This window comes from Chryseotalea sanaruensis, from assembly GCF_003990915.1.
Classification (GTDB): Bacteria; Bacteroidota; Bacteroidia; order Cytophagales; family Cyclobacteriaceae; genus Chryseotalea; species Chryseotalea sanaruensis.
In genome coordinates this window covers 1-57671 of the sequence record NZ_BHXQ01000006.1, presented here as the reverse complement: position 1 = coordinate 57671, position 57671 = coordinate 1, and the positions used below count along the sequence as shown (strand labels likewise).

The 57671-nt window shown below is 38.5% G+C and carries 43 protein-coding genes and 1 pseudogene (1 of these 44 running past the window's edge); 27 read left to right on the top strand and 17 right to left on the bottom strand.

Going from position 1 to position 57671, the window contains the following annotated elements:
• The 3 genes from SanaruYs_RS15885 to SanaruYs_RS15875 all read right to left on the bottom strand — a co-directional run.
• On the bottom strand, nucleotides 1-1661 hold the 5' portion of the coding sequence (locus tag SanaruYs_RS15885; protein ID WP_127123582.1) for a DUF7948 domain-containing protein. 1639 nt of this gene lie to the left of the window's left edge; 1661 of the gene's 3300 nt are visible here — the first part of the coding sequence; the start codon lies at nucleotides 1659-1661; its stop codon lies beyond the left edge, outside the window.
• Complete coding sequence (locus SanaruYs_RS15880) at nucleotides 1658-4222, bottom strand: ABC transporter permease (RefSeq protein WP_127123581.1); 2565 nt, start codon at nucleotides 4220-4222, stop codon at nucleotides 1658-1660. Before SanaruYs_RS15880 ends, SanaruYs_RS15885 begins: the two co-directional genes overlap by 4 nt.
• Nucleotides 4223-4326: 104 nt before the next feature.
• On the bottom strand, nucleotides 4327-5016 hold the full coding sequence (locus tag SanaruYs_RS15875) for an ABC transporter ATP-binding protein (protein ID WP_127123580.1): 690 nt from the start codon (nucleotides 5014-5016) through the stop codon (nucleotides 4327-4329).
• Between the two features lie 137 nt (nucleotides 5017-5153).
• Here SanaruYs_RS15875 and SanaruYs_RS15870 point away from each other — a divergent pair, with 137 nt between their 5' ends.
• Nucleotides 5154-5765: an arylesterase gene (locus tag SanaruYs_RS15870; protein ID WP_127123579.1), complete on the top strand. Its 612-nt coding sequence runs from the start codon at nucleotides 5154-5156 to the stop codon at nucleotides 5763-5765.
• Nucleotides 5766-5823: 58 nt separating this feature from the next.
• Nucleotides 5824-7998, top strand: coding sequence for a sensor histidine kinase (locus tag SanaruYs_RS15865; protein WP_127123578.1), 2175 nt, complete (start codon nucleotides 5824-5826; stop codon nucleotides 7996-7998).
• 97 nt (nucleotides 7999-8095) lie between these two features.
• On the opposite strand, the gene SanaruYs_RS15860 is transcribed toward SanaruYs_RS15865, so the two are convergent.
• Entirely contained in the window at nucleotides 8096-8494 is a 399-nt protein-coding gene (locus SanaruYs_RS15860; protein ID WP_127123577.1) for a hypothetical protein, read from the bottom strand.
• Nucleotides 8495-8821: 327 nt separating this feature from the next.
• On the opposite strand from SanaruYs_RS15860, the gene SanaruYs_RS15855 reads away from it, so the two are divergent.
• The gene (locus SanaruYs_RS15855; RefSeq protein ID WP_127123576.1) at nucleotides 8822-9685 is read left to right on the top strand and encodes a sigma-70 family RNA polymerase sigma factor; all 864 of its coding nucleotides are present in this window, start codon (nucleotides 8822-8824) and stop codon (nucleotides 9683-9685) included.
• Nucleotides 9686-10092: 407 nt separating this feature from the next.
• Entirely contained in the window at nucleotides 10093-10284 is a 192-nt protein-coding gene (locus SanaruYs_RS15850) for a cold-shock protein (RefSeq protein WP_127123575.1), read from the top strand.
• A 468-nt stretch (nucleotides 10285-10752) separates the two neighbouring features.
• On the opposite strand, the gene rseP is transcribed toward SanaruYs_RS15850, so the two are convergent.
• The 5 genes from rseP to SanaruYs_RS15825 form a co-directional block, all read right to left on the bottom strand.
• Nucleotides 10753-12072: an RIP metalloprotease RseP gene (gene rseP / locus SanaruYs_RS15845; RefSeq protein ID WP_127123574.1), complete on the bottom strand. Its 1320-nt coding sequence runs from the start codon at nucleotides 12070-12072 to the stop codon at nucleotides 10753-10755.
• A gap of 14 nt (nucleotides 12073-12086) precedes the next feature.
• Nucleotides 12087-13256, bottom strand: coding sequence for a 1-deoxy-D-xylulose-5-phosphate reductoisomerase (locus tag SanaruYs_RS15840; RefSeq protein ID WP_127123573.1), 1170 nt, complete (start codon nucleotides 13254-13256; stop codon nucleotides 12087-12089).
• 180 nt (nucleotides 13257-13436) lie between these two features.
• The gene (locus SanaruYs_RS20425; RefSeq protein WP_262708689.1) at nucleotides 13437-13565 is read right to left on the bottom strand and encodes a hypothetical protein; all 129 of its coding nucleotides are present in this window, start codon (nucleotides 13563-13565) and stop codon (nucleotides 13437-13439) included.
• Between the two features lie 263 nt (nucleotides 13566-13828).
• Nucleotides 13829-14827, bottom strand: a complete 999-nt coding sequence (locus tag SanaruYs_RS15830; protein ID WP_127123572.1) for a glycosyltransferase family 2 protein — start codon at nucleotides 14825-14827, stop codon at nucleotides 13829-13831.
• Nucleotides 14828-14857: 30 nt separating this feature from the next.
• Nucleotides 14858-16354, bottom strand: coding sequence for a GH3 auxin-responsive promoter family protein (locus SanaruYs_RS15825; protein ID WP_127123571.1), 1497 nt, complete (start codon nucleotides 16352-16354; stop codon nucleotides 14858-14860).
• A gap of 111 nt (nucleotides 16355-16465) precedes the next feature.
• Between SanaruYs_RS15825 and SanaruYs_RS15820 the strand changes: the two genes are divergently transcribed.
• Nucleotides 16466-17920 (top strand): S1C family serine protease, encoded by a 1455-nt coding sequence (locus tag SanaruYs_RS15820; protein WP_127123570.1) that lies wholly within the window; start codon nucleotides 16466-16468, stop codon nucleotides 17918-17920.
• A gap of 213 nt (nucleotides 17921-18133) precedes the next feature.
• Here SanaruYs_RS15820 and dnaA read toward each other — a convergent pair whose 3' ends face one another.
• A complete protein-coding gene (gene dnaA / locus SanaruYs_RS15815) occupies nucleotides 18134-19549 on the bottom strand; it encodes a chromosomal replication initiator protein DnaA (RefSeq protein ID WP_174842780.1) in 1416 nt (471 codons plus the stop codon).
• A 196-nt stretch (nucleotides 19550-19745) separates the two neighbouring features.
• Between dnaA and SanaruYs_RS20540 the strand changes: the two are divergent.
• The 4 genes and pseudogenes from SanaruYs_RS20540 to aceK all read left to right on the top strand — a co-directional run.
• A pseudogene (locus tag SanaruYs_RS20540) lies at nucleotides 19746-20789 on the top strand (methylmalonyl-CoA mutase family protein); the annotation flags it as partial.
• A gap of 48 nt (nucleotides 20790-20837) precedes the next feature.
• The gene (scpA, locus tag SanaruYs_RS15810) at nucleotides 20838-22928 is read left to right on the top strand and encodes a methylmalonyl-CoA mutase (RefSeq protein WP_441548005.1); all 2091 of its coding nucleotides are present in this window, start codon (nucleotides 20838-20840) and stop codon (nucleotides 22926-22928) included.
• Between the two features lie 308 nt (nucleotides 22929-23236).
• Nucleotides 23237-24688: an NADP-dependent isocitrate dehydrogenase gene (locus SanaruYs_RS15805; RefSeq protein ID WP_127123568.1), complete on the top strand. Its 1452-nt coding sequence runs from the start codon at nucleotides 23237-23239 to the stop codon at nucleotides 24686-24688.
• 11 nt (nucleotides 24689-24699) lie between these two features.
• Complete coding sequence (gene aceK, locus SanaruYs_RS15800; protein ID WP_127123567.1) at nucleotides 24700-26361, top strand: bifunctional isocitrate dehydrogenase kinase/phosphatase; 1662 nt, start codon at nucleotides 24700-24702, stop codon at nucleotides 26359-26361.
• A gap of 754 nt (nucleotides 26362-27115) precedes the next feature.
• On the opposite strand, the gene SanaruYs_RS15795 is transcribed toward aceK, so the two are convergent.
• The 6 genes from SanaruYs_RS15795 to SanaruYs_RS15770 all read right to left on the bottom strand — a co-directional run bounded on the left by SanaruYs_RS15795 (nucleotide 27116) and on the right by SanaruYs_RS15770 (nucleotide 35812).
• Nucleotides 27116-29458 (bottom strand): ABC transporter permease, encoded by a 2343-nt coding sequence (locus SanaruYs_RS15795; protein WP_127123566.1) that lies wholly within the window; start codon nucleotides 29456-29458, stop codon nucleotides 27116-27118.
• Nucleotides 29459-29809: 351 nt separating this feature from the next.
• On the bottom strand, nucleotides 29810-32722 hold the full coding sequence (locus SanaruYs_RS15790) for a G8 domain-containing protein (RefSeq protein WP_127123565.1): 2913 nt from the start codon (nucleotides 32720-32722) through the stop codon (nucleotides 29810-29812).
• 37 nt (nucleotides 32723-32759) lie between these two features.
• Nucleotides 32760-33125 (bottom strand): T9SS type A sorting domain-containing protein, encoded by a 366-nt coding sequence (locus tag SanaruYs_RS15785; RefSeq protein ID WP_127123564.1) that lies wholly within the window; start codon nucleotides 33123-33125, stop codon nucleotides 32760-32762.
• Nucleotides 33126-33527: 402 nt separating this feature from the next.
• A complete protein-coding gene (locus tag SanaruYs_RS15780; protein WP_127123563.1) occupies nucleotides 33528-33926 on the bottom strand; it encodes a VOC family protein in 399 nt (132 codons plus the stop codon).
• A 276-nt stretch (nucleotides 33927-34202) separates the two neighbouring features.
• The gene (locus SanaruYs_RS15775; protein ID WP_127123562.1) at nucleotides 34203-34622 is read right to left on the bottom strand and encodes a nuclear transport factor 2 family protein; all 420 of its coding nucleotides are present in this window, start codon (nucleotides 34620-34622) and stop codon (nucleotides 34203-34205) included.
• Nucleotides 34619-35812, bottom strand: a complete 1194-nt coding sequence (locus SanaruYs_RS15770) for a THUMP domain-containing class I SAM-dependent RNA methyltransferase (protein ID WP_127123561.1) — start codon at nucleotides 35810-35812, stop codon at nucleotides 34619-34621. Before SanaruYs_RS15770 ends, SanaruYs_RS15775 begins: the two co-directional genes overlap by 4 nt.
• 105 nt (nucleotides 35813-35917) lie before the next feature.
• On the opposite strand from SanaruYs_RS15770, the gene pyrF reads away from it, so the two are divergent.
• The 5 genes from pyrF to SanaruYs_RS15745 are packed head-to-tail and all read left to right on the top strand — an operon-like array spanning nucleotide 35918 to nucleotide 40875.
• Entirely contained in the window at nucleotides 35918-36736 is an 819-nt protein-coding gene (gene pyrF / locus SanaruYs_RS15765) for an orotidine-5'-phosphate decarboxylase (protein WP_127123560.1), read from the top strand.
• Between the two features lie 17 nt (nucleotides 36737-36753).
• Nucleotides 36754-38031, top strand: a complete 1278-nt coding sequence (locus SanaruYs_RS15760) for a DUF2851 family protein (RefSeq protein WP_160118691.1) — start codon at nucleotides 36754-36756, stop codon at nucleotides 38029-38031.
• 56 nt (nucleotides 38032-38087) lie between these two features.
• Nucleotides 38088-39326, top strand: a complete 1239-nt coding sequence (locus SanaruYs_RS15755; protein ID WP_127123558.1) for a hypothetical protein — start codon at nucleotides 38088-38090, stop codon at nucleotides 39324-39326.
• A gap of 14 nt (nucleotides 39327-39340) precedes the next feature.
• Nucleotides 39341-39979 carry a DapH/DapD/GlmU-related protein gene (locus SanaruYs_RS15750; protein WP_127123557.1) on the top strand — a complete coding sequence of 213 codons (639 nt, stop codon included), beginning with the start codon at nucleotides 39341-39343 and terminating at the stop codon, nucleotides 39977-39979.
• A gap of 32 nt (nucleotides 39980-40011) precedes the next feature.
• Nucleotides 40012-40875 (top strand): nucleoside phosphorylase, encoded by an 864-nt coding sequence (locus SanaruYs_RS15745; RefSeq protein ID WP_127123556.1) that lies wholly within the window; start codon nucleotides 40012-40014, stop codon nucleotides 40873-40875.
• Here SanaruYs_RS15745 and SanaruYs_RS15740 read toward each other — a convergent pair.
• Entirely contained in the window at nucleotides 40872-41123 is a 252-nt protein-coding gene (locus tag SanaruYs_RS15740) for a hypothetical protein (protein WP_127123555.1), read from the bottom strand. The two genes, SanaruYs_RS15745 and SanaruYs_RS15740, sit on opposite strands and share 4 nt — an antisense overlap.
• Nucleotides 41124-41277: 154 nt before the next feature.
• Between SanaruYs_RS15740 and SanaruYs_RS15735 the strand changes: the two genes are divergently transcribed.
• From SanaruYs_RS15735 to SanaruYs_RS15675, 13 genes are all read left to right on the top strand, one after another.
• Nucleotides 41278-42507: a M16 family metallopeptidase gene (locus SanaruYs_RS15735; protein WP_127123554.1), complete on the top strand. Its 1230-nt coding sequence runs from the start codon at nucleotides 41278-41280 to the stop codon at nucleotides 42505-42507.
• Nucleotides 42508-42514: 7 nt separating this feature from the next.
• A complete protein-coding gene (locus SanaruYs_RS15730; RefSeq protein WP_127123553.1) occupies nucleotides 42515-43162 on the top strand; it encodes an O-methyltransferase in 648 nt (215 codons plus the stop codon).
• A gap of 2 nt (nucleotides 43163-43164) precedes the next feature.
• Nucleotides 43165-44868: a LysM peptidoglycan-binding domain-containing protein gene (locus SanaruYs_RS15725; RefSeq protein WP_127123552.1), complete on the top strand. Its 1704-nt coding sequence runs from the start codon at nucleotides 43165-43167 to the stop codon at nucleotides 44866-44868.
• A gap of 124 nt (nucleotides 44869-44992) precedes the next feature.
• A complete protein-coding gene (locus tag SanaruYs_RS15720; protein ID WP_246011924.1) occupies nucleotides 44993-45406 on the top strand; it encodes a response regulator in 414 nt (137 codons plus the stop codon).
• A 57-nt stretch (nucleotides 45407-45463) separates the two neighbouring features.
• A complete protein-coding gene (locus SanaruYs_RS15715) occupies nucleotides 45464-46390 on the top strand; it encodes a DUF3078 domain-containing protein (RefSeq protein ID WP_127123551.1) in 927 nt (308 codons plus the stop codon).
• 114 nt (nucleotides 46391-46504) lie between these two features.
• Complete coding sequence (locus tag SanaruYs_RS15710; protein ID WP_127123550.1) at nucleotides 46505-48061, top strand: helicase HerA-like domain-containing protein; 1557 nt, start codon at nucleotides 46505-46507, stop codon at nucleotides 48059-48061.
• Between the two features lie 577 nt (nucleotides 48062-48638).
• Nucleotides 48639-49517 (top strand): NotI family restriction endonuclease, encoded by an 879-nt coding sequence (locus SanaruYs_RS15705; RefSeq protein WP_127123549.1) that lies wholly within the window; start codon nucleotides 48639-48641, stop codon nucleotides 49515-49517.
• The gene (locus tag SanaruYs_RS15700; RefSeq protein ID WP_170177239.1) at nucleotides 49514-50410 is read left to right on the top strand and encodes a DNA adenine methylase; all 897 of its coding nucleotides are present in this window, start codon (nucleotides 49514-49516) and stop codon (nucleotides 50408-50410) included. The genes SanaruYs_RS15705 and SanaruYs_RS15700 overlap by 4 nt, the downstream gene beginning before the upstream one ends.
• Before the next feature lie 534 nt (nucleotides 50411-50944).
• Nucleotides 50945-53425, top strand: a complete 2481-nt coding sequence (locus SanaruYs_RS15695) for an ATP-binding protein (protein ID WP_127123548.1) — start codon at nucleotides 50945-50947, stop codon at nucleotides 53423-53425.
• 2 nt (nucleotides 53426-53427) lie between these two features.
• A complete protein-coding gene (locus SanaruYs_RS15690; protein ID WP_127123547.1) occupies nucleotides 53428-54066 on the top strand; it encodes a hypothetical protein in 639 nt (212 codons plus the stop codon).
• On the top strand, nucleotides 54063-54701 hold the full coding sequence (locus SanaruYs_RS15685; RefSeq protein ID WP_127123546.1) for an HNH endonuclease: 639 nt from the start codon (nucleotides 54063-54065) through the stop codon (nucleotides 54699-54701). Before SanaruYs_RS15690 ends, SanaruYs_RS15685 begins: the two co-directional genes overlap by 4 nt.
• Complete coding sequence (locus SanaruYs_RS15680; protein WP_127123545.1) at nucleotides 54691-56289, top strand: Eco57I restriction-modification methylase domain-containing protein; 1599 nt, start codon at nucleotides 54691-54693, stop codon at nucleotides 56287-56289. The genes SanaruYs_RS15685 and SanaruYs_RS15680 overlap by 11 nt, the downstream gene beginning before the upstream one ends.
• Before the next feature lie 373 nt (nucleotides 56290-56662).
• Nucleotides 56663-57418, top strand: coding sequence for a DUF6090 family protein (locus tag SanaruYs_RS15675; protein ID WP_127123544.1), 756 nt, complete (start codon nucleotides 56663-56665; stop codon nucleotides 57416-57418).
• The last annotated feature ends 253 nt before the right edge of the window (nucleotides 57419-57671 follow it).

Sequence of the window (57671 nt, the reverse complement as noted above, 5' to 3'; positions counted from 1 at the left end):
GCGGCCAACAAAGTACTACCTGAATTATCAAATTTTGCAATCCAACCGTCAACGTTCCCGCCAATATTTTCTTGATATGCACCAACAGTGGTTTCAAAATCGTTACTACTAGTCCCACCTGCCACTATCAAATTTTTATCCGTATCAAATTTTATTGAGTAGGCTGCATCAGAAGATGATCCACCAATACTTGTTGACCACTCCAGCACAGAAAGATCTGCATTCATTTTAAATAGTATTGCATCTGAAATCCCGCCCTGATAAGCAGTATTAACACTATTTAAAAAAGGAAAAAGGAATGAAGAAGTTACTGATGCTACATATACATTGTCAAACTCATCAACAATAATATCTCCGCGTTGGTCATCTCCGTAATTTTTTAATAATGATCCTTCTCTTGCGTTCAACCCATCATTCTCAAAACCTCCCACATAGGTTGATGAAAGCAATACACTACCATCTGAACTTATTCGGGATATGGTAATATCACTCCCATTTGGATATTCAATAGTAGTGGGGTTTATATTATTTCCCCCTTGAAAGTTTTTAATAAATGCATTTTCTGATGTAGGAAAATTTAATGAGCTCGTTGTACCTAGCACTATTAACTCATCGTTGTTATTAACTAACAGGCTGTGCGGAGAATCTGAGCTTGCGCCTCCTAAATAGGTTGCAAACAATAATTGACTGCCTGTAGAATCATATTTAAAAATTGCGATATCGTAACCGCCAGCATTGTTCATTTGAAAAGAGCCCTCGGTTTTCGAAAGCTTACCAGTCAGGTTTTGTCCGTACGTATCACGTACTACACCACTCGAGTATAGCGTCCCTCTTTCGCCAGGCGTTGCCGTGCTTCCCCAATTATCTGCAGTAGCACCGGAGTAGGTTGAAAATATCAATAAGGGATCAATCACCAAATCAAAACATGCATCATAGCCATCAGGAAATTGATAGCGCAAAACACCGTCTTCTAAAACAAAGTCTACCGGAATTTCAAAGCGATAACCGTTTTTATCCTGATAAGCATACGGCTTGCGTTCAATTACATCAGCAATAGTTGTGGTTGCATAAACGCTACCCGCCTGAATATAAAGCGAATCAAAACCCTTATACTGCCATTGTATTTTTGATGGATCCTCACCTGCTTTAACAATCCAATCGTACTTAGCGTTTGGCCCTGATGAATAAATGCGAAGATCAATTCCTTCATAAAATTCAGGATATAAAACACTTTCGTAAGCATAGGCTTCGGATGCCCAACGTTTAGCATCTGATCCCAAAAAGTAATTATAGTATTCTGCAGATCGACCTGATGCAATTGGTTTAACTGAGCACGTACCTAAAAAAGAAAGCGTTGTATTCCAAGCATCAATGCAAGTCTCTTGAACACTTACATGGCCACTCTCCGCAAGCTGAGAAAGCTTTCGCTGATGATGTTGTTCATTAATTTGCTGATAATTGACAAAGTTGAATGCAAAACCGTTTTTGCTTAATGAAAGAAAACCGCCATTAATTTTGGCGCGATAAAACAAATCTTCGTCCCATTGATTTTTATTCTCGATAAACTTAAGACCTGGCTTTTCAGTTGCATAGGTCGTATGCAGCATCAATAAACAAAACGACAGAAAAACAACTTTCAAAATTTGAATCGTCCTAATCATGTTTCTTTTCGCAATACCTGCAGGGGCGGTGTTCGCACAATATCGCGCAAATTAAGCCAGCCCAAAAGCATTGTTAAAGATACAATTCCGGCAACAATCCATACTAATTCCAGAAAGTCAACGGCAAAGGTTATTTCGAAAAAATAGGTGGTAAGTAACCAACTACCTCCAACCGATAAAATAACACCGGTTAAAGCCGCAAATAAGCCAAGGTAGGCATATTCTATAAGTGTAATCTGCGTGATATGTCTGCTTTGTGCCCCAACAGTCCGAAGCAAAACATTCTCTTTTATACGCGCAAATTTGCTATTGATAATTGCTCCGGCAAGCACTACCAAACCTGTCACAATGCTGAAAAGTGCCAAAAATCTTATTACAAGCCCAAGTTTATTAAAGAGTGCCTGTACCGTGTTTAAAATTAAACGCAGGTCAATCAAAGAAACATTCGGATATGCCATAACCAACTGTTGCTGGAAACGGTTAGCCGCCTGCTGATCGTCAATGCGTGTTGTGGTTACAAATATTTGTGGAGCGTTTTCTAAAACCCCTGCTGGAAATACAAAAATAAAATTTGGCGGATCTTCTGACCACTCTACTTTTCGAATACCAGCAATACGCACTTTTAGCGGCACCCCTTGTATATCAAACACAAGCGAGTCTCCCAATTTTACATTCAGGTTTTCATGCATACCTTCTGAAATGGTAACCCACACAGAATCTTTTCCGGAGATGCGTTTATGTAGCTCCCCTTCAATTAATTCTTCTGATTTATGTAAGCTGTCCCTATAGGTAACCCTATACTCCCGTGTAAGCGCCCAATTTGAAACACTATCAGTTGTATCATTTTGTAAGCTCTCCACAGATTTTCCCTTTAGCTCACTTAATCGACAAGTAATGATTGGCACTACCTGATTTACGGGCAGTTTATTCTCTTCCATCAATTTAACCACACCATCTTTTTGCGGTGGTTGTATGTCAAACATAATGGTGTTCGATTGGTTTTCGTTACCAGTAAACTCCACCTGACTTAGCATACTTTGTTCAACCGTATTCAGCGTGGCAATAATAAACGCGCCTAACCCAATACTTACCATCAGCATTTGTGTCTGATTATTCGGCCTGAATAAGTTAGCCAAGGCATGCCGCCAGACAAAGGGTGCCTGACTAGGAAAAAATCTCTTGACTGTCTTTAATAACAACCACGCTACACCTGATAAGGCTGCGAGTGCAAAGGCGAGACCCGCAAAGAATAAGGCGCCTGTTAACCAACTCTTGGTTTGGTATGCTGCAAAGGAAAGCGGAAAAATAATAATAAGTAAAATCGCCACCATTCTCGTTTTAGACCAAACACGAGTGGCCTGGGAGTCGGCACGTAACACTGTTAATGGTGGAACAAAGCGAATAGCCACCAGTGGTAACATTGAAAATAGTACCGATACGATTGTGCCGATAATAAATCCCATGAATAATGAAGTCCAGGAAATATTAAAAGAGACTTCCATTGGTAGATAACCCTTAAACAAAACAGGAATTAATTGTTGTATCCCAATACCCGCAATGGCACCAAGGGCACTTCCAATTACACCAAGTATAAAAATTTGTATAAAGTATATGGCAAATGCCTGCCAGCCCGATGAACCAATACAACGCAACACGGCTACCTCATCGCGTTTCTCTCTTGCATAAATATGAACTGCACTGGCCACACCAATACAGCCAAGAATGAGTGCCACAAAGGCTAACAAAGAGAAGAAACGGTAAACAGAACTAAAGCCACGCCCCAAACCTTCCTTTCTTGCCTGTACGGTTTCATAAGAGTACCCATACTTTTTTGAAAGGGGTTCAACATTTTTAATAAGTTGCGTAGTTTCTTCCTCAGTATTTGTTTTAATGTACATGCTGTAGTTAATACGACTACCAAACTGTACAAGCCCTGTTGAGTCTAACTCTCCTAATGAAATATAAACAGATGGTGCAAGCGTTGCGGCTAAACCTCCTCCTCCAGGTATTTTGGTAACCACACCTGCTACCGGAAAATAGGTATTCCCAATTTTAATCGTATCGCCACTACTTACTTCATACTGACTGGCCAAAGCATCATCCATAATGGCGAACTTTCCTGTCTTCATTTGCTCGTAAGCATTTTCCGGACGTGTTAGCAATTCACCGTAAAATGGAAAATCTCCTTGTAGTGCAACCAATCGAATTAACCGAGTGTACCCTGTGTTTTTAAACAACACCATCGAAGATAGTTCCGCCTCTCCCGCTAATGAAAAATTCGAATCAATAGCTTGTACTACTTCACCTTCAAATTGTTTAGTCGAATTAAGCACCAGATCTGCTCCCAACAATTCTTTTGCATTGCGTTCAATATCATCCTGTAATGAATTATTGAGTGAGTCTAAAGCCACCACAGCTGCTATACCCGTAATTAGGGATGCCATAAACAAAAACAGGCGTGAATAATTATGCCTTGCATCTCGCCATGCCATGCGCCACACCCACGCATCGGTAAACAGGTTTTTAACCTCTCGCTTTATTTTAATGCTGTATTCGATCAAGGTAGTTGATGTTTTTTGTTCTCTATATTTAGAAATTTGGCTTTAGGCTTCATGCCTCAAGCTGCAAGCGCATCATTGACAATTGTCAATTTTCAATTATTAGCTTATTCATTAATTGTATCCTCAATTAGCTTTCCGCCCTTCATACGCAAAATACGCTGCGTCATTTTTGCCAACTCCAAATTGTGTGTAACCAAAACAAGCGTTGTCTGTTGTTCGCGATTCATACCAAAAAGTAAATCTGTAATGTGTGAAGCATTCTCTTCATCCAAATTACCTGTAGGCTCATCTGCAAATAAAATTTTTGGTGAAGTGATAAAAGCCCTTGCCATCGCCACACGCTGTTGTTCACCACCTGATAACTGAGTAGGGTAATGATGCATACGATCTTTTAAACCAACACGCTCCAACAATTCTTTTGCCTTAGAGGCAACATTCCTTTCACCCCTCAATTCTAAAGGCACCATCACATTTTCTAAAGCAGTTAGTGTGGCCAACAATTGAAAATTCTGAAATACAAAACCTACATATTGATTGCGCAAATAAGCCCTGTCGTCTTCACTCATGTTATTTAATTTAAAACCCATAAGCGATAAGGTTCCAGAGGTGGGTACGTCTAACCCGGCACATAAGCCTAACAAAGTTGTTTTACCACTACCTGATGGGCCAATAATGGCAAGAGAATTGCCTTGTTCTACCTGAAAAGATACAGCATCCAGTACAGTGAGAGGTCGATCGGCTGCCTGATAGGTCTTGGTGAGCAGGTGGGCTTCTAAAACATGTTTTACAGTCATGCGTTAATTATTGAATAAAGATTAAAGCGTAATTGAGTACAATTTGTTGCATTTTGTGCATCAAAAGCACAAAAGATACAGTTAATTTGATGAAGGTGAACCAATTAATTGCCTAACACACATAACCAATTTTATACATGGTCGCAAAAACCCTACTCTTTATTGCAAGCGCATTTCTTCTACAAAGTACCACTTCAATAAAAACAATACTGTTCTTTGGTGACAGCCTCACAGCAGGCTATGGTTTATCAACAGAAGAGGCATTCCCTGCGCTTACTGAAAAACTACTTAATGAAAAAGTTAAACAATGCAAAGTTATCAATGCAGGATTAAGTGGTGAAACGAGTGCAGGAGGCCTGGCGCGTATCGATTGGATATTGAGACAGCCTGTAGATATTTTTATTCTTGAGTTGGGTGCCAACGATGGACTTCGCGGTTTACCACTTGATCAAACTGAAAAAAATCTGCAAGCCATCATCGATAAAGTAAAAAGTAAATACCCGAAAATTAAGGTAGTGCTTGCTGGCATGATGGTGCCACCCAATATGGGAAAAGATTATAGTGCCGGGTTTCAAACCATTTATCCACGATTAGCAAAAAAAAATAACGCCACCCTTGTCCCATTTATACTTGAAGGTGTAGCAGGAATAGAAAAATTGAATTTACCTGATGGCATACATCCTAATCCGGAAGGACATAAGATTGTTGCAAAAAATTTAACAAACTTTTTAAAACCATTGCTAAAATAGTATATTTAAGAGATGGGCAAATGTTGTGAATGTCCACACTCACTAAAATCGCGTGTAGATGGCTCGTTGCGTATATCTTTTATTATTTTTTTTTCTTCCAATTTGTGCCTATGCGCAAGAATTAATACCATATCAGGAAGATGATGGTGTGATTGTTATTGGTAACAAAGCTAATTACGTAGAAGATCAAAGTAAAAACCTGACCATAAAAGATTTCGAAAAAGGTAATCTCAACGATCGCTTTATAACATTCTCAGAAACAGCACCCAATTTTGGAAATACAACAGCGGCAATTTGGAGTGTCTTTACAATTGATAATAAGACTAATCAAATCTTATACCTTGAGTTTAGAAAAACACTGGCAGACAAAGTAGATTTTATTTACCGCGACTCTCTAGGGCAACTGCACACATTAAAAACCGGAAATTTCTTTGACAGAGACACACGCGATGTTGAAGATAACTTTTTCATTTTTAGATTACCGCCAAGCCGCAAACCTGTAACTTACTACTTACGTGTTGAAAGCACCAGCAACATTTCTTTTCCACTTAGCTTGGCAACAGGACGAGAAATGTTTACTAAGCACCGCGATGAAGAACTTGGGTATGGCCTTTTCTTAGGTATTATTTTAACACTCGTTATTTATAATCTGTTTATCCTTTTTACTGTAAGAGAAAAAATTTATGCCTACTATGTCGCATACCTTCTAGTTAGCATAATTGGATACGATGTTACGGCTATGGGTTTCGGTTCTGAATACCTATGGGGAAATCTAGGAATAGGGATTTACATTAATACTATCAATCATGTGCTCATAAGCAGTGTCATGATTTTTGTGTTGTTCTTCATTTCATCTTTTCTGGATCTTCCAAAAAAATTACCTGCTCTGTATAAAAGCAATCTCATAGTTATCACAATAGGATTCATCCTGATTGCATTACAAGTTCTGCTAAACAACATCATTACAACCTCTTTAATCAAACTTTTTAGTGTTGTCATTTCTCTATACGGATTAGGAGGAATTGCTTACGCGTATGCCAAAGGACTAAAACCAGCAAGGCTTTTATTAATCGGCTGGACTTTTTACATTATAAGTCTCATTACATACCTATGTTATATTGTTGGCCTGCTTCCTTATGTGCATTATACGACCGGAGCACCAATGTATGGCATCGCGCTTGAGGCGCTCCTATTCTCATTTGCATTAGCTGATCGGATAAGAGAGCTAAGGCAAGAAAAAATGAAGGCACAACTCGAGAATTTACAACTTATTAAACATCATAACGAGGTACTTGAGAAAACTGTGTACGAAAGAACACTTGAGATAACTGCACAGAATGAAGAGATACAGGCGCAAAACGAGGAGCTTGTAACCTTACAAGATCAATTGTCATTACAAAATGAAAGTCTTGAAAATCAAAATCTTGAATTGCAAGGAGCATGGGAGACAATAGATCAGCAAAATGATGTGTTGCGCCAACACACTGAAAACCTGGAAGTAGAGGTAAAGAAAAAGGCCAGCGATTTATTTGTTTCTAATCAAGAACTCGTTAATCACAATAATCAGTTACAACAATTTTCATTTATAACTGCTCATAACCTCCGCTCACCTGTTGCGCGCATATTAGGCCTCATTAACTTATTGCATGTGCCTTCTGTTGATGATCAGGAAAGACAGCACATCTTAAATCAAATTCAAAAAACAGGTTACGATTTAGATCAGGTCATCAAAGACCTTTCAGTAATACTGGATATTAAAAAAGGGCTTACCGAAAACTATGAAGCAGTCCCTATTAAAAGTACCCTGTTTAAAGTAACATCACTATTACAAACTGAGTTAGAGCGGAATAATGTTCAGTTAAGTATCGAGGTTGATACGTTTGATACCATAATAGGCATACCAGCTTATCTAGAAAGCGTTTTCTTTAATCTGTTGAGCAATGCCATAAAGTATCGTTCCCCCGAACGTCTGCCACATATTCAGGTTCAAGCAAAAAAGGATAATGATCTTATGACAATAGCCGTAAAAGATAACGGAATAGGTATTGACTTAGCCAGCTTTGCCCACAAGTTGTTTGGTATGTATCAGCGTTTCCATTTTCACACAGAAGGTAAAGGGTTAGGACTACACCTAGTTAAAACACAAGTAGAATCCATGGGGGGTAAAATAAGCGTTGAAAGCCATTTGAATGTAGGCACAACCTTTATAATAGAACTTGCTGCAAGAAGATAGCACACTATCTTTCTGAAACCACCTTTAAGGGCATACAGTATACACCATCAGGTGAAAGCTACCTACGGTTGAGTAAAAAGTAAAAAGTTGGATATGATTAGAGAACGCTTACTTCTGTGTTGGCCACAACAGGGGGAGCAATAGGCTCAACCTTTTTAACGCTTAACACAAATTGCTTATCAAGGATAAACTCGTAAACTTCTTGAGCTAACAATTCAGTAGCCTTTGGTGACTGCTGTAAAACGCTTAAAAGACCTTGTGCAACTTCAGAATTTTTGATGTTGTTACTGGCTTTGCTTTTATGTGCATGTAATGTAAAAGAATAACCTCCTTTTTCTTTGGGATTAACACCCTTAAATTCATGACCAGAGAGAGAATATTGTTGAGCAGCTTCCGCTGAAGTAGAAACCATTAATTTTAAAATAGCCGGACGGTATTTACTCCAAACATGTGAATAAGCGTTTGTAATGATCGAATTGTAATAAGAAGCTGCCATGTTAGTGGATAATTGGTTGAAAAAAGAAACAATTCAGCTAAGAATTACTGATAAAATAGCTGATGTTGTGAAATCTTCTGCAAGATACAGATAATCCTTGGTTAGTCGCCTATATTGCGATATTATAGGTCAAATATTCGATACTTTCCCCTTAGAGTCGGAAAATTCGTATAAAAATGCTATCTTGCGCACTTTCCAATCATGCTAGCAGCAGATAGCATTTTCCAGGGTATTTCTTGCTGCATTACTGGTTAACACGCCTTTTCTACATTTAAGTTGATTACATGAGATACATCCTGTAATAACGCCACTAATTTCTACGTATCGATGAGACAGTTAAAAATCAGCAAACAGATCACCAATCGCGAAAGCCAATCTTTAGACAAGTATTTACAGGAAATCGGCAAGGTAGACTTAATTACCTCTGACGTTGAAGTTGAGCTGGCAAAGCGAATAAGACAGGGAGATCCGATTGCTTTGGAAAAACTGACTAAAGCTAACTTGCGTTTTGTGGTGTCTGTAGCCAAGCAATATCAAAACAACGGTTTAACACTAGGTGATTTGATTAATGAAGGTAACCTTGGTTTGATTAAAGCTGCAAAACGCTTTGATGAAACCAGAGGATTTAAGTTTATCTCCTATGCCGTATGGTGGATTCGTCAATCTATTATGCAGGCACTAGCTGAACAATCGCGTATTGTGCGTTTGCCATTAAATCGCGTTGGTTCACTTAATAAGATATCAAGAACATTTTCTGAACTGGAGCAACAATTTCAGCGTGAACCTTCAGCTGATGAATTGGCCGAAGTAATGGGCATAAGCCTGGAAGAAATCAGCAGCACTATGCGTGTTGGTGGAAGACACGTATCTATTAACGCACCATTCGCTCAAGGCGAAGATGGAAGCTTATTAGATGTGTTACAAGACGATTCTGAAGTTACGCCTGATTCAGGTTTAATGAATACTTCCTTACAAATGGAGGTTTCACGCGCCTTGGCTACACTTACGCAACGCGAATCAGAGGTTATCTCTTACTATTTCGGCTTAAATGGCTCGCATGCACTTACGCTGGAAGAGATAGGCGATAAATTTAATTTGACACGTGAACGCGTTAGACAAATTAAAGAGAAAGCTACTCGCAGGTTAAGAACAACCTCACGCAGTAAGACTTTAAGATCATACTTAGGATAATCTAATCTTAGATATAATTATAAATGAGTGATTGGGTAAACCAGTCACTCATTTTTTTTACAAGACACTCTGCTTTAAAAAATAAGTTAAACAAATTCAAAACCTAAATAACGAATCACCGCACTAACATATCAGCACATAATCTCAAATACAGCCTAAAAGATTAATGTGTCAATTCACTCTCTATTAGCGCAATAAAAGGTCTGTTGAAAGTAATAGTAGGTTACTGAATTAATTCGTTGTACCTTTGATAAGTAATATCATTTAAGGCTCTTCCAAGAGTTCCTTTTTAGTTCAGAATAGTTCTCCTCTTCTTCCTTTATCAGGAATTAAATCAGAATCTTCCCTGCCATTACAGAGGTGAATGCTTTTACGCAAATAAATTTTTAATTATTACAATTTTTACAATGCAAGGAACAGTAAAGTTTTTTAATGACGCCAAAGGTTTCGGTTTCATTAAGCCATCAGATTCAAGTGAAGACATTTTTGTACACACTTCAGGTCTTATTGATGAAATTCGCGAGAATGATTTAGTAGACTACGATCTTGAAAGAGGCAGAAAAGGCATGAATGCCGTTAACGTGAAAGTATTGAACTAATCATACAATTACATTGATAAAAGGGTGTCTCACAAGGATACCCTTTTTTGTTGACACCTGTTTAATGCTAGCAAAACCACATGATTATCCTTCTTACATTGATTTTAGTAAAATACCTCAGCAGAAAAAGGAAAGCTATTCTTGTCACTCCTTAATAGCATCATTTTCAATTAACCTTCTCAGCGATTAACGTTAGATCTTTAATCTATAACACGTAAAATCTCCAAACGCTCAAACATAAAAAGTACACTCAAAGCTTATGATGATTTGTGCATAGAGCCAAAGACAAGATAGAAAGTAATCAGGGTTCATGTATCAAACTTACTCCACTCCTACCTTGTACAATCAACTTGAGCCTATCTAAATGATAAGCGCCTGACTTTACACCAACCCGTATCAGGCATAATTAGCAATTACAAAATCAAGTAAGCTAGTACCGATCCACTTCATTAATTACTGTATCGATTCTTATTGAAACAACTTGATAATATCGTTCGCGAAGATGAAAACCATCAAGCCTAGCAAAAAGATCATACCAGCTTTCTGTGCCACCTCTAAAAACTTATCAGAAGGTTTACGCCCGGATACCATTTCGTATGTCAAGAATACAACATGACCACCGTCAAGCGCTGGAATAGGTAGCAAATTCATGAAGGCGAGTACCATTGATAGTAAACCAGTCATTCGCCAGAACCTTTCCCAATCCCAATCGCCACCATAAGCCTGCGCAATGCCTATAGGCCCCGACATTGATTTGCGGAAAGATAATTCGCCACTAAATAATTTTCTAAAAGCTTTTAGCTGTGTAAATACTATTCCGAAAGCACGCTCTGTGCCTATAGCAATTGACTCACCAAATTCATACTTGGTAGAGCCTTCTTCAAATTCGAAACCTTTTGAATAAAAACCAATGCCTTTATTGGCACCTACGTATTCATTAAACGAAAGTAATTCTGCACCACGTTTTACTGTAAAGCTCAGCGTATCTTGCTTAAGGGCTTTGTTTTTGTCAATATCATCATAATAAGTAACGGGCTCACCGTTAAGACTAACAAAACGATCTCCTACTTGAAGATTAAGACGTTCTGCAAGGGTATTCTTCTCAATTTTACCAATAACTGGTGGATAACGAGGTAATGCAAAACTCAGTATTTTACCCTTTTCATTAAAGTTCTCGATGAAGTTACTAGGTATGGGAATATCAAGTATCTCGCCATTGCGGTCGATGGTATAGTAGGCATTGTTAGTTAGAAGCGTATTTGGATTGGCTATGTCTTCAAACTTTTCAAATTCTTTTCCATTAATCTTAATGAATTTGTCCCCCGTTTTAAGACCAATCTCTTGTCCTAACTCCCTTGCTTCAATACCACCATTTGCATTGACAGCTGCATTAGGAATAAAGCTGTCGCCAACAATCCAGGTAAGCAAAATAAAAATGACAATCCCCATCACCACATTTACAATAATGCCGCCAAGCATTACGATAAGACGTTGCCAGGCTGGCTTACTGCGAAACTCCCAAGGCTCTGGATCCTTTTTCATTTTCTCCAGATCGAGCGATTCATCGATCATACCGGAAATTTTTACATAGCCACCAAGCGGGATTGCACTCAGCGCATATTCAGTACCACCTTTAGTAAAAGACCATATTTTTGGAGGAAAGCCTATAGAGAATTGCTCTACACGCATTCCAAAATATTTGGCGGCCAGCAAGTGACCCATTTCATGTACTGCTACTAATATTGAAAGGCTCAAAAGAATCTGAGCCGTCATGATCAACCCTTCCATTATTTCTTAGTCTGTTAGTTCTTCTTATTTATAATCTCTAATGCCAATCTTCTTGTTTCCTTATCTGTTTCAATATAATCTTCCAGATTTGGTTTGGCCACAAATTGGACTTTAGCCATGCAACGCTCCACTACATCCGACATCTCAAGAAAACCCACATTGTCCCTTAAAAATTCCGCAACGGCAATTTCGTTAGCGGCATTAAGTACGCAAGGCATGTTTCCTCCTCTTTGCAAGGCACCAAAAGCCAGTGCAAGATTACGAAAAGTTTCCATATCAGGCTTTTCAAAGGTCAGCGATGGATATTTCGCGAAATCAAACCTCGGAAAATCACTTTTAAAGCGATCCGGATAGGTCATGGCAAACTGTATTGGCAAACGCATATCTGGCAAGCCAAGTTGCGCTTTTATAGAACTGTCTTCGAATTGTACTAATGAATGAACAATAGATTGCGGATGTACAACAACCTCCACTTGATCAGCACTAAGGTTAAACAACCACTTGGCTTCAATTACCTCCAAACCTTTATTCATCAAAGAGGCGGAGTCAATGGTAACTTTCGCTCCCATAGTCCAGTTAGGATGTTTCAATGCCTGCGCTTTTGTTACTGACAAAAGTTCATCGCGTTTCTTTCCGCGGAAAGGTCCACCGGAAGCAGTAAGGATAATTTTTTCAATTTTATTATGAAACTCCCCAACGATGCACTGAAATATAGCCGAGTGTTCCGAGTCAACAGGATAAATATTTACCCCCCGTTCACGGGCTAGCTGCGTTATCAGCTCGCCTGCTACCACCAACGTCTCCTTATTGGCCAGTGCAATGGTCTTACCTGCTTCAATAGCTTTAATAGTAGGCAGTAGACCAGCATAACCTACCAATGCTGTCAGCACAAGGTCGATGGTATCCATTTGCACAACTGATGCTAATGCGTTTTCACCTGCATAGACTTTTATATCATGGGGGAGCAAAGCCTCTTTGACTTGCGCATAGTGCTTATCGTTGACGATTACTACAGCGTTAGGTTTAAATCTGATGGCTTGCTCTATTAACAATGAAGCATTGTTTTGTGCGGTGAGTACCTCAACCTGAAAATATTCGGAATGTTGTGCAACCACCTCCAGCGCCTGCGTTCCTATAGAACCGGTGGAGCCGAGTATGGCAATATGTTTTTTAGTGTCGGCCATGAAAGTGAAATAATGTACTAGATAAGAAAAACAACGCGGAAGGAAAAATGATCGCGGAAGGGGAATTATTGTTGTGAAAGGAATAAAAGAGAGAGCACAGGTAATATTTTTATTCAACTAAGATTGCTGTAAAAAAACAAAGGCCGACTAATGCCGGCCTTTGTTTTATGGAGAAGAGAATTACTTCTTCTTCTTAGCTGCTTTCTTAGCTGTCTTTTTCTTAGCAGCTTTCTTTGCAACCTTCTTTACTGTTTTCTTAGCTGCCTTCTTTACAGTTTTCTTTGCAGCTTTCTTCGCTTTCTTTGCCATAGCGTTTAAAAATTTTGGTTAAACATTTATTTAATATAATACAAAGAAGAAACTTTTTTTTTAATCATCAAAATTTTTCTTGATTTTCTGGAATATTAGTTTTTATGTTGTCCACACTTAAAGACTTACTTGAACACATTTAATACCTTCAAGTATTCGAATTTGTCTTTTGAAATGAATGATTGAAGTACAAACTATCATGTACTAAAAACGCATTACACGATTTACAAAAACATACTTGTAGCACCTGCTAATGCTCAATTTTATTTGAATAACGCGCGATAATGCACTTTTTTGATTGATCGACTAAAATAAAAAAGCATGATGCGCATACTAATCAATAAAAAACTAAGCACTGTTTTAAGGTGATAAGGTTTAATTATAATCGCTTTAGTAATTGAATTTAGTGCCAGAAGATTTTGCCCCCAATACAGATAAAAAAAAGATCGATGACGATGTAAAAGTGTGCTGTCTTTCGCATAATCATCCTCAATTTTCTTCATAAAGTCATCGGCAGACACAAAATCTCCGAGTTCTAGCCAATCTTTTTGCTCGCTTTTTCTAATTGTATAAAGATGGCTGATCAGTTTATATATATTCAGCGATCTACAGGTAACCTTTGCCCTTGTTATTGATGTCGGCACGATGCGATAAAAGTAAAGCAGCTCATTTAAATTAGTTACTGAATACAAATTCAATATGCGGCAGGCTAAGTCAGCATCATCCATGCTATTTTCAAAATAAAACCTGTACAGTTCAGGAAAATTCTGAAGCAAGGAAGACCTCATTACCATTGTGCCGCCCATAAATGCTGATTGTATAAGCGAACGTTCTCTTATCTGCTCAATATCTATTGGTACATGAACTGTTCTTACGTAATACCCTTGCTCGTCCATAGCAGCATAAGAAGTCCCACACATCATTAATGAAGCATCACTTTTGAGTTTGGCGATTTGCTTTTCTAGTCTGGCCGGATGCGAAACATCATCTGCATCTGTAATCGTAAAAAAGGGGCTTAACACTCCCCTCACCTTTGAATTTATAGTGTGTAATTTTCCGCGGTTAACGGCATTACTGAAAATGTGTATCCTCGGATCCTTCCTGGCCAGTGTTGCAACAATAGAAAGTGTCTCGTCTGTTGATGCATCATCTATAAACCATAATTCAAAATCGGTAAAAGATTGGTTAAGCAGACTGTTTATGGCCTCCTCTACATAAGGTGAAGCATTGTAGGCAGGCATTAAAATGGTAAGCTCAGCCATTTAAGGGAGTGAAAATGATTTGTCTCCGTATCAAGATATGAATTTAACAAGCTCATCCGCAATTTTACGATCATTGGAGAGTCGTGGCACTTTATTTTGTCCACCTAGTTTTCCTTGCGACTTCATGTAGTCTATAAAACTATTTTTCCTGAGGGCACTAATCTTTAATGTTCTTAAAATATTACCGCCAATCAGGTCATCATAGTAAACATTGAGCTTACGAAGATTAGTATCCAACTCAAGTCTAAAAGCCTCCAGATCCTTAGGACTATTAGAAAACTCAATAAACCATTCATGGTGTGGCAAACCAGCAGGCGGTGTAACCTGAGGCGCAACCGTAAACTCCACTAGTTCTGTTTCAGGAAACTTCTCGATAGTAAATTTCATGGCCTTCTCTACCTCTTCACCAATAACATGTTCACCAAAAGCTGAAATAAAGTGTTTAATACGACCAGTAACTACCAGACGATAAGGATCTTTGGAAACAAATTTCACTGTATCGCCAATCGAATAACCCCATAAACCAGCATTACTATTTATAATAAGCGCATAATTTTTACCCAACTCAACCTCTTCAATGGAAAGGCGTGTAGGGTTCTCGTTAAAATATTCTTCGGTTGGAATAAATTCATAGAACATCCCATTATTCAATAATAACAATAAGCCTTCTGCGTATTGTGAATCCTGATAAGCAATAAAGCCCTCAGAGGCAGGATAGGTTTCGATGGAGTCTATTTTTTTGCCAATGGAATCGAAAAGTTTTGCGCGATAGGGTTCAAAATTCACACCACCATAGACGAAGACTGAAAAATTTGGGAAGACATCTTTTATTTTCTTACCGGTTCTTGTCTGTATGCGATCGAAATACATTTGTGCCCAAGGTGGTATGCCTGATATCAGGGTCATATTTGCCTGTAGCGTTTCATCAATAATGCGTTCCAGCTTTTCTTCCCAGTCTTCAATGCAATTTGTTTCGTAACTCGGTTTCTGGTTGGTGCGCAAATAACCAGGCACTAAATGGTTGGATATGCCTGATAAGCGTCCGGTTTTTACACCAGCTGTTTCGTCTAATTCAGGACTACCAGAAAGAAAAATCAGGTTGCCATCCAAAAAATCCGACTTACCTGTTTCATGCACATAGGCTAGCGTTGAATTTCGTGCACTATTAAAATGGCTGTATTTAGATTCGTTTGAAATGGGAATATACTTAGTACCAGAAGTGGTACCGGATGTTTTCGCAAAGTAAGCAGGCACACCTTTCCACAAAATATCAGGTTTGCCCTCCAGCATTTTTTCTACGTAAGGTTTCAAGGCTTCATAATCGCGAACGGGCACGTGCTTTTTAAAATCAACATAAGATTTTATGTCCTTAAAACCATGGTCCTTTCCAAACAGGGTGTTACTGCCTTCACGTATAAGCATATCCAACATTTTCTGCTGGTAGAAACCCGGTTGGGAAGACCACTTTTTTGTTTGACTGGCGATGTATGCCGCTAATGGCTTTGCTAAAACTGAACGAATACCCATACCGCAAGTTAGTTTGAAAAAATTAAGTTTAGAAAACACAGTATTTTGAGATTTCTACAACTTTTTTAGGTTTGCGAACATCTTTTACCTTGGTTTCGTTATAAGCTACGTATGAAAACTATTTTGAAGACAGTATTAATTGCTTTCGTGGCCGGATTGGCTGGCGCATTTACCTTTTATAAATATAAGATTGAACCAGCTTTAGAAAATAATATACAAGCTACGCACCAACTAACAAGTGATCGGTCTATCGTAAACGACAACAACGATGATCTGGGGGAAACGCTTTCATTGGCCGATAATTTTAACACCAACATCAGCCTGCCGCCTGTAGATTTTAGTGAGGCAGCAACCAAAGCCATTCCTAGTGTAGTGTACATCAATAGTATTTCTAAGGGTGTTGCTACCTCGTGGGATTGGTTTTTTGGTGGTACTTCTTCTCAAACACAGGTGAGCAGTGGTTCAGGAGTAATTTTTACTACTGATGGCTACATTGTTACCAATAACCACGTAGTTGCATCCGCAGAACGCATTGAGATTATATACAATAAGAGAAATTATGCAGCCGAACTGGTGGGCACCGATCCTTCTACTGATTTAGCAGTGCTTAAAATAGAGGAGAATAATTTGCCTGCCATTAAGCTTGGAAACGCTAAAAATGTTCAGGTGGGTGAGTGGGTAATTGCTGTTGGAAATCCATTTTCACTTTCTTCAACTGTAACAGCCGGAATTGTTAGCGCTAAAGGCAGACGCATAGGTATTCTGGAAGATAAATTTCCGATTGAATCTTTCATTCAAACAGATGCAGCTATTAATCCTGGAAACTCTGGTGGTGCACTTGTAAACAAAAGTGGCGAACTTGTGGGGATTAATACCGCAATTTTATCTCGCACCGGTTCTTATACCGGATACGCTTTTGCTGTTCCGGTTGATATAGCTAAAAAAGTTGTTGATGACTTAATCAAGTTTGGCATTGTGCAAAAAGCACTCATGGGTGGAAATGTTATTGAATACGATTATGCCACAGCCAAAAAGTATGACCTTAAAACAGATTTAAAACAATTTAACGGTGTGGTACTGGAAAAAATGGAGCGCGAAGGCCCAGCAGCTAATGCTGGACTAAAACCAGGTGATATCATTACTAAGGTGAATGGGGCAGACATTAACAGCAAGAGTGCTTTTGAAGAAACCCTTGCCTATATGTATCCGGGTGATAAAATTTCAGTGACTTATCTGCGTGGTAACAAATCTGAAACCGCCAACATAACATTGGTTAATAAAAATGGTGGTACCGAAACCATCAAAAGAAAAATATACAGTTCTTCAACATTGGGTGCCAACCTGGAAGCAGGTGATTACGGGGTAAAGATTTTTAAACTCAAGCCGGGTGGTATGTTGGATCAAATCGGATTATCCGAAAATTTCACTATTTATTCTATCAATCGCCAACGCGTTGAAAACCCTGAGGAGGTGATAGAATTTTTTGAGAAATTTAAAGGAGACGGTTATTTGTACGGAATCAATAGTAACAAACAGCAATTGCAATTGCGATTTAGGTTGCGTTAGTTTTGCTCGATGTTGAGAAATAAAAACAGCCTGCTTAAGTTAAGCAGGCTGTTTTTATTAATTTGAAATTTGAAATTACGAATTCAATGTCGTTTAGTTAAGACTTTTTATTGGCCTCCAGTCCTCTCCAAAGGAGAGGATGACTAAGGAAGCTTAACTAAACGAAATTGAATTACGAAAAACGAACAACCAACAACCAACAACCATCAACTACTACACCCGCATCTTCAAACGCTTACCTAACTCTTCAACTGTGTTTTTAAAGTTAGGATCGGTCTTCATCATGTCTTCTACTGATTCCAAGGCATGAATAACCGTGCTATGGTCGCGGCCGCCAAAGTTACTTCCGATGAGTGAAAGTGTAAGTTGTGTGTAGCGCTTACAGAAATACATCGCCACCTGACGAGGAATTACAATCTCACGTTTCTTCACCTTACCCTTCATCGCTTCTAAGTCAACTTTGAAATGATCGGCAACAGTTTTCTGGATAAAGTCAACGCTAACATCGCTCTGAATTTCTTTGATGATGTTTTTCAGTACTTCTTTAGCCAGATCAAGGTCAATATCTTTCTTTAATAAAGTAGCATGGAAGATTAACGAATTGAGCACACCTTCCATATCGCGAAGGTTGGTATCAACACTGTAAGCTAAGTATTCAGCTACCTCAGTCGGCATATCAATACCATCTGCCTGCATCTTGCGATGCACAATAGCTAACTTAGTTTCAAAATCAGGTTCTTGTAAATCTGCCGTTAGTCCCCATTTAAATCTTGACAGCAATCTTTCCTGAAATCCCTTCAAGTCGCGTGGCGGGCAATCACTCGTCATGATAATTTGCTTGCCAGTTTGATGCAACTGATTGAAAATATGGAAAAACATTTCCTGCGTTTTCTCGCGACCAGCTAAAAACTGCACGTCATCCAGAATCAAAACATCTACTTGTAAATAAAAATTTTGAAACTCCTGCATTTTGTGGTTTTGCAGGGCATTCAAAAACTGACTTGTAAAATCATTTTGATCTACATAGAGAACCACCTTGTTAGGCAGGTTATTTTTTATTTCGTTGCCTATAGATTGCACAAGGTGAGTTTTTCCCACGCCTACACCACCGTAAAGCATTAATGGATTAAAAGAAGTTACACCAGGTTTTTTGGCTACTGCCAAACCTGCAGAACGCGCCAAACGGTTACAGTCTCCCTCTACAAAGTTATCGAAGCTGTAATTTGGATTAAGACGCGAATTTATGGTTTGCGGATTGAGTGCTTTAAAAGTGAATGGCGAATAATCGTCTGCTCCGATGCCATTTAAAGCAGATTTACGGTTAGCCGATCCATTGGGATAATTAACCGCAACCGCAGGGTTTTGCTGGTTGCCGCTATCAACAATAACAGAATACTCTAGCCGGCCTGTAGGACCTAATACAGTATGCACAGCTTTCTTTAGTACTGGTACGTAGTGTTCTTCCAGCCACTCGTAAAAAAATTGTGAAGGAACCTGAATCGTTAGTACGTCCGCATCTACTCTAACCGGTTTTATGGGTTTAAACCATGTTCCGAAGTTTTCATCCCCTACATCCGGACGAATAATATCGAGACAATCATTCCATACCGTTGCGGAGTCTACTTCTATCATGCTCGTTTAAATAAAGGTTTGTACTTAGAAAATTCCTTTGGGGAAAGGGGAACAAAGATGAAGAAAACACTTATGAAAAATCAAGTGTTCGGACGCTTGATTTTTTAGAATTTTTTTTGCTTATGTAAATACATTGTCGTTTACACTTCGGAATGCAAAAATCTTCACTAAAATTGCCTGTAAATTATGTTTTATGGCCGAAAAAAGGGCAATCGATCAGATATCATCTTCATTTTCTCAAGTTACAGCAAAGGATTGGACGCAAATCGCGCAAAAAGAAATTGAAAATAAAAATCCTTGGGAGGCTTTGGCATGGTCTGATCAGGAAAACCTGATTTTCAAACCTTATTACGATGCAGAAATAAAAAATCAGTTTGTTTTTGCTTTACCTACGGCCAAAAACGCATTCTACGGGGCGCGAGCTTGGTATAATATGCCTCTTGTAAGGGTTGATAGTGCAAAAAATGCCAATGAAAGTGCAATGTTGCACCTGAGTAATGGTGCTGATGGTATTTTATTCGATCTACAGGGAAAAGAAACAGCATTAAAAACTTTACTTAAGGATATTCAATGGGTGTATTGTTCGCTATCCTTTAAAAATGTTGGTAAAAATTTCTCAAAAACACTGATTGATTATATTGAAACAGAAAAACTTGAAAAATCCAGTTTACAGGGTTGCTTATTTTCGAATGAAGTAAGTGCCGAGTTAATAAATTTCTTTGAAGGTACACCGTTTATACCCTTAGGCATCTGGATAGAGAATCAGCAAAAAAATATAGCAGAAATCAGTGAGGCAATTTCAAAGCTTCATAGCCGAATTGGATTAATCAATAATATTAAAACAGTAACGGTTGCTTTTTCCATTAATGCTGATACTAATTTTTTTCACACCATTGCCAAGTGTAAAGCGTTGCGATCGCTCAGCGATATTTATGCGCAAACACAAAATATTTCATTTTCAACCATACATATCCATAGCAGATCAGAAGTTTGGACAAAAGAATCTTTCCAACCCAATGGAAATATGTTAAAAAGCACCACTGCCGCATTAGCGTCCGTAGTGGGTGGTTGCGACAGCCTGACTGTTTATGCAGAAGATGAAAGCAGTAGCATGATGCAAAGGGTGGCGCGAAACATATCCAGCATTTTAAGGGAAGAATCGCATGTTAATAAAGTAGCAGATGCAACAGTAGGATCATACTTTGTCGATAACCTTGTTCAGCAATTTGTAAGTGAAACAATTGCCAAACTAAATGCTGGTGGGCTGAAATTTCAAATTTCAAATTTGAAATTTCAAATTCCAAACTTCGAACACCAAGAATGGAATAGTCCTGAGACGATTGCTGTTAAGCCCTTCTACACAAAAGAGGATATTGCCACTTTACCTCACTTACAATTCACGGCTGGTATTCCACCTTTTTTGCGCGGGCCGTATGCCAGTATGTACACACAAAAAGCCTGGACCATCAGACAATATGCAGGTTTTTCTACTGCTAAAGATTCAAATGCATTTTACAGAAGAAATTTAGCGGCAGGACAAAGAGGCTTATCAGTCGCTTTTGATTTGGCAACGCACAGAGGTTACGACAGCGATCATCCTCGTGTAACCGGTGATGTGGGTAAGGCAGGTGTGGCCATCGACTCTGTTCTGGATATGAAAATTTTATTCGATCAGATTCCATTAGATAAAATGTCCGTATCCATGACGATGAATGGTGCAGTGCTACCGATTATGGCCTTTTATATTGTGGCAGCCGAAGAACAAGGTGTAAAACCCGAACAGCTTACAGGCACCATACAAAATGATATTCTCAAAGAGTTTATGGTGCGCAATACCTACATCTATCCGCCAGCGTCATCCATGCGTATAGTCGCTGATATTTTTGAATATACTTCGCGTAACATGCCGAAGTTCAATTCGATTAGTATTAGTGGCTACCATATGCATGAGGCCGGAGCGCCTGCGCATATTGAATTAGCTTACACCTTGGCTGATGGTTTGGAATATATTCGCGCGGGTATCAAAGCCGGTATAGCCATTGATGATTTTGCACCACGTTTATCCTTTTTCTGGGGCATAGGCATGAATTTTTTCATGGAGATTGCCAAGATGCGAGCAGGTCGATTGTTATGGGCTAAAATTGTGCAGCAATTTAATCCTAAGAAAGATAAGAGTATGGCCTTGCGCACACACTGCCAGACTTCCGGCTGGAGTTTAACAGAGCAAGACCCTTACAACAATGTAACACGTACCACCATTGAAGCATTGGCAGCTGTGCTTGGACATACTCAGTCACTGCACACCAATTCCTTAGATGAAGCCATTGCTTTACCTACCGATTTCTCAGCGCGTATTGCGCGTAACACACAGCTCTACCTTGAAAAAGAAACCAACGTTACTAAAGTTGTAGACCCGTTGGGTGGCTCTTATTACGTTGAAAGCTTAACAGCTGAATTGGTAGACAAGGCCTGGGCGCTGATTGAAGAAGTGGAAGCATTGGGCGGCATGACTAAAGCCATTGAAAGCGGTATACCAAAGATGCGCATTGAACAAGCTGCCGCAGCTAAGCAGGCACGTATTGATTCTGGCAGAGATGTTATTGTTGGTGTTAACCGTTTTCAAACAGATGAAAAACCTGACTTCGATATTTTAGAAGTTGATAACACTGCTGTTCGTAAAGAACAAGTAGATCGATTAATTCAATTGAAAGGTGAGCGTGATAACGAGGCTGTACAATTGGCATTACAAGCGATTAGTGATGCCGCTGCCAAGGGAACTGGTAATTTACTGGAGCTTGCAGTTGATGCCGCACGTAAGCGTGCCACCTTGGGTGAAATATCAGATGCGATGGAGAAAGCCTTTGGACGATACAAGGCCAGCATCAAATCAATATCAGGTGTATATTCGGGAGAAATGAAAAACAATAAGGCTTTTGATGAAGTGCGTCAACTCAGCGATGCTTTTGCTAAAATGGAAGGAAGAAGACCACGCATTTTAGTAGCCAAGATGGGACAAGATGGTCACGATCGGGGTGCTAAAGTAATTGCTACCAGTTTTGCTGATTTAGGTTTTGATGTAGACATCGGACCGTTGTTTCAAACACCGGAAGAAGTAGCCATGCAGGCAGCAGAAAATGATGTACACATTGTAGGTGCTTCGAGTCTGGCTGGTGGGCATAAGACTTTAATTCCTGAGCTAGTGCAAGCCTTGAAAAAAATTGGTCGTGAAGATATCATGGTCGTAGCCGGTGGTGTTATACCAGCACAGGATTACGACTACTTATTTGAAAGAGGCATTGCTTTCGTGTTTGGACCAGGTACCGTCATCACGGATTCCGCTAAAGGAATTTTGGAGCGACTGATGCGTAATCAATAACATTAGATTGCATCACTGTCCGAATAAAAATGAAGGACATATGGTAAACACTTGATACTACTATCCTGCTGGAATAGCTAGGAGTAATCCTGCCTACGTGTTGCCGTTTTGTAAAGTCAGAGACTGTCAGAAAAGTACCAAGAATATCAAGTGGTTATGGTTCTGTTATTTTTTGGATGTACGATACTCGTAATTAATTAATTATTTTTATGTAAATAATTAAAAATATTAATAATATTTTATGATACAAAATTCTAAACTTTGAACGGTTTAAGTTCTGACTATATAATTTACTTACAATCTAACATATGATACAAAATAAAGTACCTATTACTGTAGCCTACGGAGATGGCATAGGCCCGGAAATCATGCAAGCTACCTTAGACATCATTCAGGCAGCTGGCGCTAACATTGAAATTGATACAATTGAGATAGGAGAAAAAGTATATAACAGAGGTCATTCTTCAGGGATTGAGCCGCATGCCTGGGATTCGTTACGTAGGACTAAAGTATTTCTTAAAGCGCCCATCACTACTCCACAGGGAGGTGGATTTAAGAGCTTGAACGTTACGGTAAGAAAAGTGATTGGTTTATATGCCAACATAAGGCCATGTAGTTCTTTACATCCTTTTGTGGAAACCAAGCATCCAAAGATGGATATCATCATCGTAAGAGAAAATGAGGAGGATCTTTATGCTGGCATTGAACACCAACAAACTGACGAAGTTACCCAGTGTCTTAAAATTATAACCAAGCCGGGAACTGAGAAAATTATCCGTTATGCCTTCGAGTACGCACGTCAATATGGACGCAAAAAAGTTACTTGCTTCACCAAGGACAACATCATGAAAATTACTGATGGATTGTTCCACAAAATGTTTGAGGCAATAGGCCAGGAATATCCGGATTTAGAGAAAGAGCATTGGATAGTTGATATTGGTGCCGCCAAATTAGCGGATACACCAGAAGCGTTTGATGTTATAGTTATGCCTAACTTATATGGTGACATTTTATCTGATGTGGCCGCACAGATAACTGGTTCCGTGGGCTTAGCAGGCTCCGCAAATATTGGAGATGGCTTTGCAATGTTTGAAGCCATCCATGGTTCGGCTCCTAGACGTGCTGGCCAAAATTTAGCAAACCCTTCAGGACTTGTATTGGGTGCGGTACAAATGCTTATTCATATAAATCAGGCTGATGTAGCCCAAAAAGTACACAACGCCTGGCTTCGCACGCTAGAGGACGGTATACATACTTATGATATTTTCAAGGAGGGTAACAGTAAGCAAAAGGTAGGTACAAAAGAATTTGCTCAGGCAATTATTCAGCGCTTAGGTCAGCAACCACAAACACTTAAAGCGGTAGATTATTCAAAGGCAGTAGGAAAAACTATTCATGTAAAGGCAAGTCCAACTGTACCGGCTAAAAAGGAGTTAGTGGGTGTAGATATATTTTTACATGAAAAAGACCGCGATCCCAATAAGTTAGGTAATGCATTGAAAGATATTAAGGCTGGAAAGATGCACCTATCAATGATTACCAATCGAGGGGTAAAGGTTTACCCCGGTGGAATGCCTGAAACGTTCTGTACAGATCACTGGCGCTGCAGGTTTAAAAATGAAGAACTTAAGCCTTCAACCAGTCATGATGTGATGAGTCTTTATCAACAAATAACAGATGCTGGCTTTGAAATAATTAAGACAGAAAATCTTTACACGTTTGATGGTGAAGTAGCCTTTTCTGCAGGCCAGGGTCAATAAATTTATTGCAGATGACTAATCCGGAAGTTGCAGATGCCTTAATTAATGGTTTCAACAACTTCCGGATTCAATTCAATACTTTCTCCCATTCTGCAAATATTCGTTTTGAAAAAATGCAGTGGCATGAACAGCGCAGGGCTATACAACAGCGCATGGAATTGCACGAGTTTGCAATTGATAGTTTAGCCAAAATGCTGCAAACGCAGATCGATTTTGGAAAAATTGATTGGGATGCAGTTTCAAGGATTTTTGTTACCTCCTATTTGGATGACTCCTGGTTGCCCATGGCGATCAGTTTTCACAATGCTATTATCCGTCAGGCATTTGCTTATAAAGGCTTACAGCATATTATCTCAATTCCCAGTTTCTCTGAATTTAAACAACCGGTATCTATTTATCAGGTAACTAATAACCTGTACGATACGCTGGCAAAGGCTCTTAAAAATTTTGAATTAAAGGTTGGATTTATACATTTTGAGAGAGAGACTCAACTACTCGTAAAGAAAATTGAGACAGATGTTTCAGAAAAGGTCTTAGGATTGGTATTCCACAAGAATCTTTTTTTCAGGAATAAACAAGCTTATGCCGTTGGTAAGATTCAAGGTGCTACTCGCGCTTTCCCAATAACCATTGCCATGCAAGTTTCGGAAGCGGGAGCTTCTATTAAAGGCTTGTTGTTAGACGAAGAGTCGATAAAAAATATATTCTCATTCAGTCGTTCTTATTTTTTGGTTAATAGTGAATCGCCTTGTGGTACTGTTAACTTCCTTCTTTCTGTAATGCCCTCTAAGCCCAGGGCTCAACTGTTAATTAACCTTGGTTATCAGGATTTAGGAAAGGAATTGCTGCTTCAGAATATGTACAGAAAAATGCAATCCTCAGATGCTAAATTTACCCATGCACCTGGTATTGCAGGTATGGTTATGTTTGTCTTCTATCATCCGGCTAGCAATTATGTCTTTAAAGTAGTACGCGGAAACATCAAGCCACCAAAAAACACAACGGAAAAAGAAGTTTTTCAAAAGTATCGATTTGTGGCGGAGCATGACAGAGTTGGGAGGCTGGCAGATGTTCAAAATTTTAAAAATCTTGCGCTACCTGAAAAATGGTTTGATACTCAACTAAAGAATGAACTATTAGCAGGGGCTCCAGCAAGTGTGGGGCTAGAATCTGGTTACCTGATATTTAGAACTGTTTTTATTGAACGTAAATTAGAGCCCTTAAATTTATACCTACAGCATCACTCCGATCAAGAAAATAAAGAGGTCATTTTAGACTATGGTAAGGCAATTAAGGAAATGGCTTATACCAATATTTTTCCGGGCGATTTACTGATCAAAAATTTCGGTGTGACTACTAATAAAAAAATTGTTTTCTACGACTATGATGAAGTTGTTCCGCTCAGTGATTGCACATTCAGAGTACTCCGTAAACCTAGATATGACGAGGAAGAGTATTTTGCTGAATACCAGGATGTAGTATTAGAGAATGATATTTTTCCTGAAGAGTTACTTAAATTCTTATTGCCCGAAGGCCCCCTACGCGATACTTTTCTGGAAAACTATCCTGAACTCTTTTCTGTAGACTTTTGGAATGAATGGAAAGAATTTCATCTTAAGGGAGCATTCATTGACCTTCATCCCTACAATGCTAACATCACCCCTGATGATTGATGTTTACTCCTCGATAGATTTTAGCATCTTCATGTAAGCTTGATTCTAATCATTGTCTCCGCAGGGATGATGATTTATTAATGCCTTGTCTACTTCGTGACGCGTGGGCAGAGGTTGTAAGTATTTTTTCATTAAAGAAGTCATCAACAGAATCAGGTTGTTTCAATCGCCCAGCACAGAACCCATTCTGCAAATTCGCAATGACACGATCAAGTTAAAAATAAAAGAGCACGTCTTTGCGAGGTTCTGCTGCAGGCTTGTGGGGAGGAAGCCGAAGCAATCTGGTTAGTTGCGGAGATGAATTGCATTGTGATAGATTGCTTCTTTCCAATCATCGTCTCCGAAGGGACGATGATTTTTCTTTTCATTTGTTTGATGATTGAATTGTACTTCTTTAGCTAAAATCCGTCTGACCGCTTTTTGCATCCTCCTTCAGCGGTCTGACGGATGATTCGTTTTATAAAATCCTACTCTTATTGAAATCAGTGTAACCTAAACGGATTAGCAGATTAGATTATCAATAAGTTCTCTTCCGAAAATTTAATGCATCTATCTTGAATTTATAATTTAGATTTTTGTTTTGGTATACTATCCGCTTATCAATATGATAGTTGGGGTCACAGACCCTTTGATAGGGCTTCCGAATTTCAAATTCGGAAGAGTTTATTATTCTACGAGCCTATCAACAAATCGGCTAATGAGCACACGATCACATCAACACATTATCACAGCATCCTATCATCACATCAAATTCTTATTCGTTTCTCAAACTGACAACCGGATTTGTATTGGCTGACCTAAGGATAACAATGCCCACTGTCAGCATGGCGGTAAGTAACGCAAAACTAAAACTTACAATAAAAGAATAAAAAGAAATATCAGTTCGGTACGCAAACACTTGCAGCCACTCCTGCATTGTCAAATACACTACTACACTAGACAATAAAAATGCAATCAATAAAATTTTAGCATACTCTGCTGATAATATACTTGTAATTGAAAAAGTAGAAGCACCTAGCACTTTTCGTACTGCTATTTCTTTGGCACGCTGCTCAGTCATAAACCGAACTATACCCAATAGGCCAAGGCAAGATATAAAGAGCGCAAAACCGCCCAAATAAGAGAACACAATATTAGTTCGCTGCTCTGTTTTATATAAATTGGCCACGTCCTCGTCAATAAAGTGATAATCAAAGGGGCGATCTGGTGCATATTTTTTAAAGATTGACTCAATAGCTGCCACCGTTGCCTGGCTACCCTCTGTGACCTTCACTGAAACATTGTTAATGGCAGAGGGATACGTGTACATAATCAAGGGCTCAATCGATTTATGCACTGACTTAAAATGAAAATCTTTGAGAATACCAATAAGACGATATTTACGGTCATGGACTACAATTTCTTGCTCCTCTGCTTCTATAATATTCATAATGGCTGCTGCACGTTCATTCAACATAATAGAAGCAGTATCATTTTGTGCGGGTAAGGTAAACGCTCGACCTGATTTTACGGATAAACCATAGACATCGATAAATTCGTGGTCAACAATCAACTTATGGAAAAAGGTATGGTCTGTTTCGGGTTTACCGCTCCATTCCACATCGCTGGTGTTTTCGTCTGTAAATACAATAGGATGATTATGTCCAGTTACTGCTGTTACCTGACTTAGTGCTTTTAATTCGCTACGCAACGATTCGAACTGAGGTAAAAATTTTCTTAAAGCCGTGAAGGATATGACCTGCTCTTTATTGTAGCCCAAAGCTTTATTACTGATAAAGTTAAGTTGGTCTTGTATGATTAAGGTTGCACTTACCAAACCAATGGCCAAACTGAATTGTGTTACAACTAGCATACGTCTTATCGAAAGTGCTCCGTCAGCGGTTGATTGACCCTTAAGTGATGCTACTGCTTGTTGCTTTGTTAACAGCAAGGCCGGGTAAATTCCTGAAAGTAAGGTTGTAACACTCAATATACTGATCAGGTACAAACAATTTTCCAAAGAGAAAGTAAGAAGCAGTTTTAAACCTGTTAAGGCATTAAAGTGTGGAAGCACGAGCCAAACTATTATAAGCGCCATGAACAGCGCAATCAGTGCATATAAAAAAGTTTCTACTATGCTATAAAGAATAATTTGTGAAGTGCTTGAACCTAATACCTTTCTTACCGCCACAGCATGATTTCGCTTAAATAACTTTGCTGTTGTAAGATTGGCATAGGTAAGGCAGGCTATAAGTAAAACCAATGCACCAACCCATGAAAAAATACTAACATAAGTAGCATTTCCTCGGCCAGGCACATCATTACTTAAATCTGTAGAATACAAATGGATTGCTTGAAGTGGTTGCAATGTTAATAGTGAATTACCATCTTCCTGATTTTCGAGAAGTGCTTTTGAAATTGATTTTTCGAAGATAGCAGGATCGTAGTCTGCATTTAATTTAACATAGGTATGTAAACTGGAAAAGTACCAATTGTCAGTAGTGATCAATCCATTACCGGACATAAATTGTAATGGAATTAAAAAATCAAAATCATAAAAATGGTTATTCTCTGCTGGGTTATCCATCACAGCAACAACGAGAAGATTAATAGGACCTATAACAAAAGTTTTACCCAGCGGATCTTCATTGCCAAAAAAAACTTCCGCAAGTCTTTTAGTAATTATTATTTGATTTGGTTCATGTCCAAAGGTTGATGCGTTTCCTTTTATTAATGGAAAAGTAAATATGTCAAGAAAGGATGAGTCAACTGCAATACCTTTTTTGTACAAACAGTTTATGTCAGTTCTAATACAGAACTCAACCAATGTGGTTCGTGTAGTTTTTTGAACGGCTGCTTGTGTTGATTGTAGATACTCGGCTAAAGGACCGGGAGTTAGTGCAACCTGTGAAGTGATGCTGTCACCATCAAATTTTTTTTGAGTCACTCTATAAATGGATTCAACTTCATTATGGAAATCGTCATAACTTCGTTCATAGCTTATCCAAATAAAGATTACTATAAAAAAAGCAAAGCCTACAGAGAGACCTGTGATATTAATAAAAGCATCTAAGGAGCGCAGATTGCGCCAAATGGTGCGAAGGTAATGGCGAAACATAGTTCGGTTTAGGTTATGGTAAGGTAGTAACAGTTTACAGTATTTTCTATCTCGGAAAGCCTTCCTTTAATAAAATTATATGCCTTATTTTTAAGGCATACAATGATCTGTTAACGGAGGGATCACCATTCAACAACGAGTTTTTTAATCCAATTTCGTTTAGTTAAGCCATTTTTAGTGGCCCTGCCTTTGCCTAAATGGCTACGTGCAGACAGGCTCACTTCCAATCTTCTTTTCTGTTAAGGATGAGTATTAAAGTTTATCTAAACGAAATGGTTTTTTATTTATTAGTAAAGAATTAGCCCATTTAAGGCAATAAATTTTAGCCCGTTAGAAGCTTTCTCTACAGGTTTAAAATATTCTTAATACAACCGTTTCATATATCAATTCATCACTGCTGGGTAAATCTTCCTGCGGATTATTGGTCCAAAACTCCCAACGGCCACCTCTTATTTTTACCCACACCCTGTTATTAACATTATCCTGCCAAAAGGTTTCACCATCAGAATCAATTATCTCTTGTAGTGAGTTTAGTTCTGCATAATTAAACCAGGTATCGGAGTCAACCCATAGCCTAACAGAAGCATTGATATTGCCATCAAATTGTATTCCTATTACTTGTGTGTCGCTTGCTTCCAACATATTTTCTACATTCACTTGAAAGTTTGTTGGATGCGTTGTTTCCCAAGGGAAAGTCAGTTCATAAATGCCCTCAGGTGTTGTTGCAAAATGACGCATGTGATCAAGTAACCAACCGGATTGAGCGGGGTTAACTGTCCATGTTGCTATGGTTTGTAAATCATTGTTTAATCGGTTGACCTCAATTCCCATCAGGTCATTGTAAGACTGATTTTGTGGAGGAGTGTCACCCACACCATGCAGCACAAATCCTTCAAAACCATAAAAGGGGCCCGGCACACTAACCCCACCTGATATGTCACCGGGTGGTACTACGCTCACTGTTTTTCCATAAGTAAAAAAGGGTTCATCGTATACAAAATAATTTCCGGCTGGGCCCCATACACCTTGCGCATCTAATAGAGCCGAAGCCAGTGCATAGTGCTGAAATACAGGTCGTAACTTTACTCCTGGATGTGAGTTTTGAATAAGATTGTTCGTATTTCTTATCATTCCTTTGTCAACTGGCCTTGTATAATAATCTTCTGTTGAGAAAACACCACTGCGTCCATTAGCTGTAGCCGGAAAATTGATTACAATATTATCACGTATATCAAACGTACTGTGGTATGTAGCAAATGCAACAGGATCAGGATTTGAAAAACCAACAAAGGGATCAGCGACATCGCTTCTACCAGTACCATTCATTTCGTGGTTAAGGCTGGTGCCAATAATGAGTGATCGTTCGATAATACCATCATCACCTGAACCTGCAAAAAATCTTCCATGATTATCGGCCGACACAACAGATTGGTTAGTTGGGCGTCTGGCACTGTCCCATACGCCCGGCCCCATATTTTTCCAAACTTTAAAGCGCGTTAAATGAAATCTACGCAAGCTTGGCTCTGGCCAAGGTGTTGCTCTACCTCCTTCATTTGAGGCATATTGAAACCCGATTGTATTGCCTTCATTATCATTTTCAACATCATCGATATGAATACCGTTTATTCCATTTGAATGCGATGTATTATTATCAAACACACCAAATTCCATACGACTCGGATTCATTAGTAAGCCATCTTCGGCCACTACACCTGTACTTTCACCAAAAGGTCGTGTTGGGAAGGCTAGCCAAAAGCCAAATGATCCACAATCAGCAGCAATGTTGTTAATGATTGTATTATCTGGATTACTTATCCAAAATCCTGAAGAGCCTTTCTCATTTACTTCATGCATTTTTAATCGACTCGCATAAGGTGGATTTCTTACACGTAACACAAGATTGCCATCAATTATATTTCTGCGTTCTACTGCATCTTCAGTAAAAATTCCATGACCCTGAATATCATATACAATATTATTTTGCACAAGCACCCCATTAGTACCATGAATTACAATGCCCCTGTTTCTTGAAGTATGGATAACTGAATTTTTAAAATACTGGCCACTGGCATCAGCAATAGCCTGAGTACCATTGTAGCTTAGCATGTGCCAATGAAAAGGATAACGTCTTAATCTTCCTCTTTGTCCACCTCGTTTAATTTCAACACCATCGACATGTGCTACCGAAGATCCCATCACCATGATATGAACGCCAAAACCTTGTGTTTGCCAAACGTCATCATCGGGGGCTTGTATTACAATGTTGCGACTCAAGTTTCCAATTTCAGCTCTTTCATCAAGCACAAGTGGTGTTTGTAATGTTTCTGTATCAGGTTGTGGGGGTGTTAATAAATTGGCAGGCTGCAAACTCATACCCGGGGTAGTAGGGTATTGTAAAAGCCCCCAACGAAATGCATTGAGTGGGGTAGTTAATCCAATCTGAGTACTATTAACAGATGTAATCGTATTTTTCTGCGTAGTAGAAATACCATTGCCTGCCAGGTAATAATCAGTTGGAGCAATGACTAACTCATCTCCAACTTTCCAATCCACATTTTGTAGTAAGTTGATTGATGTTGATCCTAATGCTGCATGTTCATTGAGTTTAGTCCATATTACATCAGGAGATTTACCATGTAACTCAAGGTTTCCATCCATGAGTACAATGCCACGCGTTCCCATACCCATAATGCTGGCTTGTGTGTCAGTATCAGTTAGTGAAATAGTCGCTTTTTGTAAAAATGGATGTTGTTCAGTGCCTATGCGTAGCGTACCATGCACCATAATCCATTTAGCGCTAAGTTGTAAATCCTTTCTGGCAAATTCCAATTCCCCATTAACTGTAATGCCACCTAATGCAGGCGGATTTTCATCTAATCGAATAGTCATGCCTTCTGGAATAACGACTTCACTGCCTGTGGTTGGTTTTCCATTTGGCCATGTTGCTGGGTTAGACCATAGGTGAACAGGTGTGCCTATAACTTGTGTTATGTCAGAAAATGTAGGCGCGCAATCTTGTTGCGTTATTTGAGCTCGAAAGTAATTGCTTGTATTAAGAATGACTTGTTTAGTTGTAAAAGCATTTGCGTTTGTTAAATTTTCCCACGATTCGCCATCATTAGAAATCTGCCATTGAATGTTTCCTATTGTAGTAGCTGGCACCTCTAATCTTAGCGTATCATAAAATTGTACTTCCAGTATTTGCGCTTCACCAACAAATGATATAAATAAAAATGCAAGGATAGTAAAGAATATATTTTTCATACAAAATCTTAATTAATTGAAATGAGTAAAGACCATGTTATTCCTTGATTAGCCTGACATGCCATTGTTTGTCAGCAGCATCGAGGCGAAGAATGTAAAAGCCCTGCTTGAGTTTACGCACATCAATACTAGAAGTACCCGCGGGTATTGGCATTGAGAGTATGGCCGAACCCGTAGGATTGTAGAAATGAAGGTTACCCGCCTCCAAGCTTGATATTTGTATGAAATTGCCAGCGGGATTTGGGTGCACGTTAAATAATTCAAACTTGTCTTTAATCCCGACTACTTGCTCGCAAAGTTGCGATTGATCCACAGATAGGGCCGCAACATAAGATACTTGGGCATGTGATTGATTACAGATTAAAAGCCCTAACAGGAGGCAACACAAGGAGATTTTAACCATACAGTTTTCATTAAAATTTGTATAGTAAAAATAACGCTGAAGCTCTGTTCGTATGAATTTAAGCCCGATACAAATGGTCTACAAGGGTGAAATTTGAGTAGATATAAGATTAAAAGTTCAGAATGTGTCTTGAATGGATCACTTGGGCCTCACCCCTGCCCCTCTCCAATGGAGAGGGGTGATGGAGAGTGGAGTAGGTTAGAATTTAATTAGGTTATGGAAAAGTATCTCATTAAATTTTATTGCATTCATACAGCAAAGAGGTTTATTCAATTGCGAGAGCGTATTTGACTATTATTTATTATTCGCTGGATAATTAAGTGGCATCAATTATTTTGAAGGAATACTAACCTTGAAATGGAAAAAGTCCATAAGATATTGTAAATCGTTTATTAACTAAACTCAGTTTGTAATAGGCTCAATCAAATCAATCAGATTACCATATAGATCCTCAAACACAAGCACTTTGCCATACGGCTCGTCAACAGGCCCACGAACAATTTTTACGTTGTGCCTTTGTAGATTTTCAAGATCAAATTGAAAATTTTGTGTGTGTAAAAACAGGAATACCCGACCACCTGTCTGATTGCCTATCCTGCTACTTTGTTCTTCGTTTGCTGCTTTGGCTAATAATAATCCGCAGCCTGTATTACCGGACGGTAATACCACCACCCATCTTTTGGTGGAAGACATTATTTTGTTTTCAACAAGTGAGAAGCCTAAAACGCGGGTATAAAAATCTATGGCTTCGTCATAATCACGCACAACCAATGTGATGTAGGCAAAGTGTTGAGTACGCATAGTAATGTTGTTTATTTTATCTGCTAGTCCGTGTCTTTACCTAAAATCCGTCTGACCGCTGTTTGCAGCGCAATAGAGCGGTCTGACGGATAGCCTTGGAAGTTAATTTTGTTATTTCAAACTTAGAAGTATTAAAACGGACTAGCTGATTATTTTTTTTCGTTGTCTTTAGTTAGTCTCTATTATTAATCCTCTCCTTTAGAGAGGACAGGAGGTGAGCCTGCCTGCACGTAGCCGCTTCGGCAAAGGCAGGGCTAAAAGACATTGAATTTCTGTTTATATTTTACATGAATGTCTGCTGATTAACTTCCAGCGACCATTCAGTTTCACATAAACTTCTGTGTACAATAGTTTCAAGGAAAAATCCGTTGTATTCACTTTGCCAACAAATGTTCCTTTACCTGTTACAATAGCGGTTTGTTCAATCAGGTTCACACTTGATTCTTCCACTACAATACTTTTGTATTGCAGCTTACCACTTTTCATGTCGTTCAAAACTTCATCACGGTTTTGAATCCAACCGTTAGAATGTACGTAGCTAACTTTATCGCCAAGCAAATAAGTAATGGAATCAATGTTATTATTAATCAGCCACTCAAACTTTTGCTTATGCAGTGCATCAACTTTTACTGCTTCTGATTGAGCAAGTACTACAAATGAAGTAAATAGAAAAACAAGTATGGAGATAATCCTCATGACTCAGCCTTTAAGAGTTTGTCCTTATCGCGTGTACCGGCATACAATTCATATTCTAACAAACGACAATCAATTTTTGCATTGTAAAATTCTATACGCTTGCTGGCGCGCAAACCAATTTTTTTAGCGAGATCAAGATTACCCGTAAAAATATAGCCTGTGTAGCCTTTACATTGTTGTTTCAGAAAATCGCCCACACGTTTGTAGGTAGCCTCCAGTTCATCAATTTCTCCTAGTCGTTCGCCATACTCCGGATTAAAATACACAACACCTCCACCTTCTTCTGGCACATAGGTATCAGCAAAGTCACATTTTTTTGTTTTGATGTATTCGGAAACGCCTGCAATCTCAGCATTAACTTTAGTTACGTTCACGGCATCTTCACTAATATCTGTGGCATGGATTACCAAATTGGGTACTTCCTTCACCTGATCTTTTAGCTTTTGAAACTCGCGGTGGTAATTGCCAATTTCGAAACCAACAAAGTGCATGAAGGAGTAATTTCTTCGGAACAAACCAGGCTTACGCTGAGTCGCCATCAGGGCAGCCTCCACTGCAATTGTACCAGAACCACACATGGGATTAACAAATGGTGATGCCTTATCCCATTTAGTTGCATATAAAGTAGCTGCTACTAAAGCTTCCAACATTGGTGCCTTACCCGGTATTTTTCTATAACCATGCTTGGAAAGTGTTTCACCCGAAGTATCGATAAATACTTCAGCTTCATCATCTTTCCAATATAAATAGACAGCGGCTTTATCCATGTTCGGTCCACTGTTAGGTCGCGTACCTGTTTTATGACGGATTCTATCTACTATAGCATCTTTCACCTTCACATTTACAAACATGGTATTGTTAATGCTGGGTGTATCCACATTGCAGGTTACTGAGAAATAACCTTCATTAGGAATGATATCCTCCCATGGAATCTCTTCGAGGCCGCGGTAGAGTTCGTCACCATTTTTGGCGCGCAACTGACGTAACGAAAAATGAACCTGACTGGCACAGCGCAAATTCAGATTGAGCCTGATGCAATCCTGCATAGTGCCCATTAACTCAATGCGTGTCGGGTAAGCGCCTTCGGGGGAATAGCCCAGGTCTTTAATTTCCTGTTCTAAATAGGGAGCAATTCGCTTGTTACAGGTTACAATAATGCGACTGCTTTCTTTAAAAAGTTCAAATGCCATGCTGCAAGTTCCGATTTTTTCAATCAATGACCACAGGCTTACAAAAAACTTATTTAGTATTAATAATACCTTGGCTAAATACTTTTCCTTTCCCTAATTTGAAGCATGAATCGCAAGCAGTTATTTGACCTCATTAAACAGAAGCAAACTTACTTATGCGTAGGCCTGGATACAGACCTCGACAAAATTCCGAAGCACTTATTGTCTGAGAAAGACCCTGTTTTTGAGTTTAATAAGCAGATTATTGATGCTACCCATCAACATTGTGTAGCCTATAAACCCAATCTTGCCTTTTATGAAGCACTCGGGCCGAAGGGCTGGGAGAGTTTGCAAAAAACACTGGAATACATTCCAAAAGATATTTTTACAATAGCTGATGCCAAGCGTGGCGATATTGGCAACACTTCATCCTTATATGCCAAGGCATTTTTTGAACAACTAAATTTCGACTCTATAACGGTTGCCCCCTACATGGGCGAAGATTCAGTAAAACCCTTTTTAAAATTTAAAGATAAGTGGGTGATTTTGCTTGCGCATACTTCTAATATTGGTGCAGCCGATTTTCAGCTCATAGAATCAAAGGCGAATGGCAGACGCTTATATGAAGAAGTGATGCTTCGTGCGCAAAGCTGGGGTAGCACCGATCAGTTGATGTTTGTTGTGGGCGCCACTCAGGCCGATAAAATTGAAAGCATTCGCAAGCTTGCACCGGAACATTTCTTCTTAGTGCCTGGCATTGGTGCACAAGGAGGAGACCTTGAACTGGTGTCGAAGTTTGGTATGAATGAGCAATGTGGTTTATTAGTAAATTCTGCCAGAGCCATCATTTACGCATCAGCTGAAAAGGACTTTGCGCAAGCCGCCAAGCGTGAAGCAGAAAAGGTGAGTGAAGAGATGAAGATTTATCTGAATAAATATCTTTAGTTTAACTTAAAATCGTTGTGACCGAAGCCTTTCTCCATTACATATGGCAATTTCAATACTTTGATAAGAAGGACTTAGTCACGACTGAAGGGGAAAGCATTGCAATAATAAAAACCGGCTTTTACAACACACATGCAGGGCCAGATTTCTCCCAAGCTAAAATAAAAATAGGATCGCTGGAATGGATTGGCAATGTTGAAATTCACATTAATGCTTCTGAATGGCAACAACATAAACACCATCACGACAAAGCCTATGATAATGTAGTCCTCCATGTTGTTTGGAAAGATGATAAAGCAATTAAAAGAAGTGATGGCAGTCAGGTGCCCACACTGGAACTTAAAAACAGAATTGAAGACTCGTTATTACTCAACTATAAGAACCTTGTTAACCAACCTGCTTCTATTCCTTGTGCACACGCACTAAGTGCAATTAATAGTTTAACTAGAATTTCTACCTTAGATAAAGCCCTTGCACAACGATTAGAAGATAAAGCGCAGGTAATTCTAAAAGCATTGCACGAAAACAATAATGATTGGGAAGAGACTTTCTATCAATTACTAAGTAAAAACTTTGGTTTTAAAGTTAACAGTGAAGCCTTTTATGCGTTGACTAAGGTAATTCCGTACCGAAGCATATTAAAACACAGTGACAAGCTTTTGCAACTAGAAGCTATGCTATTTGGTACTGCCGGTTTACTCGAGAAAGTAAAAGATGACTATGCCAAATCCCTGCAGCGGGAATATCAATTATTACAAAGTAAATTCAATCTTGCTAAAAAACAGCTAAACGAAAGTCAGTGGCGATTTTTACGATTACGACCTGCCAATTTTCCAACCCTAAGAATTGCTCAGTTTGCTACCCTCCTATCGGTGCGTAAAAACATATTTTCTACAATACTAGCAACAGAATCCATTCCAGAATTGAAACAACTTTTTGATGTTACGCAGTCTGACTACTGGCAAGCTCATTACAGGTTCGATAAAAAAAGTAAAAAAACTGTTCCTGGTTTGGGAGATGCTGCAATCGAGAATATCATTATCAACGCCATTGTGCCAACACTTGCAGCCTACAGTATTTATAAAGATGAAAGTATTTGGATGGATCGTGCTGTCGAATTTTTAAGTAAGATTAGTCCTGAGAAAAATAGTATTGTCAGCGAATGGAAAGCACTAGGCTGGCCTGTTGCCTCTGCATTTGATAGTCAGGCATTGATTGAATTAAGGAATAACTTTTGCAATAAGCGATTGTGTCTTCAGTGTACTATAGGGCATACTTTGATACAAAAGACATGATGTCCCTGATAACCCTTCTTTCAATATCACTAATTGCTTTTTTCGTTTTTAAGGTAATGAAGAAAGCGAATGCAGCTATAAAGCCTTTTTATCTGCCAGCATTGTTTTTGCATGTTATTGCTGGCATTAGTTTAGGATTGCTCTATGTGCATTACTATGGTGAAAGTGACACACTTATCTATTTTCAGGAAGGCTTGAAACTGAATGAATTGCTATTTTTAGATGTAAAGGGATACCTGAATTTTCTTTGGAGTAACGCAGGTGATGATACATTTTTGCAGACACTGGTTTACACAGACAAGCGAGCCTTGTTTATGGTTAAGATCAGTAGTTTAGTTTTATTATGCTCACTTAACAACTACTGGATTGCTTCAATATACTTTTCAGTGATCAGTTTTTTAGCCAGTTGGCAAATTTCAAATCTGCTCAATTATTACTTTCCAAGTAAACGAAATGCCATCATCTTCTCATTTCTGTTTATCCCTTCCGTTGTATTTTGGTCGAGTGGTGTAGTGAAGGAAAGTGTAGCCTTGGCATCTCTTTTCTGCATCGTTAGCAACTTTATCAGGCTTTATAAAGACGGTAAGCTTGTATGGTGGCAATGGCTTATGATGATTATTTGCATTTGGCTTCTTTACAACTTAAAGTATTACTATTTGGCGGTTGTTATACCTGTAATTATTACAAGCCTGGTAGTTAAACGCATTATAACTTATTGGCCTAAGTGTTTATTCATTCAGGAATTATTATTGTGGTTGGCTATCTTCTGCACCTTTAGCTTATTGGTTACCCAACTTCATCCTAATTTTTATCCGAGTCGTTTTCTTTCAGTTATTTATAACAACTACCTGGCTTTTATTGCTAACTCCGCACCTGAAGATGTCATGCATTTTCAATATTTGTCAGAAAACTGGATAAATGTGACGCTCCTTTCACCGTGGGCATTTGTATCGGGTTTGTTCCGGCCATTTATTTGGGAGAGTACAAATGCACTGCAAACGATCGCAGCGATAGAGAATACCTGTTTCTTGGTATTGACCATCAGCAGTTTACATGGTTTAAAAACTTTAGCTAAACATCCCGACAGGATTTTAATTTTTGCAACGCTGATCTATTGTTTTGTGCTTAGTGTATTTTTAACACTCTCAACACCCAACTTTGGCACCTTAATTCGATACCGTGTAGGTTTTTTACCCTTTTTTATTTTCCTCACAGCCAGTTCAAGTCCTATCTTTAACCTGATTATTAATTTATTATCAAGTATCAGGCAAAAGCTTGTTGGTAATAAGCCCTAAACGTATTTTTAGATATGGACAATCCTGTACTCATTTTCGGTGCCAATGCATTGGGCCGTGCAGCAAAAGAAATTTTCGAAAACAATGGCAATGTGGTTTTTGGTTTTCTGGATGACGATAAGAAACTTCATCAAAAGGAAATCGACAATGTAGTGTGCTTAGGCAGCACTGATGATGATGGTTTTTTAAAACTGATTGGTAAAAAATGCGAAGCCTTTATTGCTGTTGACGATATCAAATTAAAGAAGAACCTGACCGAGATGTTGAACGATGTTCGACACGTACAACCCGTTAATGCCATACACAACCAAGGGTCAATGGGTAGTCACGTAGAACTGGGCCATGGTAATATGATTGATCAAGGTGCGAGAATTGGTGCCGGAGTAAAAATGGGGAGTCATTGTATTATTCATGCCAATGTGGTAATAGGTGTTGGTGCTGAGATTGGTGATTACGTTAACCTTGGTGCTGGGTCGATAATTGGTAGCGGTGTAAAAATAGAAGAAGAAGTATTTGTAGGAGCCGGAGTAACAGTGGTTGCTGATATAACACTTGGTAAAAGAGCGCGAGTAGGTGCAGGATCGGTAGTGATTGGTCAGGTGAAATCAGGTGAAACTGTTTTTGGAAACCCTGCTCAAAAAGTGAATAGTTAGTAGTTAGTTATAAGCCCCTTAACTAAAGCAGTATGGGTAAAATTTCTGAAACCGATCTGATTTTAAATGAAGATGGAAGTGTGTATCACCTCAATCTTCTTCCTAAAAACATCAGTGATACCATAATCGCTGTTGGCGACCCCAACCGCGTTTTTCAGGTAAGTCAGTATTTTGATGACATCGATTTTGAAATGAACAAACGTGAGTTCATTACACATACCGGTAAGTATAGCGGCAAAAGAATAACAGTTATCAGCACGGGCATAGGCACAGATAATATCGAGATATTTTTAACTGAGTTAGATGCTTTGGTTAACATCGATTTGAAAACGCGAGAACCTAAGGCACGCAGAAAGAAATTACGCATCATACGTGTTGGTACCTCCGGTGCTATTCAGGAAGATATTCCGTTAGACTCGCATTTGATCAGCGAGTATGCTATAGGTTTTGATAACCTGATGAATTTCTATGACCTGCCCATGGATAAATTCGAAAAAAGCATAGGCAGGGCGTTGAAGAAGCAAATCGGCCTCAACTTTTCACCTTATGTGGTAAAAGGATCTGAAAGCCTGCGTGATCTATTTAAGAAGGAAATGATCATTGGTAATACAGTAACTGCACCTGGCTTTTATGCACCACAGGGAAGAGAAATGCGCATACCTGCACGTTATCCTAAGCTGTTAGAAGACCTGACTTATTTTCATACTAAAAATAGCGATTTCTGGCTTACCAATTTAGAAATGGAAACCGCTGCTTATTATGCACTGGGGCGTATGCTTGGTCATGAAGTAATCAGTCTTAATGCCATTATCGCCAATCGCGTTAAGAATAAGTTTTCGAAAAAACATACCAAAACCGTTGATGAACTGATCAAAAAAGTGCTTGACCTTGTTTAAGCAGTTACCCCACTTTCCATGCGTTTAATATGTTTGCCAGCCTGGAACGGACTATCGTTGTAGAAGCCGGACAAAATACGATGCGCAATTTGCTCAATAATCAATTCACTATCTGACTTACCATCCTTGCCTCTCCAATACACTCGGTTGGGGTGCTTGCGCATATCCTCTACATATGCCTTGGCGCGTTCAAACTGGTCGTTAGTAAACGTGATCGTAAAACAGGTTTTAACTTGTTGAGTTTCCATAGCAATAATCAATTAGCAATGAGTATACCAAAATAATTCCTCCACTAAGAACAAAATCAGCACTATCATTGTCAATATCACGACCGAATTCGGGCATTTGCGTTCGACTTCGCGACAAATACACTGGCATAATTGATTAAATTGCAGGGCATTTATGAAGGACTGTACTATTTTCAAACTCAGCAATGGCATTCGTGTTGTTCATCAGCACATTGCACATACTAAAATTGTTCACTGCGGATTATTTCTTGGCATAGGTAGCCGGGATGAAAATACCGAAAACCAGGGTATAGCACACTTCTGGGAACACATGGCATTTAAAGGTACAAAGAAGCGATCCACACTTGATATTATTACCAGTTTAGATTCGGTAGGTGGTGAGTTAAACGCTTATACCGACAAAGAGAAGATTGTATTTTTCGCTTCGGTACGCGATGAATATTTTGAAAGAGCAGTAGACCTGCTTTCCGACATCACTTTCAACTCTACCCTACCCGAAAAAGAATTGGAGAAAGAACGAGGTGTTATCCTGGAAGAGATGTCAATGTATCTTGATAGCCCCGATGACTCCTTACAAGATGAGTTTGAAAACATAGTCTACCCAAAACATCCGATGGGTATGAATATTCTTGGTAGAAAAGAAACGGTAAGTCGTTTTACACGCAAAGATTTTAAACAGTTCTTTGATGAAAACCTGAGCAATGATAAAATAGTATTTAGCTGTATTGGTAACATCACTTTAGCTGAAGTAGAGAAGATGGCCAAACGTTATCTTGAAAAACGTTCGTTGGGAAAAGCGCTGGCTAAACGAAAAAAGATCAACATCTATAAATCGAATGAAAAAATACTGACACGAACTGTTAAGCAGGCTAAGTGTGCAATAGGTAGTCGTGCCTATCCTATACACCACAACGATCGTGTAGCTTTCTACTTACTTGTTAATATGCTTGGTGGCCCAGGCATGAACTCAAGACTCAATCTTTCCCTACGCGAAAGGTATGGCTATGTGTATTCCATAGATGCCCATTACATTCCTTATTCTGACACAGGTTTGTTTGCTATTTTTTTTGGTACAGAACCTAAGCAGTTAGACCGTTGCATTAATCTTGTTAAAAAAGAACTTCAACGTTTTCGCGAAACCAAGTTGAGCCCAAAACAACTTAATGAAGCAAAAGAGCAAATTAAGGGGCAAATGGCCATGTCGGAAGAAAACAACCTGAGCTTGATGATGATGATGGGAAGAAGTATTTTAGACTATAACAGGGTGCCGTCTATTGAAGAAGTTTTTGAGAAGATTAATGCCATTACACCCGCTAAAATGCAACGCATTGCCAACGAAATGTTCCGCGAAAAAGATTTAAGTCAACTTATCATTAAATCATAATTATACAATGCCCTTGGACATTACCCACCCGCTTGTTCAACACTATGCAGAAAGGTATACATCTACTGAAAGTGCATTGTTACAAAAAGTAAATCGCGATACACATGCCAAGGTGTTAATGCCACGTATGCTCTCTGGTCAGTTACAAGGCCGTTTTCTGGCAATGGTGAGTCGTATGATAAAACCGCAAACCATCCTTGAATTAGGTACTTACACCGGCTATTCAGCGCTATGTCTTGCTGAAGGACTTGTTAAAGGTGGCAAGCTGATTACCATTGACGCCAATGAAGAATTAGAAGATACTGTAAGGGGGTATTTTAATGAATCAGGCTACGGCACATCCATTGACTATCGCATTGGAAAGGCTGCGGATATCATTCCAAACTTAAAAGAGTCATTCGATCTGGTGTTTATCGATGCAGACAAAGAAAACAATGGTAAGTACTTCGATTTACTGATCAATCGTGTAACTTTAGGAGGCTTTTTATTGGTTGATAATGTTTTGTGGAGTGGAAAAGTGGTAGAAGATAAAATTGATAAAGACACACGAGCTATATTATCATTTAATGAAATGATACAACATGACCAACGTGTTGAAAACGTTTTGCTACCACTGCGTGATGGACTGATGCTAATGCAGAAAGTAAAAGAGTAAGTATGAAAATTTTGACCGCGCTATTTTTTGTTGTCGCTCTGTCGGCAGCAGCGCAACCCTACGAGGTACCACAGGTTCCGCATAAGCTGAACGTTGCCGGCATTACGCTCACCATTCGCGATGATGCAAGGCGGGAAATTCAAAAAGATGTTGACGCACTTTGGCAATCGCCCCGACACTTCAATATCAAAGTTGAGCGAGCAAAAACATACTTCCCAATTATCGAGAAAATTTTTGCTGAAGAGCGAGTGCCCGATGATTTCAAGTTCCTGGTTCTACAAGAAAGCGCACTAATAGCTGATGCCGTTTCTGTTTCTAATGCAGTAGGCTTTTGGCAGTTCAAAGATTTTACGGCCATGGAAATGGGCTTACGTGTGGATGATCAAATTGATGAACGCATGAATATTGCTTCTGCCAGTAGGGGCGCTGCGCAGTACATCAAAAAAAATAATTATCGTTTCAACAACTGGATTTATGCATTGCAGGCTTATCAGATGGGAGCTGGTGGGGTAATTCGTTCTGTAAAAGATGTAGAGAGTGGTACAAAACACATGAACATCACTTCCGAAACATATTGGTATGTGAAAAAATTTCTTGCACATAAAATTGCATTCGAAAAAGCTGTAGGAGGTAAAGCCCAACAGCCAGTAAGCACATATCAAAGTGATGGTGAGCAGTCCATTAACGACATTGCAAAAAAAGTAGCTGTACCTGCAGAAGAGTTATTAGCCTTTAACAAATGGATACGAAAAGGAAATATTCCGGGTGATAGAACTTATGCTATAGTAGTACCCTTGCCTGCTGATAAGCTGCCAATACAGAAGGAAGAGAAATTTGTTAGTAAGACCGTTCAAGGTGAAGCAAAAGCATCAGCGCTTGTAAAAATTCTGATTAACGGAGTGCCTGCTACCAAGTCACTGGCAGGCGAAAACATGACTACCATGGCCAAACGTTTGGGATTGAGCTTACCTAGTTTTATGAGTTATAACGATTTACAGGGTTTTGAAAAAATTGAACCAGATAGGTATTACTTCTTGGATAAAAAGAAAAACAAAGCAGAGCAATCTGAAACCTTTGCTGAAAATGGAGACGACCTTTGGCGTATCAGTCAACAGTTTGGTGTATCCCTCAAAAAACTTAAAAAATATAATAGAACCAGCGACATAAAGCTAAAGGAAGGCCAGTCTGTATGGTTAGCATCAAGAAAGCCCAAGAATTTCGACACCAAAACGACAGAAACACAAATTACAGACGATACCTACTTCAACTGGGGTGCTGAACCTGCAGAAGTATTACCGCCAATGGTTGAGGTACCTGTAGAAAAGCCGATCGTGGCTGATAGCACAATAAAAGTGGATATGCCAAAAGTGGCAACAGTACATGTCGTTCAAGCTGGCGAGAATTTAACTGCCATTGCCCGTAGCTATAACGTTAGTTTGCATGACCTGATTCGTTGGAACCAACTTGGTGACAATCGCGAAATAGAAGCAGGACAACGTTTGCGGCTTACTGAAAACACAGATTTGAGTGAAATACCTTTGCAACAAACAACAGTTCATGAGGTAAAAGCAAGTGATACCCTTTACAGTATTGCCCGTCAATATGGCATTACCATCAAGAATTTAATGGAATGGAACGGGAAAAAGGATTTTACCCTTTCTATTGGCGAAAAGCTTACAGTTTATAGAAATCAGTCCAACAATTAGATATTTCACCAAATAACGACTCTTTTATAGCCTCAATTTTCAGGTATAGGCTTAAATATTAGGAGAAAAAGGATAATTTTGCGGCTAGTCAAGACCAATTTTTCAGACTTCTTAGCGAATATTAATGCATACAGATACAAAGGCAATCGATTTAGTGATGTTGGTGGACGATAATGATACCGATAATTTCATTAGCAAGCGGATAATCGAGATTACGAAGTTTTCTAACCGGGTTGAAGTAAAGAGCTCGGGGAAATCAGCATTGGATTATTTGAGAGAAAATCAAAATACAGCAGAGAATCTGCCAAGCCTGATTTTTCTTGATATTAACATGCCTATCGTTGATGGTTTTGTTTTCCTATACGAGTTTGAAAAATTCAATGAACTCGTTCGTAATAAGTGCAAAGTCATTATCCTTTCCAGCTCCGACAACAAGCGTGATATTGATAAGATTGTAAACAATAACCACGTTATTAAATTCATCACAAAACCCCTCACCGAAGTGGCTTTAGATGAAATTAAACTCAACAACATTTAACAACTCTTGCTTCTCAATGGTTATTGTAGTTATTTAACTGCTCTAAAACCATTATTCATGAAAGCGCTAACAAAAGCAAGCCTGGGCACACTTGTACTGCTTGTTATTACCTATACCTATAGTACTGCACAAATTGTAAAGCCCGATACACTCTCCAACTGGAAGAAGAAAACTGCTTTTGGGCTTAACTTTAACCAAGCCTCTTTTTCGTCAAACTGGAAAGGTGGTGGTGTTAACTCAATAGGCTTTAATGGATTGTTCAATCATAAAGCCAACTTCTCAAAAGGGAAAAATAAATGGGATAATGAAATAGACCTGCAATATGGTTTTGTCAACAACGCAGGCCAGGGTATGCGTAAAACACTTGACCGTATTTATCTTGATACTAAATATGGTCGCGATCTCAGTGAAAAATGGAGCATGTTTTCTTCCCTTAACTTCTTATCGCAGTTTGCACCAGGTTATAACTATACTAAAGATGCTGCCGGAATAGAAGTGGAAAATATTATATCAGATATTTTTGCACCAGCCTTTTTTACTGCAGCGCTCGGTTTTGAATACAAACCTGTAGATTATTTTAAAGTAAGAATTTCACCGATGGCTCCCCGGTTAACCATTGTTCAAGACCCTACACGTTTCACACAAACTGTGGCTCCGGCACCTTACGGTGTAGACTCAACAGGAACAACACGCTTTGAGTGGCTTGCTTTTCAATTAACAGCAGACTTTAATAAAGACGTTGCCAAAAACATTAATTTAAAATGGCGCTATATGCTATTTGCCAATTATGAAACACTAGAAGGAAAAACAATTGACCACAGGCTTGACTTATTACTGACTGCTAAAGTAAATCGTTTCTTCAATGTAAATTTAGGCGGAGTGCTTATTTACGACTTTGACCAAGATGATGAAGTACAATTAAGTCAGCTGTTTAATTTTGGGTTCTCTTACAGCATACAGAATTACCAAGAAAAGAAAAAGTAAAATCAATCAATCATCACAACTAATCCAATGAGGCGATTATACAGTAAACCTACTGAACTAATCGCCTCATTTTTATTGACCGTCTTCTAACTTGCTTAACAGTTTTTTAAAGCTATGTCAAAAGAAAAATTTATCACTTCAATACAAAACTCGTATACACAAAATCCTAATAGCATCTATTTAGGAGCAGGTATTTACCAATCAGCCATTGTAGCCGAAGCAAGTGTATACCTTTCTATGCGCATGATGAACAGACATGGCTTAGTAACCGGTGCAACAGGCTCGGGCAAAACACGAACCTTGCAATTGCTGGCCGAGCAACTTTCCAATGCCGGTGTGCCAGTGTTTATGCCCGACATGAAAGGCGATTTATCAGGTATGGCCGCTGAAGGTCAGCGCAATGCTAAAATCGATGAGCGTGCACAAGCACTGGGTATAAATTTTTCTCCCGCTACCTTTCCTGTCGAGCTCTATTCATTAAGTGGTAAACTGGGTGCGCAAATGCGCGCCACCATTACAGAGTTTGGCCCCGCTTTGCTAAGCAAAATTCTTGAACTTAACGACACACAAACCGGTGTACTCAATATCCTGTTTAAATATGCAGATGATAAGCAGTTGCCCATGGTTGATTTCAGTGACTTAAAAAAAGTATTGAATTACCTTACCGATGGCAAAGGTGCACTTGAAATCAAAGCTGATTATGGAAAGATTTCTTCAGCCACTGCATCTACTATTCTACGCAAAATTGTTTCATTAGAGCAACAAGGCGTAGACCATCTTTTTGGAGAGCCATCATTTGATATAGAAGACCTGTTTGAAAAAATCGATGGCAAAGGTGTTATCAGTTTATTAAACGTTTCAGATATACAAAGTCAGCCGGCAATTTTTTCAACCTTCATGCTTTCACTTTTAGCCGAGCTATACCAACGTTTACCCGAAGCAGGCGATCTTGATAAACCAAAGCTTATTTTCTTTTTAGACGAGGCACACTTGCTTTTCAAAGATGCACCCAAGGCATTTTTAGATCAGATAGATCAAATCATCAGACTTATTCGTTCTAAAGGTGTAGGTATTTTCTTTTGCACACAAGTTACGCAAGATGTACCGGCCAATGTGCTGGCACAATTAGGCAATCGCATACACCATGTCATTCGTGCTTTCACACCCAACGATGTTAAGGCGCTAAAAGAAACAATTAAAACTTTTCCCAAGTCAGCATACTACGACATGGAGCAACAGTTTACACAATTGGGCACAGGCCAGGCATTTATTACAGTGCTTAACGAAAAAGGTATACCGACCGAAACCGTAGTAACACATTTGGCACCGCCAGTTTCTGTAATGGGGCCCCTTGCTGAAGCAGACTATCAGCATTTGTTAGAAAGCTCCGACATGAATAAAAAGTATAAAGTTTCAGTTGATCCTGAAAGTGCTTTTGAAATGTTGAATGAACGCATGGCCCAGCAACAAGCGAGTGATGAAGACGCACAAGAAACCGAGCGTAAAACAAAAACCACAACGACAAAAAAAGCAGAGAAATCAACCTTTGAAGAAGTGATGGCCTCCCCTGTTGCCAAACAAGTAGGCCGTGAGTTGGTAAGAGGAGTATTTGGAATGCTCTTTGGCGCTGCACCGCGCAGAAGCAGCAGAAGAAAAACGAGTTTATTTTAAACTGTAAGTTTTGTTTGCGTCACTCATTACAATCGATAGCTACAACATAAATAAACTTCATTTTTTAAAATCATCGTCTCCGCAGAAACGATGATTTTATCACATAGCCTTCACCAACCTCGCTTAGTCAAGCTAATTAAATGGTAAGCATATGGGGGCAGCCACTCGTGCCTCGTGCCGGGCTATACGCTACAATCTTTTTGCCCCACGCTAAGCCTCGGCTGCAAAAAGGATTTCCGCTGCTATCCCTGCTGCGGCTTGCGTATAAGATTAAACCCAGTGCAGTGGTATTTCCAACCATTAAAAAGAGTAAAACAATTGCAAACCTGAACAAAATGTTCCGATATTAGGAAATATATACAACGACCGGATTTATATAATAAAAATATATTCAATAGATATGAATATAGCCAGTCGTTACCGCCAATGCCCCGAGTCCGCGGACAGTGACGACAAAATCTGAAAGATTGAGTTTCGCAGACAAGAAACTAAACACTTGACAGTCAGACCTTAAAGACTAGGCTGTCGGACAAAAATTCGGCTCGAAAAAACTGCGAGATTTGACTAAATTTGAAAAATGATTGAAGAAAAAGTACCCAGCCAGCCTCTAGCAGAAGTCTTTGGGTTTCCAATAAATAATGAGTCAGCAAGAGCAAAACGTTACAGAGAGAACAAGCTTTGTCCATACAATAATATTGTTTCGAATTGCACCAAGAATAGCATTGAGTTTCCTTTAGGTGTTTGCAGTTTAAATCACAAGGAAAAGCCGGTTATCATTTGCCCAATTAGATTTAGAGAGGATTGGAGTATTATTAGCGATGCAGCAAGCTTCATCTTTGACAAAAAAGCTACATGGACACATGTGGGTGAAGTCCGCTTAAAGGACAAGCACGGTAAATCAGCGGGGAACATCGACTATGTTCTTGTTTCTTATGACGACAAAGGACGGGTCGTTGACTTTGGCTCATTAGAAGTTCAAGCAGTTTACATTTCTGGAAATTTAACTGGACCATTTACAGCTTACTTAGAAGAACCTTCACCGAGCTTTACTTGGACTCAAGCATTCAAATTTCCGAAACCCGACTATCTCTCATCTTCGAGAAAAAGACTTATTCCTCAAATTATAGCAAAGGGCTCAATTCTAAAGCAGTGGAAGAAAAAGCAAGTCGTTGCACTTCAAACAAGTTTCTACAAGACTCTTCCAGATTTACCTGAAGTTGACAAGGCAGAATCTGATTTCGCCTTTTTCCTTTATGACCTTGTACCGACTAAGAGTAAGACCTTGGAATTAAAATTACAAAGGGTAGTTTACACCAAGTTTGCAAAAGCGTTAGAGCAAATTGCAAAGTTTGAAGCTGGCTCAATAAAAGAATTCACCGAGTTGCTTCAGAAAAAACTGGATGCAAAGCGAGCTGGAAAAGCTGACACTGACAATGAAAATATTGTTGTCGAATGAAAAGCCAGCTGACCATATTTGAAATTGGTGAAAACCCGACAGCAAACCCAATCGTAAATGTTGCTTCGGTACCACAACGTAGCCCATTTAGATATCCCGGTGGAAAAACATGGCTAGTTCCTATAGTAAGACAATGGTTAAAGCAAAATGGAACACCAACTAATCTATTGATTGAACCATTTGCTGGTGGTGGAATTGTAAGTTTAACAGCAGCTTTTGAAAAGCTTGCCAACCGTATTACGATGGTTGAATTGGATGAAGAAATTGCAGCCGTCTGGGAAGTAATTTTGACAGGAAAAGGTAAATGGCTTGCTGAAAGGATTTTAAAGTTTGACCTAACTCATGAAAACGTAAAGAGAGAGTTAGATAAACCAAACAAGAAACTTAGTGATATTGCATTTTGCACAATATTAAAGAATAGAATTTTTCATGGAGGTATTTTAGCTAAAGGTTCGGGGATGATAAAAAACGGAGAAAACGGGAAAGGAATTTCTTCTCGCTGGTATCCTCAAACTCTGCACGACAGAATAGTAGCAATCGACTATGTGAAAGAAAAAATAGATTTTATAAAGGGTGACGCTTTTGAAATCTTAGAAGAGAACTCAGAAAATAAAAGTGCTTATTTCTTTATAGACCCTCCTTACACAGTTGCAGGTAAGCGACTCTATACCCATTTTGACATTGACCATGAAAAATTATTCTACTTGACCTCGAAGTTGAAAGGCAAGTACATGTTGACATATGACGACACATCAGAAATACGACATCTTGCCTACAAAAACAATCTGGACTTTAGGACGACTCCAATGAAGACAACTCACCATTTGGAGAAAAGAGAAATAATAATCTCAGACAATTTTAAATGGTGGACACAAGGCAACGGTGGACAATGAAAGGGGCACTGGCGGTAACAGCAGCTATTTGCAATGGCTGGGTGACGTGTATTTAAAAAGTTCTATCTTCGCTATTACGTTTAGTCACGGTGGATAAATACGGTTTCAAAAGCCAGCCACTGCAAATAGCCAAGCGTTGGTAGCAATAGGGCCCGGACAAATTTGTGTTCCAAAAAAACAGACGACAATTTTTCAATGAAGATTTCCCACGGGGACAAGTGAACGGCTTCGCAGACAACTTGGACTTTGAAAAAAATTAAAACGTGGGACAGGTTAAAAAATAATACAGCCGACCCTTCGCATTTTTAAGGAGATTGTACTTCGACTTGCCCCACGCATTTGGCACATGCCATAGCAGCGCAAACCCACCGCGACACCAAAGCTATGGCAAGAGCCAAGCCTGAGCAATGCAAACGACACGATAGAGCATACATCAGCAATTTTTATCGCTGTAAATCAAGCAATTAGGAGCATATTTATCTGAAGGGAATCTTCCGAAGATTTGATTAAATTAGCCAGAATATTTTTGCAGTAATGAGTAAAATACCCTTCAAAGTATCAGCTAGAACCGCCAAACTGATTGGACAAGAGAACTTCTCTAATCCCGAAGGGGCAACGATTGAATTAGTAAAGAACTGCTATGATGCAGATGCTAAAAACTGTTTGGTCGTTTACGATATTTTGTTTGATAATGTTCCCGAAACAATTTCTGCCAAAGATTTTAAGACCTATTCATTACAGAACGAAACAGTCAAGGCAAGTTACAAACTTAAAGGCGGCAAATATTCTTTGAGCAAAACTTCAAATGAAAAAAGAACAATTGAGTTGACCTCATTTTTCTTCTCCTTTAATTCAATTTATATCATTGATAACGGGGAAGGAATGACAAAATCCGTCATTCAAAATCAGTGGATGGAAATTGGAACTGGCAACAAAGAAATCAATTATATTTCAGATGATGGGAGAATAAAAACTGGTGCAAAGGGAATTGGAAGATTTGCACTTGACCGCTTGGGCTACTTTGCCGAAATGTGGACTGTACCCAAAGACAAGAAAACAGGAAAGGGGTTTTACTGGAGTATGGATTGGAAACAATTTGACAATGCAAATAAATCCATTTCAGAAATTCAGGCCGACTTTGAAGAAAAAGACCTGAATTTAAAATCTTTCTTGCAAGAAAATTTTAAGACTCATGCACGGCTAAATGATTTTATTAAAACAAAATCATTCTCCAATGGAACAATCATTAAGATTTCAAAGCTGAAAGATAGTTGGAATGACACGAGCTTGCGTAGTGTTTTTAAAAGTTTAGAAGCTTTGATTCCACCAAAGGAATTAGAAATTCCTTTTGCCGTAAACTTATACGAACTACAAAAGCCAAAATCATTTGGCGAAGTAGAAACCGCTTACTTTAATGATTACGATTACAAAGTTTTTGCAGCATACAATGCAAAAGATTTGTCCATTTCACTCGAAGTCACAAGAAGTGAATTGGATTTAAAAAAAATAAAAAAGGATTTTGCATACATTTTTAAAAATACGAAGAAACCTTTTGACTTAAGAACTTTACAGAAAAAGGAATTTACTCTTTCAAGAACAGCAAACGAGATTCTTAAGTGGGAAGAAACCAATTATAGTAAGGCAACATTAAAGCGTTTAGGTAGTTTTAATTTCTCTTTTTACTTTTTAAAAAATCAGGTATCTCAAAAAGAGGACTATCCCTATTTGCCAATAAATTCAAAGGAGAGAAAGGAAATTATAGAGCGATTTGGAGGAATAAAGATTTACAGAGATTCATTTCGTGTAAGACCATACGGAGATACTGGAAACGATTGGTTGAAACTTGGAGAAAGAGCCGCAGTAAGTCCGGCTGGTCCTGGCCAAAGAATTGGTGATTGGAAAGTAAGACCAAATCAGATTGCCGGTCTTGTCTCAATATCACGTATTGAGAATCCAAATCTACTTGATAAATCTGACCGAGGCGGTTTACAAGAGAATGAATCTTTTGAAACACTGCAAAAATTACTGAAAGCAATAATTGCGGAGTTTGAGTTAGACCGAACTAAAATCTTAAACCCGTTCTATCTTGATGCGAGAGTAAAGGAAGAAAAGGCCAGAGCAGAAGAGATAAGAAACGAAGCCGAGAAGTTGGCTGACAAAATTCTTTTAGAAAGGGAGAAGATTGAAGAAAAGGGTAAAAAAGGCGAAGAGGAAAAGACGACTTACAAGAAACTAATTGAAAAAAGTCTTGAGAAATTTGAAAAGCGTGATGATGAGGATGCTGAGATAGCACAAATCAGGACACTGGCAAGCTTAGGGTTGATTGTTTCTTCTTTTTCCCACGAACTCAAAGAAGCAAGAAATAATTTTTCAGATATAGAAGACCTTGAAAAAACCTTCAATAGGATTGTTCCCGATGAGAAAAGGAAAAGCATTGATTTCAAAGATGGCATAAACTCCATTGAACGACTTAAGTTGGCAAATGAAAAAATTGTGCATTGGGTGGACTATTCCTTGACAGCTATAAAAAGGGATAAACGAAAAAGAGAAGCCATAAAATTTGACAAATACTTTCTATCGTTGATTAAAAATTGGAAAACAGTTTTAAAAAATAGCAACATAGAACTAGATGTAAAAAACAATATCAAAAAGTCGTATGTTTATAGGGCCTTTGAGATGGATATGAATACAATCTTCAACAATCTAATCTCGAATTCTATTGACGCATTTCATAACTTAAGAGTTATACGCGATAGAAAGATTGTGATTGCTTTTTCCGTTGTTAAAGATAACATTCAAATAATTTATTCGGACAACGGAACTGGATTATCGAGTATTTTAAAAAGGGATAAAGACGAAATCTTTTTGCCGTTTATTACTACTAAAAAAGAAGGAACTGGATTAGGAATGTATTTAGTGAAAAATGTTGTAAGCGATAATAATGGTTCAGTCGAAATTATTGATTCACCTATTGGGTTTAAACTGAAAATCAATTTTCCAATCAGAAAAAAATAGTTATGAAATACAAAATCGGATACATTGATGAAAATTCCCTTGAGGTAGCGAAGTATGAAAAAGACTTGCGGGCTTATTTCGATGTGATTGGATACGATATAAAAAAAGGATTACCCCTGCTCGACTTAATAAATCAAGTTTATCAATCAGATATTGACTTACTTATGATTGACTACTTATTAGTTGATAAAGGAGTCCTTACTTATAATGGTGATGAAGTAGCAAGAACATTTGAAGAAATTAAGCCTAGATTTCCAATGATAATTTTTACTCACGAGCAGAGTCAAGCTCTCCCCCATGTTGATAATCCCTTTATCATTTGTGATAAAGCAGAAGTGAAAGATAACGCAGGTAAATTTGCTTCAAAATTGACCAAGCTAATTGAGCAATACAAAACATATATCTCAAAGAGAAAAAACCTCATTAACGAACTTCTTGATAAAGGAGAAAGTGAAGGCTTGAAGGCTGATGAAAAACATGAACTCCTTGATGCCCAGTTGGAGCTAAATAATCTTGATAAACGTTCAACTGAAGTGCCTCTCCAACTTCTAACAGATAAAAAACTGGAAGACTTGTCAAAGACAACAAAGGAAGCAGAAGCTTTTTTGGAATCACTAATTAAAAAGAGCAAGAAGAAATGATTCCGTTAAGAGACACAACGCCTACCAGAAGGACTAACCCTACATTAAATCCGACTGGAGAAAATTGGGGAGAGCATAAACCTGATTTAAAGGCAGATTTTAATAACCACTGTGGGTATTGCCACTCTTTTGATGGACACCGACATACTTATTTTGAAGTAGACCATTTTGTTCCTAAAGCTGAGATAAAAAAGAATGGATGGCCGATTTCCCTTACTGGTTATAGCAACCTGGTTTACTCCTGCAAGTTCTGCAACAACAAAAAATTAAACAAATGGATTACTAATAGTCCAACGGTTTATAATGACGGGACAACTGGTTTTGTTGACCCATGTGATGTTGTGTATGATACGCTTTTTTACCGAACTGCGGATGGTGCAATTCGTCCCGTTGCCCATTCCAATTTGGCAAAATGGATGTATAAGGAAGCATTTAAGTTTGACGAAAGAGAAAGGTCAATAATTGTTCTGTGGAACATGAACAGGTTGCGGCAGATTATAGATGCACTTATTCTGCAACTAAATACTCATGCAGTTGGTTCAAATGATTATAATATAATAAAGTTAAAATTGGGTGAATTCACTTTAGAATACTACATTTTTCACAATGAATTGATTGAATTCTATGAGCAATAAAAAAAGTATAGGCTCATATTATACACCAAAAATTATTGCCGATTTTTTGGTGAATTATCTTTCAGATAAATTGAATGACAATAAATTCATCTCAGTTTTAGAGCCAAGTGCTGGTGACGGAATTTTTATTGAGGCAATTTACAAACACAAACAACTCGCAAGAAAAATCAGAAGAGTGATTGCTGTTGAGCAGAGTAAACGAGAATTGAATAAAATCACGAACAAGGTAAAACAAAAAACATTTACAGCGACCCATTCTGACTTTTTGGATTTCCAAAGTAATAGTAAAGACAAATTTTCCTTAGTAATTGGCAATCCACCTTACATTAAAAAGAGTCTACTCAAAAAGAGTCAAATCAATTTTTGTAAATCAATTCACGAAAAAGCAAATCTTGCTGACAACAGACCAAAAAATATATGGACTGCCTTCTTAGTTCGTTGCATTGAGTTTACATCTCCGGACGGAATTCTCGCTTTTGTGCTTCCGTCAGAATTGCTCCAAGTGAAGTTTGCTGCAGAACTTCGTGAGTTAATTCTTAGAGAATTTGATAGAGTGGAGATTTTCACTTTCAATGAGTTACTATTCAAGGACTGTAAGGGTCAAGATACTCTACTATTAATAGGCCAAAGAAAATCTGAACAAAAAGGTGTTTATTACTGCAACATCAACAAACTGGTGGACCTTGAAGAAGGAAAATTTGCGCTTGCACAAAATATAAAAATCAAAGAGTCAAAGTGGACACACCATCATCTTGAAACAGATGAGATAGAACTACTTGAAAAACTTAAGAGTCAACTCCATACCATAGACAATTACTGCTCATCGAAAGCAGGGATTGTTACCGCAGCCAATGATTTCTTTATAGTAGATAAAGAAACAATTGAGAAGTATTCTTTACAATCTTTCGTTAAACCTATTATTCAAAAAGGTGCGTTTGTCAATGGAAGTGTTGTGCTGACAGCAAGGGAATTTCAACTGCTTATAGACAGCTCAAAACCTACTTATCTAGTTGCATTGGATAAAAATTCAACAATTAGAAAAAATGCTAGAATGTGGAGCTATTTAGAAATCGGGAAGCAAAGAGAACTCGACAAAAGGTATAAGACTGCTCTAAGAGATATTTGGTATGAAGTGCCAAATATTGGCAATGCACCTGAGGCCTTTTTCTTTAAAAGATGTAATGAGTATCCGAAGCTAATAAAGAATGCTGCTAGAGTGCTCTCTACGGACAGCGCATATACAATTGCTATGAAAGATAATTTTCATATTGAAAGCCTAATCTTTTCCTTTTATAATTCATTAACATTGGCATTTGCTGAACTACACGGAAGATATTACGGTGGTGGGGTTTTGGAGCTGACCCCTAACGAATTCAAAAATTTACCAACACCATTTATTGACATCCCCCTTGCAAGATTTAATAATTATGTAATTGACTTCAAAAATAAGTCATCCATTAAAGACGTATGTAAGCGTAATGATTCGTTAATATTAAAGTCCTTTGACAATAGTTTGGATGACGACAGTATTGATAAACTTTATAATATTCGCGAAAAACTATATCTACGAAGAATTAAAACAAACTAGCAATTTAGTCGCACACACATTGCCTGGCCGCTCATACAGCCCACATCCAAAGCCAGTCAATAAGTGTGCTCAGCGCAGTGTAAGTCGACAAAGTAGTAATGAAAAAAATGCCCCACCGCACGACTGAATTATAAAGAGAGGTGTATCATTAACGGGTGACGAAAGACAAGGCTTCAAATAAAGTTCGGTGAAGGGCCCTACAGCTACCAACAAAGTGTATGCGCAATTTAAATTTTGTTGTTTATTTTTAAAGGTAAATTTAAACTGCGCATACACAAACGTTGGCTGTAATAGGCCCCGGACGATTTAGTCATCTAAAGAATAGCACACTAGACCAAAAATTGATACCAAAATCATATAGTCGTTTCTTCTTATGGGATTATTAGCTAGAATATTTAACAGACAGGGATCCATTAAAACTCGGAATTACCTTGCTTACGCAATTGGAGAAATTCTATTAGTTGTTATTGGAATAATGCTTGCAGTTCAAGTAAATGACTGGCAAGAATTGGCTAAAAATGAAAATATTCTCAGAGAACATTATATTAACATAAAACTAAATCTTGAAACGGATATCATAGCATTAGACACAGTACTTAAGTCCTCAGAAGCAGGTATTAGGAGCACTCAATCATTGATTAAGCAAATTCAAACAACTGAGAAAGTCTCCGATCAAACAGGAATGGATATTGTCGTTAGCCTTAATTCATTTAAGTTTTATCTTACTAAAACAGGAATTGAGGGACTAAACGATTCAGGGCTATTCGGACTAGTTGATGCCGATTTAAAGCAAGATATCTTAAAATATTATTGGCAATGTGATAAAATTGTAAACTACGAAACTGCTACTAGGACCTTTTTGAATGAGCAATACGAACCTCATTTTTATGAACACTATCCAGAAGCCTACCACGTAAAAAACCCATACTCGATACTTAAGCCCTACTTTAAAGACGATCCTAGAAAATTATCTTTTATAGATGAGACCAAATTTTTAAACGATAGAAAATTTGAGGCTTTAATTATGGATAGGCATTGGTTGAGTCTAAGATTAAAGCAAGAGTACTCCAAAGCAATACCCCTTGCTAAAATAATTATATCAAAAATTGATAGTATTATTAAGAAGTAAATATGCTTGAATTTAACCAATAGACTAGATAATTAATAGACATTGAGAAAGCCTACTGCTGCCAACAAAAGCTATAAAGCATTACTTTTGATTAAATATTTTTTAAAGGATAAAAGTAACGCTTCATAGCCCAGCGATATCTATGATTAAAAAAAGTTATTTCTAACTATTTTTTAATTCTGGTGTGTAAGGTGTTCCACGATTCACAACAGCTACAATTCTGTGCAACAGTTTGTTTCGAACAGCATTGATC

Bases quoted from the DNA above. Each gene is read 5' to 3' on its own strand.
- SanaruYs_RS15805 (WP_127123568.1), top strand. From the start codon at position 23,237: ATGATACAAAATAAAGTACCTATTACTGTAGCCTACGGAGATGGCATA.
- SanaruYs_RS15715 (WP_127123551.1), top strand. From the start codon at position 45,464: ATGAAAGCGCTAACAAAAGCAAGCCTGGGCACACTTGTACTGCTTGTT.
- SanaruYs_RS15695 (WP_127123548.1), top strand. From the start codon at position 50,945: ATGAGTAAAATACCCTTCAAAGTATCAGCTAGAACCGCCAAACTGATT.
- SanaruYs_RS15860 (WP_127123577.1), bottom strand. From the start codon at position 8,494: ATGGCAGCTTCTTATTACAATTCGATCATTACAAACGCTTATTCACAT.
- SanaruYs_RS15745 (WP_127123556.1), top strand. From the start codon at position 40,012: ATGGGTAAAATTTCTGAAACCGATCTGATTTTAAATGAAGATGGAAGT.
- rseP (WP_127123574.1), bottom strand. From the start codon at position 12,072: ATGGAAGGGTTGATCATGACGGCTCAGATTCTTTTGAGCCTTTCAATA.
- SanaruYs_RS15710 (WP_127123550.1), top strand. From the start codon at position 46,505: ATGTCAAAAGAAAAATTTATCACTTCAATACAAAACTCGTATACACAA.
- SanaruYs_RS15700 (WP_170177239.1), top strand. From the start codon at position 49,514: ATGAAAAGCCAGCTGACCATATTTGAAATTGGTGAAAACCCGACAGCA.
- SanaruYs_RS15850 (WP_127123575.1), top strand. From the start codon at position 10,093: ATGCAAGGAACAGTAAAGTTTTTTAATGACGCCAAAGGTTTCGGTTTC.
- SanaruYs_RS15720 (WP_246011924.1), top strand. From the start codon at position 44,993: ATGCATACAGATACAAAGGCAATCGATTTAGTGATGTTGGTGGACGAT.
- SanaruYs_RS15840 (WP_127123573.1), bottom strand. From the start codon at position 13,256: ATGGCCGACACTAAAAAACATATTGCCATACTCGGCTCCACCGGTTCT.
- SanaruYs_RS15675 (WP_127123544.1), top strand. From the start codon at position 56,663: ATGGGATTATTAGCTAGAATATTTAACAGACAGGGATCCATTAAAACT.
- SanaruYs_RS15790 (WP_127123565.1), bottom strand. From the start codon at position 32,722: ATGAAAAATATATTCTTTACTATCCTTGCATTTTTATTTATATCATTT.
- aceK (WP_127123567.1), top strand. From the start codon at position 24,700: ATGACTAATCCGGAAGTTGCAGATGCCTTAATTAATGGTTTCAACAAC.
- SanaruYs_RS15735 (WP_127123554.1), top strand. From the start codon at position 41,278: ATGAAGGACTGTACTATTTTCAAACTCAGCAATGGCATTCGTGTTGTT.
- SanaruYs_RS15680 (WP_127123545.1), top strand. From the start codon at position 54,691: ATGAGCAATAAAAAAAGTATAGGCTCATATTATACACCAAAAATTATT.
- SanaruYs_RS15830 (WP_127123572.1), bottom strand. From the start codon at position 14,827: ATGGCTGAGCTTACCATTTTAATGCCTGCCTACAATGCTTCACCTTAT.
- SanaruYs_RS15775 (WP_127123562.1), bottom strand. From the start codon at position 34,622: ATGAGGATTATCTCCATACTTGTTTTTCTATTTACTTCATTTGTAGTA.
- SanaruYs_RS15795 (WP_127123566.1), bottom strand. From the start codon at position 29,458: ATGTTTCGCCATTACCTTCGCACCATTTGGCGCAATCTGCGCTCCTTA.
- SanaruYs_RS15780 (WP_127123563.1), bottom strand. From the start codon at position 33,926: ATGCGTACTCAACACTTTGCCTACATCACATTGGTTGTGCGTGATTAT.
- SanaruYs_RS15730 (WP_127123553.1), top strand. From the start codon at position 42,515: ATGCCCTTGGACATTACCCACCCGCTTGTTCAACACTATGCAGAAAGG.
- pyrF (WP_127123560.1), top strand. From the start codon at position 35,918: ATGAATCGCAAGCAGTTATTTGACCTCATTAAACAGAAGCAAACTTAC.
- SanaruYs_RS15685 (WP_127123546.1), top strand. From the start codon at position 54,063: ATGATTCCGTTAAGAGACACAACGCCTACCAGAAGGACTAACCCTACA.
- SanaruYs_RS15690 (WP_127123547.1), top strand. From the start codon at position 53,428: ATGAAATACAAAATCGGATACATTGATGAAAATTCCCTTGAGGTAGCG.
- SanaruYs_RS15865 (WP_127123578.1), top strand. From the start codon at position 5,824: ATGGCTCGTTGCGTATATCTTTTATTATTTTTTTTTCTTCCAATTTGT.
- SanaruYs_RS15785 (WP_127123564.1), bottom strand. From the start codon at position 33,125: ATGGTTAAAATCTCCTTGTGTTGCCTCCTGTTAGGGCTTTTAATCTGT.
- SanaruYs_RS20425 (WP_262708689.1), bottom strand. From the start codon at position 13,565: ATGGCAAAGAAAGCGAAGAAAGCTGCAAAGAAAACTGTAAAGAAGGCA.
- SanaruYs_RS15875 (WP_127123580.1), bottom strand. From the start codon at position 5,016: ATGACTGTAAAACATGTTTTAGAAGCCCACCTGCTCACCAAGACCTAT.
- SanaruYs_RS15825 (WP_127123571.1), bottom strand. From the start codon at position 16,354: ATGGGTATTCGTTCAGTTTTAGCAAAGCCATTAGCGGCATACATCGCC.
- SanaruYs_RS15820 (WP_127123570.1), top strand. From the start codon at position 16,466: ATGAAAACTATTTTGAAGACAGTATTAATTGCTTTCGTGGCCGGATTG.
- SanaruYs_RS15725 (WP_127123552.1), top strand. From the start codon at position 43,165: ATGAAAATTTTGACCGCGCTATTTTTTGTTGTCGCTCTGTCGGCAGCA.
- SanaruYs_RS15870 (WP_127123579.1), top strand. From the start codon at position 5,154: ATGGTCGCAAAAACCCTACTCTTTATTGCAAGCGCATTTCTTCTACAA.
- SanaruYs_RS15750 (WP_127123557.1), top strand. From the start codon at position 39,341: ATGGACAATCCTGTACTCATTTTCGGTGCCAATGCATTGGGCCGTGCA.
- SanaruYs_RS15770 (WP_127123561.1), bottom strand. From the start codon at position 35,812: ATGGCATTTGAACTTTTTAAAGAAAGCAGTCGCATTATTGTAACCTGT.
- SanaruYs_RS15705 (WP_127123549.1), top strand. From the start codon at position 48,639: ATGATTGAAGAAAAAGTACCCAGCCAGCCTCTAGCAGAAGTCTTTGGG.
- SanaruYs_RS15755 (WP_127123558.1), top strand. From the start codon at position 38,088: ATGAAGAAAGCGAATGCAGCTATAAAGCCTTTTTATCTGCCAGCATTG.
- SanaruYs_RS15740 (WP_127123555.1), bottom strand. From the start codon at position 41,123: ATGGAAACTCAACAAGTTAAAACCTGTTTTACGATCACGTTTACTAAC.
- SanaruYs_RS15855 (WP_127123576.1), top strand. From the start codon at position 8,822: ATGAGACAGTTAAAAATCAGCAAACAGATCACCAATCGCGAAAGCCAA.